We start from the raw sequence: 53,941 nt of genomic DNA, 5'->3' as shown, positions 1-53,941 counted from the left end.
GGCACATCCGGGACGATTCAAAACGATCCGCGACAACCTGGAAGTCAAGGAAATTGTCGTGGGGGATGGCGAAGCTCGCAAACGATACGTGCTCGTCCGCAATCCGGAGGAAGCCAGGCGGGATGCCGCCCGGCGCGAAGCGCATCTGGAGCGGCTGCGCACAGAGCTTGCCCGATTGAAGGAACTGGACGGCGAAGCGCATACCCAGGCCCACTGCCGTCTTCACAGCCATCCGACGTACAAGCGATATCTCAAGACCGACAAGCGCGGCAATCTGCGGATCGATCTGGCCGCCGTCAAAGCGATGGAGCATTTGGACGGCAAATACTTGCTGCGTACTTCAGACGATACGTTGTCCGCGGAAGATGTGGCACTTGGGTACAAACAATTGCTGCAGGTGGAAGCCGCGTTTCGGACACTCAAGCAATCGTTGGAACTGCGGCCGGTCTACCACCGAAAAGAAGAACGGATTCGCGCGCACGTCCTGCTTTGCTGGCTAGCCTTGATGCTCATCCGGATTGCGGAAAACCAGACCGGCCAAACGTGGCGCGATATTCGTTCCCTCATGCAGACGTTGCATCTGGTTGAGTACCGATTGGATGCCGGAAAGCTGCGGCAGCGAACGGAATTAACAGACGAACATCGGGGCATTGTTTCGGCCTTGCAAATCGCAGAACCCCAGCAAATATGGGATATTTCGCTTTCATGACCCCTCAAAAGTGTAGGCCCCACACGAAGTTATCCACAACCGCCGCATCCCTCGTCCCGCTTGGGCTTGTGGCGGTTTGTGCATCTACTGACTGTCGAACACGGGCCGAGGCCTTGGAACAATTGGCACGGGAATCGGATGACCCTGCCGAACTGGCGCAGATCCTGCTGTACTACACATGGGACGAACCTTCGCCGACCAAAAGAATCGACATGGCGCGCCAGGCTCTCCGAATCTATCCCGACAGCGCGGATGCCTGGAACATTCTGGCCGAAGAGTCGTCTTCCCCTGAAGAGGCGATGGAATACTACCGCAAAGGCATGGAAGCCGGAAAGAAGCACCTGGGCCGAAAGTTTTTCAGAGAAAACAAGGGGTTGTTCTGGGGCATCCTCAAAACCCGGCCTTTCATGCGCGCCAAATTCGGCTATGCCCACACGCTGCATAAGTCAGGCCGACACAGGGAAGCCATCCGCGAGTACAAAGAGTTGCTCGAGCTGAACCCGAACGACAACCAGGGCGCGCGCTACCTGCTGGTTCTGGCATACCTTGAATTGAAGGAGTACGGAGCGGCGGACAAACTGATGAACCAGACTTACGCCGATGACATTTCCGCCGAATTCAACTATAACCGCCTGCTGACCGAATACGGGATGCGCGGTATAACGCCGGCTCTCAAGCGTCTGTTCCGGCAAGCCGTGCATTATAATCCGCATATTCCCGATTTTTTGACCGGCAAGAAGCGTCTTCCCCGCAAAATGCCGGAAAGAATCGTGGTCGGGGATACCACGGAAGCCGCCGCGTACGCCGGCGATCATCTCCATCTGTGGCGCGAGCGGCCCGAGCTGCTCGCCTGGGTTGACGACCGGCTTCAGTCCCGTTGATATCCGCTCTTCGCGACGGATACCCGGCTTCAGTTCCAGAACGTCAGGTATTTTCTTAGTGGTCCGGATTGTTGATGAGCACGGCCGCGGCCAAGATCAGGACCGAGCCGATCAGAACCGGCGCAAGCAGAAACGACCACCCTCTGCGGCCCGCGATGACGACGAGCGGGTCGGCGCCGGCCGGGGGATGCGTCGTTTTCGTCAGCATCATGAGTCCGATCGCCAGGCCGACGCCGGCAGCCATCACCCAGACACTCTGCCCGAAAAGATGGAACAATGCGATACCGGACAACGTCGTGATCAGATGTCCGCCGACGATGTTGCGCGGCCGGGAGAACGGCGCGTCCCAGATGCCGAAGGCGAGCACTGGGCTTACTTCGCTTTCGCTGCCGCGATCTCGACGCCTTGCTGCGCTTCGGTGCGTTTCCGGTCCCGTTCGAGAATTGGCTTCAAGTAGCGGCCGGTATAGGATTTCGGCGAAGCCGTCACGTCCTCGGGCGTGCCGACCGCGATGATCGTGCCGCCGCCGCTGCCGCCTTCCGGACCGAGGTCGATGATGTAATCGGCCGTCTTGATGACGTCGAGGTTGTGCTCAATGACGAGCACGGTGTCCCCCGCATCGACCAGCCGGTGCAGCACCTGCAGCAGACGGCTGATGTCGTCCACATGCAGACCGGTCGTCGGCTCGTCGAGAATGTAGAGCGTCCGGCCGTTGCTGCGGCGGTACAGTTCGGATGCGAGCTTCACGCGCTGCGCTTCCCCGCCGGACAGCGTCGTCGCAGGCTGCCCGAGCTTGAGGTACCCGAGGCCGACATCGAGCAGCGTCTGCAGTCTGCGGTGAATTTTCGGGATGTTGCGGAAAAACTCGACCGCGTCTTCGACGGTCATTTCCAGCACGTCCGCGATGTTCTTGCCCTTGTACTTCACTTCAAGCGTCTCGCGGTTGTACCGTTTCCCCTTGCACACTTCGCACGGCACATAGACATCCGGGAGAAAATGCATCTCGATCTTGATGATGCCGTCGCCGCTGCACGCCTCGCATCGGCCGCCCTTCACGTTGAAGCTGAAGCGGCCTTTCTTGTAGCCCCGCACCTTCGCTTCGTTCGTGTTCGCGAATACGTCGCGGATGTCGTCGAACACGCCGGTGTACGTCGCCGGGTTCGAGCGCGGCGTCCGGCCGATCGGCGACTGGTCGATGTCGATCACTTTGTCGAGATGTTCGAGGCCGCGGATCTCCTTGTGCTCGCCGGGGCGGGTCTTCGCGCGGTTCAGGTCGCGCGCCAGCGCCTTGTACAGAATCTCGTTCACGAGCGTCGACTTGCCGGAGCCGGAGACGCCGGTGACGGCCGTGAAGAGGCCGATCGGAATCTTCACGTTCAGGTTCTTCAGGTTGTTCTCCTTCGCGCCGCGAACCTCGAGCCAGCGTCCGTCCGGCTGGCGCCGGACCGCCGGCACCGGGATGAACTTCTTCCCGCTCAGGTACTGCCCCGTCAGCGAGTTCGGGTTGTCCATCACTTCCTCGGGCGTTCCCTGCGCGACGACCTGGCCGCCGTGGATGCCGGCGCCCGGCCCGATGTCGATGATGTAGTCGGCCGCCAGCATCGTGTCTTCGTCGTGTTCGACGACGATCAGCGTGTTGCCGAGGTCGCGCATCTTGCGCAGCGCCTGGATCAGCCGGTCGTTGTCCCGCTGATGCAGACCGATGCTCGGCTCGTCGAGAATGTACAGGACGCCCATCAGGCTGGAGCCGATCTGGGTCGCCAGCCGGATGCGCTGCGCTTCGCCGCCGGACAGCGTGCCGGCCGCGCGGCTGAGCGTCAGATAGTCGAGCCCGACCGCCGCAAGGAAGCCGAGCCGGCTGTCGATCTCCTTCAGGATGAGGCGGGCGATCGTTCGTTCTTTCTCATTCAGCTCAAGTTCGGCGAAAAACTTCTGCGCCTCGCCGATCGACAGCGACGTCACGTGCGCGATGTTCCGCCCGCCGACCGTCACGGCCAGGCTCTCCTTCTTCAGCCGGTGGCCCTTGCATGTGCCGCACGGCTTCGCGCTCATGAACTGCTCAATGAACTCCCGGATGCCGTCGGACGCAGTCTCCCGGTAGCGGCGCTCCAGGTTGTGCACGATGCCTTCGAACGGCACGTACGCGTCGCGCGTATGGCCGAAGTCATTTTCATAGCGGAACCGGACTTTCTCGCCGCCGGTGCCGTAGAGCAGCTTCTTCATCTGCTCGGGGGTCAGCTCCGCCACCGGCACGTTCGTCGGAATGCCGTAATGTTCGCACACCGCGCGCAGAAACTGCGGGTAGTAGTTCGACGTGCTGCCCGCCCAAGCCTCGAACGCCCCTTCTTCGATCGTCAGCTGCGGGTTGCTGACGATCAGATCGGGGTCGACGATCATCTTCACGCCGAGGCCGTCGCACTCGGGGCAGGCGCCGAACGGACTGTTGAACGAGAACATCCGCGGCGACAGCTCGTCGATGCTGAATCCGCACTCCGGACAAGCCAGCTTCGCGTTGAACAGCAGCTCCTCCTGCCCGATGACGTCGACGATGACCTTGCCGTCCGACAGGTTCAGCGCCGTCTCCAGGGAGTCCGCCAGCCGCGCCGCGACGTCTTCCTTCACGACGATCCGGTCGACGACGACCTCGATGCTATGCTTCTTGTTCTTCTCGAGCTCGATCTTCTCGCTCAGATCGCGGATTTCGCCGTTGACCCGCACGCGGACGAAGCCCTGCTTCTGAATGTCCGCGAGCAGCTTCGCATGCTCGCCCTTGCGCCCGGAGACGACCGGCGCCAGAATCTGTAGCCTCGTCCTCTCCGGGTATTCCAGAATCCGGTCAACCATCTGCTCGACCGTCTGGGCCGCGATCGGGATGCCGTGCACCGGACAATGCGGCCTGCCGATGCGCGCGTACAGCAGGCGCAGATAGTCGTAGATCTCCGTCACCGTGCCGACGGTCGAACGCGGGTTGCGGCTCGTCGTCTTCTGGTCGATGGAAATGGCCGGCGACAGGCCGTCGATCGAGTCGACATCCGGCTTCTCCATCTGGCCGAGGAATTGCCGGGCATAGGCCGACAGCGATTCGACGTACCGCCGCTGGCCTTCGGCGTAAATCGTGTCGAACGCGAGCGACGACTTCCCGGAGCCGCTGAGGCCGGTCAGGACGACGAACTTGTCGCGCGGAATCTCTACGTCGATATTTTTCAGATTGTGGGCTCGCGCCCCTTTGATGATGATGCGATCACTGGCCACCGGACGGATGCCCCTTTCAACGTTGACGGGGATGCGCCCCGCCTGAGAATCGAATGTGTGTTCCCGTCCATTATATCGAATGGCAGCCAGGCATGCAAACGTTCAATTATTGGTTTTCCAGGGCAGGTTCCATCGCACAGCAGCCCGTTGAACCGGATGATTTCAGGCATTCACTCTGAATGTTCTGGATGTATACAGCAAATTGCTCTGCAATCCTTGCGTAAAATTCCGTGTCCTCCGGATGACATTCTGACAATCGTTTGGAGAGTTCATACAGCTCCTTCTTCATCTGCAATATTCGTTCCATGTAGGTATTGGGGCGAGCCACTTTTCTTTCCCCTCCTCTTAAATTTTATCTTTCAATATATAAAAGTGAAGTCAGCCCTCTATTGCACAACCCGCCTGGTCAATGAATATCGCCCTCTCATCTCATCGTAGAAAGTAGTAAAAGAAACCCTTTACTTGCCATCAAGAGAATAAATTCCCTCAAGGTTGTGTTATTGATTTGCAATTACACTTTTATTTACAAAAGCCAACGGAGGAGGGTTGTACATCATGAGTTCTGACGTGCGTGCAGCCAACTGTTCTCTGTCAAATGAAATAAGGTGCTTTCTGGAGTTCAAATTAAATCATCCAAATTTATTCAAGAATAATATCCTTAAAAAATTCTTTGAGTCTTCTTACCATATCGCATTGTTCGGGAGGTTGATATGCAATCCGTCACCGGAGTTGGAAGATGAACTGGATCTCGCTTTTCGCAAATTTCTGTTTTGTTTCCGGTTTAAGAAGTATCTTTTCTCCCTCATTAAATATGCAAATATCGATTACCACAGAAAGCGGCGAAAATACGAGCAACGATACCCGCTGACATTCGATGCGCCTGTCGGAGAGGACGAGGCCCAATGCTTTGGTGATTATCTGTTGAGTTTGGCCCGACAGGCTGACATGGACGACCCGACATTTGATCCCAATCACTTTCAATCGAGGCTCGAGAATCCCGAATTGTATGCCATCTTTTCAGAACTCACATATAAGCAAAGAGTTGTGATAACGCTTTCTTATTCGGCATGCATTATGGATACGGAGATTTCCACGCTGCTGAAAGTGTCACAGCAAGCCATTACGAAAACCCGACATACAGCCCTCAAAAAAATGAGAAGTTCCTTGCTCGGCGCGAAGTGAATGGAAGACGGGATATCACTCAAGGGGGTGAGCGGTAATGGAGGAATCGTCTATTATTTCATTGATCACTACATCTATTTCCAATTTTGGCTTTCCTATCGTAATTACCGGATTTCTTTTGCTCCGGTTTGAGAAGAAAATCGAATCTTTGAATAACACCATTATGGATTTGATCCAGGTCATTCGAAGCGAGGTGGGCAAAAAAAATGATCGGGCATGATTTGTTCACCTTGGTGCAGAAAGCGAAAGCGGGAGACAAGGAAGCGATGAAAGAAATTCTTCACCTTGTAGAACCCTTCATTCAGAAGGCGTGCCGTCGCGCGTCCCCGAACGAACAAAACGATTTGCAGCAGTATTTGGCGGAGAAGGTAATCGTTGCCGTCAAAAATTACGATATGAATTCAATTCCCGGTTTTGCACAATTCATAGAGCTGATTTCGTCAAATCACGCTCAATTGGATTTTTCCGGATTCAAGAATGATTTCCGCAATCTTGTCGAATGGAAGGAGGAACAGTTAGATTTCTAATACATGAGCTTGAAAGGGCGGCATGCGGCGATTTGTGCTGAAGCCGCCCTGTTTTTTCACTATCCCGCATAGCTCCTCTGTATCCTCCGATTCATTTCACGGCCAATTTTCTTCTTCCACCCCTCCACTGACGTTGTGCAAATCAGAATCGATTTCACTTTGTATAAGCGAGGAAAGCAACCAGGCCTGGAATTCCTCAAGAAGTTTTGGACAGGGTGGGAGCAAGAATGTGCGGTTGTCAGGAGCAAAAGGTACCAAACAGTATTGAGATCCCGGTTGAGGAATATGCGAAGCTTCAGGATCAGGCCCGCATCCTCCAGGAACTGCTGAACCAGCAAACAACGGAACCCGAATCTTTCCAGAAAGGATGAGCCAGAAAATGGCGGAATACGTGCTGTACTTCTCTATCGCCAAAAACGCTCCGGGCGAAGACGTTTATTCGGGCAGCGTGATTGCACGGGAGCCGTTCAGGATTTCGAGCGGATACCTGGTGAATACGGCAGGTGGACCGGTGAAAAGTTTCAATGCCACCGTGCCCGTCTATGCCAACTCTTCTTCCTCGCTGTTGGGGTATCAGATTGGCACCGTCACGTTCCGGGAAGGGGTCATCAGAGAATCCACCGACATGATCATTACGTCCGTATTCAATCAGGATCCGTCGAGGAAAATTACGATTCAAGCCAATGGTCTCACCACCACGGTGGAAGTCGGTGTCTGGTTCAAGGGCGATGCATCCTGGTTTGAAGGATCCAACAAGTCATACTGCGTTGGGCAACACGGATCGCTGCCTTCCAATTACGTTGCATTGCCTGCTTACAATGTTTGCGCCAAATCGGTAAAAATGTACAATCCAAACACCGGAAAGACAGCTACCGGGAAAGTGTGGGATGTCGGCCCGCTCTTCGACGCAAACTGGTGCGGCACAGACCCTTACTGGAACACCGGAACAACGCCCAGGGCAATCACCTACAAAGGAAAGAAACGATGCGAAGTTTGCAAGCCAAACGATTCCAATTGTAAGGATACGACGGTAATCAACGGTGCCATCATCGACATTTCCAAAAACATGCGGAACGCTTTGGGTGCTACCGGCACCATTCCGAACGCTCAGTGGCGTTTCGCCTGATATAAGTGGGAGAGGGCGGAGAATATCTGCCCTCTTTCCTCATCCCTATGAATACTCGTTCAAATGAAGTGTAATATTCGAAATCATCAAAAACGAAAGATCCCCAAGAACTGTCATCTCAATGTCGTAAGTTCCGATCTCCGGCACCTTTAGTTGAATGAATTCGTTCGTCAAGGCCTGAATGACGATCGTCTGAGTCAAGCCAGTGTGGGCACTTTTTTTGGGGATGATGGATCACGCGAAAAAGAGCCAATCCCTTGTTAGCGGTTTCATTTTTTCTTCCTTCGGCAACCGCTTTAAATATCTGGTATCAGTATCCTTTGAGACCTTTTAATGCCAGTCCGGTCGGGCGGCTTTGCCATTGGCTTCGGAGCAGCCGGATCATCCCGTCAACGCATCCCTTTGCCGGTCGTATGGCGTCTTTCAAGATTTTCCGTACACTGAACACCCGCTCTGGTGTCTCGACTTTGTGCTCGTCGGCTTCTTCTAGCCATCCGGCCTGTTTGCTTCGCATGACGGTCGTAAGCATCGCCCTTGCGCCCCGTTCACTCCAGCTGTATCCTCCACGCTTCGTCCGCTTCGTCAACACCCGCATCTGGGCTTCTGCGCTTCCCATCGGCCTCATTCCGGTCGTGTCAATGCCGTTTGCTTCCAGTGTCTTTCGGTAATCCTCCAGATGCTTGCGGTGCCGCCGCAAGAACGACTTGTACGCGCTCCATGCTTCCCGTTTGTCAGGCGCAATCTCCTCGATCGCTACACGCTCCACGGCCGCCATCAAGGCCGCCGGATCCTGCCTGGCCAACGCCTGTCTGGCGTCTTTCCATATCTTCGGCAGGTGTCCCACAAACCGCTTCAGATCGCGTGCCACATGAAACCGATCCAGCATGTAGATGCACTTGTGAAAATACGATTCGCATTCCCCGATCCAACTGGCTCCGTCTCCGCCCACCACCAGCCAGGTGTCCTCGTCGATCGCGTACTGTTCGGTCAGAAAGTCGCCAAACCCTTCCCAAAAGTCGCCCTCGCTCCGATGCAGGTAATGCTGCTTGTTCGTAAGCCGCACACGCTTGCCGACCTGCTCCCATCCCTCATGCACCACGGCGATCGCATGCTCCATCCCTTGCCGCTTCCGCCGCTGCAGTTTCGTGTACAGGCCATCCACTTCCACGAACAGCACCCTGGCCTTGCGCTTTTCCACAGCCTTCACCGGCTTCTCCGCTTGCTCAATCAGCTTCTCCCGTATGGCCTCGTGGCTGAGTACCGGATAGCCCAACAGTTGCTCAAGCCGTCTGGCGCTGTCCCGGTACGACGGCCCCTCTGCCGCAAAGGCAATGGCCGTTTCCAGCAGATGCGGACTGACTTTCCCTCGCCCTTCAAATCGCAAGTGCTGGTCGAGCAGGTACACGTATTTGCCGGTTTGGCGATCCATGTACAACCTTCGCTTGAAGCGGATGTTGCCAAACACGGTGTTCATGCTGGTCTCCCGTTCAGCCTTGACGCGATACCGCTCGCGATCCCGTTGCTCCAGAATGATTTCATCCAACTTCTCCAGCGCGGTTCTCATCGCGGCGGTGAACAGATCCTGCATCTTTCTGAACATCCACTCTTCAAGCTCTTTCATTGTCGGAATGGTTGTGGTAAAGTGCTGCACAGGAGCCTCCTCCTTTGAGTGTGTGTTTTTTGCCAAATTCTACTCTACCAAAGGAGAGGCTCTCTTTCTATGCCCGCTTTTTCCAATCTTTACCCCAACACAAATTTTACTCTAACAACAAGGCCGGGGTGTCAACAACCCCGGACCGCATCAGCGGATAACCGATTCAATGTGAATGCCTCGTTCGGTTACGAGATTGATAATCTGCCCGCCCACGGACACGAGCGGCCGGGTCGGATTGTTCCGGTCAGTGAAGACGATCTCGCCCAGCCGGTTGTCGCTGAGCCGGACAACCATCCCGTTGTGGAACGAAGTCAGTTTCTCGATGAGCGTCCGCACATACACCGGATCGAGCTTGCCGAACGATTCGTTCTGAAGCTGCTCCAGCGCAAGATAGGGAGAGATCGGTCTGCTGTAGCTCCGCTCCAGTGTAATGGAGTGGAAGACATCCGCCACGGCGACCAGACGGGCATAAGGATGAATCTTGTCGCCCTTGAGGCCGAGCGGGTACCCGCTGCCGTCCATTTTCTCGTGATGTTGCAGCGCCGTCAGTTTCACGCCTTCATTAAGGGCGGCGACATTTTTAAGCAGGTTGTAACCGTGCTTCGTATGATTCTGCACTTCTTCCTTCTCGGCCGCCGTAAGCGCGGAAGGCTTGTACAGAATGGCCGGATCGATGCCCAGCATGCCGATATCGTGGAACAGGCCGGCAAGCGCCAGGGGCAGCCAATCTTTCTTCGGGAAAGCGCACCATTGCGCCAGCAAATACGACGTCAAAGCCGTCAGGACGCTTTTGTGATACAGGTAATCCTGCTTGTCGACGATTCTCGGCATGAACGTCAGCGCATTGTACTCGTCGATATGGGCCAGCACATTTTCCAGTTGTTTGCGGATATCCATGATCGGCAGTCCGATGCCGCTCGTATTGGATACGAAAATGCGCCGAACGAGGCTGATCAGCCGATCGTACTCGGCATCGAACCGCGTCAGGGCGGCTTCTTCCGTCGCCGCGATCTCTTCGACGCCTTCGCGCGGCTCAATGTCGACCTGTTTGACGAGAAAAGCCTGCAAAATCTCGTATTCGCGCGATGTTACGACCCGGCCTTTGCGGAACAACGTGCCGCCAAGCGGCGTGATGACATCGGAGGCGAAACGATCCCCCAATTTCACTTGCGACAGCGGGACCGTAGGCATGAGCGTACCCCTCCCGTATCCGACCGAACCCGGTCAACCGACCGGATGTTCATTACGATTCTCCGCTTTCGTCCAATTCGTCAGATCCGCGGTCTTCCTCATCCGATTCTTCCGCCCGGCTGACGCGGGTGACGGTAGCGACCGCATCGTCTTCCCGGATATTGATCAGCTTGACCCCTTGCGTATTGCGTCCCATCGTGGAAATGCCGGCGATGCTTGTGCGAATCAGCGTGCCGGCGGACGTCATGATCATCAGATCCTCGTCGTCGGCCACCATCTTCAGGCTGACGACCGAGCCGTTCTTTTCGGTAATGTTCAGCGTCTTGATGCCTTTGCCACCGCGGCTCTGGGTCCGGTATTCGCTGGCCGGGGTCCGTTTGCCGTATCCTTTCGCCGTGACGATGAGCACATCCTGCTCCGGATCGACGACATCCATGTCGATGACGGTATCGCCTTCTTCGAGCTGGATGCCTTTCACCCCGGTCGCCGAGCGGCCCATCGGCCGGACTTCCTGCTCGGGGAACCGGATCGACATGCCCTGGCTCGTCCCCATGATGATCTCGCGGCTGCCGTCGGTCAGCTTGACGCTGATCAGCTCGTCATCCTCCCGGAGATTGATGGCGATGAGCCCGACTTTGCGGATATTCGAATAGTCGTCAAGCGGCGTCTTCTTCACGATGCCTTGCTTCGTCGCGAAGAACAGATACAGATCCGGATCGAACGATTCGATCGGAATGACCGCGTTGATCGTCTCGCCCGGCTCGATCTGGATAAGATTGATGATCGGCGTGCCTCTCGCCGTCCGGCCGAGCTCCGGAATCTCGTACGCCTTGAGACGGAATACCTTGCCCTTGTCCGTGAAGAACAGCAGGTAATGGTGCGTATTGGAGACGTACAGATGCTCGACGAAGTCGTCTTCCTTCGTCTCCATGCCGATGACGCCCTTGCCGCCGCGTTTCTGGCTGCGGTAGGTCGATACCGGCAGACGCTTGATGTACCCGCTGTGCGTGATCGAGATGATGACATCCTCGCGCGGAATGAGATCCTCGTCCAGAATCTCGTTCTCGCTGGACGTAATCTCGGTGCGGCGCTCGTCGCCGTACTTCTGCTTGATCTCTTCCAGCTCGTCGGAAATGATCCGCAGCACGCGTCCCTCATCGGCCAGTATCGCCTTGAACTCGGTGATCTGCTTCAACAGTTCGGCGTATTCTTCCTCGATCTTCTCGCGCTCCAGCCCGGTCAGCCGTTGCAGACGCATGTCGAGGATGGCCTGGGCCTGATCATGGCTGAGCGAGAACCGCGCGATCAGCCCGTCCCGCGCTTCCTCGGTCGTGCGCGAGCCGCGGATCAGGGCGATGATCTCGTCGATGTGGTCGAGCGCGATGCGCAGCCCTTCGAGAATGTGGGCGCGCGCCTCGGCCTTCCGGAGATCATACTCGGTGCGGCGGCGAATAACCGTGATCTGATGCTGCAAATAATGATACAGCATGTCCTTCAGGTTCAGGATCTTCGGTTCGCCGTCCACCAGCGCAAGCATGTTGATGCCGAAGTTCGTCTGCATCGGCGTATGCTTGTACAGATTGTTGAGCACGACGTTCGGGTTGACGTCACGCCGAAGCTCGATGACGATGCGCATGCCGTTGCGGTCCGATTCGTCGCGCAGGTCGGTGATGCCGTCGATCCGCTTCTCGCGCACGAGCTCGGCGATCTTCTCGACGAGCCGCGCCTTGATGACCTGGTACGGCAGCTCGTGCACGATGATGCGCGGCTTGCCGCCCTGATCTTCGATCTCCGCCCGGGCGCGCATCGTGATCGATCCGCGGCCGGTCATGTAGGCCTGGCGGATGCCTTCGCGCCCCATGACGATCGCGGCCGTCGGGAAGTCCGGACCTTTCACATGGTCCATCAGCTCAAGCGGCGTGATATCCGGATTCTGGATCATCGCCTGGATGCCGTTGATCACTTCCGTCAGGTTGTGCGGCGGAATGTTCGTCGCCATGCCGACGGCAATCCCGGACACGCCGTTTACGAGCAGGTTCGGGAACCTCGCCGGCAGCACCGCCGGTTCCTTCTCCTCGCCGTCGTAGTTCGGCACGAAATCGATCGTCTCTTTGTTGATGTCGCGCAGCATCTCCATCGCAATCTTCGAGAGCCGCGCTTCCGTATAGCGCATCGCCGCCGCCGAGTCTCCGTCGACCGATCCGAAGTTGCCGTGGCCGTCGACGAGCATGTAGCGGAGCGAGAAGTCCTGCGCCATCCGGACCATCGTTTCGTAGACGGCCGCATCCCCGTGCGGATGATATTTGCCGATGACTTCGCCGACGATCCGCGCCGATTTCTTGTACGGCTTGTCCGGCGACATGCCAAGCTCGGACATCGCGTACAGAATCCGGCGGTGCACCGGCTTGAGTCCGTCGCGCACGTCAGGTAGGGCACGGCTGACGATAATGCTCATCGCATAGTCCAGGAATGAGTCGCGCATCTCCGTGCTGATATCGCGATCTCTGATCTGAGAACGGTTCTGTTCCGCCATGCTCTACCTCCCGATCTTCCGCGCGGCGTGCGGCTGCCTTCGGGAAGGCCGTCCATCAGGCCGCGTCGGTTACCCCTTCTCATGTAAATCTGTGCAAATCATTCGTTTCCCCGAATGACAATCCCCGAAACAAAGGAAAAACGATAAATGCCTTTCTACCGGACAAATCCCGCGAAATTTCCGCTGCTTCCGACAATCCTTCCAATCGGATGCTCTCCTTGACTATTATATTACTTTCACCAAATCCGCACAATTAAACGTAATCTGCGCTTCGCGGGAGGCGGTACGAATGCGGAGGCGCATGCGGGTTTCCGCACATATGCTGGATTGGCGGAAGTCATCTGGTCGGCTTGCGCCTCTATTATACCACTCATCGCAAGGGTTGTCCGGAATTTCCAGCCCGCCGGCTTCCCGCGCGATCGAAAGGAGCCGACGCCCGTTGGCCATCCAACGCGTGAGAAGCAAGCTTGCGAAAACCGAAGTGTTGATGCGGCACGCCGGACTGCGCGAACAGATTCCGGAGACGCGGAGACTGTCGCGCGAGTCGCTGTCCGACATGCTGCATCGTTACGGCATGATCTATGTCAAACCGGATGGAGGCACATTCGGCAAAGGGGTCATCCGTATCGAGCGGACGTCGACCGGCTATCTCGCGCGGGTCGATACCCGTTCCTATCGGTTTGGGTCGATTGACTCGCTGTACGACGGACTTCAGCGTCTCAAGCGCAAGGGCCTGTACCTGGCGCAGCGGGGCATCCATCTGCTGAAACACAAGGGACGGCGGTTCGACATCCGCGTCATGGTGCAGAAGTCGCCCCGGGGCTCGTGGGAGGCGACCGGCATCATCGGCCGGCTCTCGCATCCGCGAAAAATCGTGACGAACTACCACAGCGGCGGAACGCCAATGGCATTCTCCACCCTCATGAGCACCCACCTGGATGCCGGGCGGCGGAAAGCCTACGCGGAGCAGCTCCGCAGGCTGGGCGTCACGACGGCAAGACAATTGCAGAAGCGCTATCCGGGGCTGAAAGAGATCGGCCTCGACATCGCCATCGACAACTCGCTGAAGCCGTGGATTCTCGAAGTGAATTCGGCGCCGGATCCCTTCATCTTCCGCAAGCTGAAGGACAAATCGGTATTCCGAAAAATTTACCGGTACGCGGCAGCCTACGGAAGGTTCAAGAAAAAGAACAGAATCCGTCGCGGCATCCGCGCAAGACGCAAAAAAGCCGTCCGGTGATACCGGACGGCTCCTCAATCAAATATCGAGATTCTTGACGAATTTCGCGTGGGCCTGGATGAATTCCCGCCGCGGCTCGACGTCGTCGCCCATGAGCGTGTCGAAAATGGCGTCCGCCGCGATCGCATCCTGGATCGTTACCTGCAGCATCGTGCGGCTCTCGGGATCCATCGTCGTCTCCCACAGCTGCTCGGCGTCCATCTCGCCGAGACCTTTGTACCGCTGGATGTTCACTTTCGCGCCTTCACCGAATTCGGCCAGAATCTCATCGCGCTCCTTGTCGTTCAGCGCGTAGCGGACGACCTTGTTCCGCTCGATCTTGTAGAGCGGCGGCTGCGCGATGTAAACATATCCCGCTTCGATGATCTGGCGCATGTACCGGTAGAAGAACGTCAGCAGCAGCGTCCGGATGTGGGCGCCGTCGACGTCCGCGTCGGTCATGATGATGATTTTGTGGTAGCGCGCCTTCGACAGGTCGAAGTCTTCGCCGATCCCCGTGCCGAGCGCCGTGATGATCGCCCGGATCTCGGAGTTGGCGAGAATCCGGTCCAGACGCGCTTTCTCGACGTTCAGAATCTTGCCCCGAAGCGGCAGGATGGCCTGGAAGTGGCGGTCTCGCCCCTGCTTCGCCGATCCGCCCGCGGAATCGCCCTCGACGATGTACAGCTCACTGATCGACGCGTCCTTGGACGAGCAGTCGGCCAGCTTGCCGGGCAGGGCGCTCACTTCGAGCGCGTTCTTGCGGCGGGTCAGCTCGCGCGCCTTGCGCGCCGCTTCCCGAGCCCGCGCGGCCTGCACACCTTTCTCCACAATGCGGCGCGAGATGGACGGGTTCTCGTCCAGAAACTCCTGAAACTTCTCGGCGAACAGCGACTCGACGATGCCGCGCACTTCGCTGTTGCCGAGCTTCGTCTTCGTCTGCCCTTCGAACTGCGGATCCGGAATCTTGACGGAGATGATCGCCGTGAGCCCTTCCCGCACATCCTCGCCCGTCAGGTTCGAATCGCTGTCCTTGAGAAGGCCGGCTCTGCGCGAGTAGTCGTTGATGATCCGCGTCAGCGCGCTCTTGAACCCGGATTCATGCGTCCCGCCTTCATGCGTGTGGATGTTGTTCGCGAACGAGTAAATATTTTCGTTATAGCTGTCATTGTACTGCAACGCGATCTCGACCTGGATGTTGTCCCTGGCGCCTTCGATGTAGATCGGCTGCTCATGGAGCGGTTCGCGGTTGCGGTTCAAATACTGGACGAATTCGATGATGCCGCCGTCGTATTTGTAAGTATCCGACGCGCCGGTCCGCTCGTCGCGCAGCACGATTTTGATGCCCTTGTTCAGGAACGCGAGCTCGCGGATGCGCATCTGCAGCGTCTCGTATTCGAATTCGGTCGTCTCGGTAAAAATTTCCGGGTCGGGCTTGAACGTAATGATCGTGCCCGTCTCATCCGTGTCGCCGACGATGCGCACGTCGTACAGCGGCACGCCGCGCCGGTACTCCTGACGGTGAATGTGCCCGTCCCGCTTGACCTCAACGCACATATGTTCGGACAGTGCGTTCACGACGGAGACGCCGACGCCGTGCAGGCCGCCGGATACTTTGTAGCCTTCGCCGCCGAACTTGCCGCCCGCGTGCAGCACCGTCAGCACCACTTCGAGCGTCGGCCGCTTCATCTTCGGATGTTCGCCGACCGGGATGCCGCGGCCGTTGTCGATAACGGTTACGCTGCCGTTCTGCCGGATAATCACTTCGATGTAATTGCAAAACCCGGCGAGCGCTTCGTCGATGCTGTTGTCAACGATTTCCCAGACGAGATGGTGAAGCCCCCTCGAGCTGGTGGAACCGATGTACATGCCCGGCCGCTTGCGGACGGCTTCGAGCCCTTCCAGCACCTGTATCTGACTTTCATCGTAACCATGCCGGCTGTCGGTCATGCCTTGTTCACTGCTCCTCTCGACTGCTGCTTCCAAATCTGCGGAGGGTTACACGTCCGGCAACTGATGTGTCCGCTTCTTCAGCGTGGAGGAAGAAATCGGGGAATAATACACTTTCCGGGTGGTAATCACGATCGATTTCGGCTCTTCTTCGCCGATCACTTCCACGTTCTTTCGCTTCGACGCGCAGGCGGTGAACTGCCGGGATATCCGCGAAGACTGTTCAATCGAAACGTCAAAAATCGCCACAAGCTCGCTGGCCCGGACGATCCGTTCTCCGCCCAGATGGACATACATCGGTATTCGTGCTCCTTCCGCATCGGCTTTACGCTTTTTCCGCGCGGCCGTCCTTCACGTGATAGAGACAGGCGTCGCGCAGTTTCTCCATATCGACGCTGTCGAGACTGGTCGTTGTAATGAACGTCTGCACCTTGCGCTGGAACGTGTCGATGAGCATCGTCTGCCGGCTGCGGTCAAGCTCCGACAGCACGTCGTCCAGCAGCAGCACCGGATATTCGCCGGTTTCCTCGCGGATCAGCTCGATCTCGGCCAGCTTGAGCGACAGCGCCGTCGTCCGCTGCTGGCCCTGGGATCCGTAAGCCTGTGCCTCCATGCCGTTGATACGCAGCAGAAGATCGTCCCGGTGCGGTCCGATCAGCGTCATGCCGCGGCGCAGCTCCTGTTCTCGCATCTGTGATAACTTTACCATAAAACGATCGATTAAAACAGCTTCATCTTCCGGACCTTCCATCTCGAGCGAAGGCTGGTACTCCACCTGAAGCGCTTCGCTGCCGCCGGTGATGCCGGCATGGATCGAGGCCGCCCATTGCTGCAGTTTTACGATAAAGTTTTGCCTTTTCTTCATCAATTTAACACCCCAGGAAGCAAGTTGCTCATCCCAGATGTCGAGCAGCTCATGCTTGCTTCCGGGCGCGGCTGTCTTCAGATAGCGGTTGCGCTGCATCAGCACTTTGCCGTACTGCTGCATGGCGTGCAGATAGCCGGGCTGGATCTGGCCGATCTCCATGTCGAGGAACCGCCGGCGGACGCCCGGGGCGCCCTTGACGATCTCGAGATCTTCGGGCGCGAACATGACGACGTTCAGGGTGCCGACGAATTCGCTCAGGCGCCGCTGTTCCAGACCGTTGACCTTTGCGCGCTTGCCCTGATCGGTGAACACGATTTCGAGGCTGACGCCTCCGTAGCGCCGCTCCGCTTCGCCCGCCGCGCGCGCCGAGTCGTGATTCCACCCGATCAGTTCCTTGTCCTTCGCCGTCCGGTGCGATCTGGCAAGCGCCAGCACGAAAATCGCTTCGAGCAGGTTGGTCTTGCCCTGTGCGTTCGGCCCGATGAAGACGTTGACCATATGGTCCGTCTCCAGCCGGAGCGATTCGTAGTTGCGGTAGTGCTGCAGTTCGATCGATTTCAGTTTCACGTTTTCACGACCTCGACCGTGAACGCGCCAAATCCGGGAACTTCCACCCGGTCGCCCGCATACAGCTTCCGTCCGCGGCGATTCTCCGGCTCGCCGTTGACGAGCACCGGGGTTTCGGCGAGCAACGCCTTCGCCTGGCCGCCGGTGTCGATGCAGCCGGCCAGCTTCAGAAATTGGCTGAGCGCAATCGGTTCGGTCGTGATCGCGATCGGTTTCATGCGGACGTTCCTTTCTGCTGTTGATAAAACGATGCGCCCGCCCGAGTGGACTGCGCCAACCTGGATCAGCCGGTCGTGCGGTACGGCAGAATGATGTGCAGCTGGCGGTCTCCGTCGGTCGGACGGATCACGATCGGGCTCATCGACCCGTTGAATCCGATGAAAATCTTCTCGCTGTCGATGACGCGCAACGCATCAAGCATATATTTCGAGTTGAACGCGATGCGCAGTTCGTCGCCGTCAAGCCGCACCACGCGCATCTGTTCGGTGACGCGTCCGAGCTCCGTCGAGCTGGACGAAATCTCGATGTCGCCGCTGCCCAGCGTCACAATGCGCACGATGTTCGTCTTCTCTTCGCGCGACATGAGGTAGGCGCGGTCGATCGCTTCCGTCAGCTGCCGGGTGTCGATCTCCATCTCCGTCTTGAATTCCTGCGGAATGATCCGCGACGTGTCCGGATAGACGCCGTCGAGCACGCGGGAGAATAACAGCACCCGTCCGATTCGGAACAGCACCTGGTTGTCGGCCGCGGCGATCTCGACGGGTTCCTGCGAATCGGGAATGATGCGGGACAGTTCGTTCAGCGTCCGGGCCGAAATGACAATGCCCGCGAACTTGTCGCTTTCCGGCGCGCCCAAGTCGGCGGAACAGGTGGACAGACGGTGCCGGTCGGTCGCCGTGAACTTCAGCTCGCCGCCCTGCAGCTGCCACTGGATGCCGGTCAGAATCGGCGTCTGTTCATTCGTCGACGCGGCGAAAATGGTCTGGCGGATCATGTTCTTGAGCAGTTCTCCCGGGATGTTGATGACCTGCTGCCGCGCGATATCGGGAAGCACCGGAAATTCTTCGGCGTCCAGACCGATCATCTGGATGTCCGTCGCGCCGGAGCGGATCGTCACCTGGAATCCGCCCTGCTGTTCGAACTCGATGTCGTCTTCCGGCAGCTTCTTGACAATCTCCGCCATGAATCTGGCGGGAAGCACGATGCTTCCCGGCCGTTCGACGCGGACGATCGGCTCGCCGTCGATTTCCGCGGGGACAAAGGTTTGAATCGAAATTTCGGTATCGCTGGAAGTCAGCGTCAATCCCTGGTGGTCGGCTTCAAACTTGATTCCGGAAAGAATCGGGATGGCCGGCCGCGAAGAAACGGCTTTCGCGGCTTGTTGGACGGCTTCGTTCAATTCGTTCTTGCGGATGGTCAGTTTCATGCGTTCCTCCCGTCGGCGCTCTTCGTCTTTTTTCGCTCTATGATGAATATCATAACATTTTTAGTCGTAATCGTAGTAGTGCCGCTGAATATGTGGATAAGCGCGGAAACTTCGACAAAAGAAGCCTATCCACATGTGAATATCGTGTGCATAGGCCTGACGGGTTGTTCATGGTTGTCCGCTGCGAATCCGTTCGGTCAAGGTCCGGATGATCTGCTGCAGCTCGCGGTCCGTTTCAAGCTGCTTCGATATTTTGTCGTGGGCGTGGATGACGGTCGTATGATCGCGGCCGCCGAACGCGTCGCCAATCTTCGGCAGCGAATGGTCGGTCAGCTCGCGCGCGAGGTACATGGCGACCTGACGCGGGAACGCGACCGCCTTCGTCCGCTTGCGCGCCTTGAATTCTTCCAGGCGAAGGCCGAAATATTCGCCGACCTTGGCCTGGATGTCCTGGATCGTAATCATCTTCGGGCGGCTCGTGGAAATGATGTCCTTGAGCGCCTCCGCCGCCAGATGGGACGTGATGTCCTGGTTGATGAGCGATGAATAGGCTACGACACGAATGAGTGCGCCTTCCAGTTCCCGGATGTTCGTATCGATCATGTTCGCGATGTACACCATCGCTTCGTTCGGAATATCGAGGTTCTCGGCTTTCGCCTTTTTGCGCAGAATGGCGATCCGGGTTTCGAGATCCGGGGGCTGGATGTCGGTGATGAGTCCCCATTCAAACCGCGAGCGAAGCCGCTCTTCCAGCGTCGGAATTTCCTTCGGCGGTCGGTCGCTCGAGATGACGATCTGCTTTCGCTCCTCGTGCAGCGCATTGAAGGTGTGGAAAAATTCCTCCTGCGTCTGCTCCTTGCCCGCGAGGAACTGGATGTCGTCGATCAGCAATACGTCGATGTTGCGATATTTCATGCGGAAGCTCTCGCCGCGGTTGTCGCGGATGGCGTTGATGAACTCGTTCGTGAACTTCTCGGACGAGATGTACAGCACCCGCATGTCCGGATTGTGTTCCAATATGTAATGGCCGATCGCATGCATCAGATGGGTCTTGCCGAGACCGACGCCGCCGTAGAGAAACAGCGGATTGTACGCCTTGGCCGGCGCTTCTGCCACCGCGAGTGAGGCGGCGTGGGCGAACCGGTTGTTGGCGCCGATGACGAACGTTTCAAATCTATACTTCGGGTTGAGCATATGGCCGGCAGGCTCTTCCTGCACGACGGGGGGCCGGCGGACTGCCGGAGGTTCGGCCTGGGGTTCGGCAGCCTTCGGTTCTTCGAGCGCAAATTTGACGTCGACCGGATAGCCGAGGCAGTCTTCAAGCGCTTCCCTGATGTACCGCGTGTAGCGGCTTTCGAGCCATTCCACCGCGAAAGCCTGCGGCGTGGTAATCAGAACGAGCCGTTCCGAGAGAAATCTCGCGTTTGTTTCCTTGAACCATGTATCGAAACTCGGTTTGCTCACCCGGGTCTGAATGATGGATAACGCTTGCTGCCATATTTCACGGGCTTGGCTGTCCAATGACTGTCACTCCTTACCAACTGATCGTCCGCCCCTTCATCCAGCTGCCCATACTCCGCCGTCACCGCACCATTCCCAACATTCCCAGAAAAAGAACAAAAAGGAACAAACCTCTCCTTCGGCTTGCGTCATTGGCTCGCAAAGGACAGTTGATGCGCCGAAGTCGGCCGGCACCGCCGTTATTCGGCTGGAACGATGCGATGTGTCGAAACAAGCAAAAACGGCTGATGCCGTCCCTCCCGGACGGCGCACCCGTTTTGCGGGGAAAGATAAGCCGATGATAAGCGTGAAACTTATAAACTCTTATCTTCTGAAGAAAATGTGAGGCGAATCATCCACAAAACGAACGTAATCCCGCTGTGAATTATCCATAGGGAGGTGAATTGCTCACAATTTTATCCACAATCTGTTGATAATTTAGAGGGATTATGTCAGATATCCACAGCTAGAAGCATATTTATCATAGCAGACCGGGCCCCTGATTTCAACGTTTGCATCGAAACTATCCACAATCCCCGGAATTGTGTATAACATTTATGAACAAAGCTCGAAATTGTTGAAAAATTGTTGACAACCTGTGCCGATTCGACGGCATTCGCCGAAAATTATCAACAGCCCCCATGTATGGAGGGGTGATTTGCATGGATGGAGCAAGTGTTCCGGATGTCCTTGAACTTGACTTTGGCGGATGGGTGTGGTTTAATTGTATAGGCATTTTTCCGGACGGATCGGGGCCGATCTGTCGGCTTGGATCATGGATAATGTATATTCAACGGATTGTCATGATAGAATTCGGACAGGAGGTGTCAGGCAGGATGAAACCGACGTTCAAACCGAATGTGAGCAAGCGGAAGAAAGTGCACGGCTTCCGGAAGCGGATGAGCACGAAGAACGGCCGCAAGGTGCTGGCTGCTCGCCGCAAGAAGGGAAGAAAAGTGCTGAGCGCTTGATCTTACGGGACCACGGAGCGTGGTCTTTTTTTATTCGCTCCCTCCGGCAGCTTCCGGATGGAAGGTTCGGTGATGGTGATGCAGAGAAAGCTCCGCCTGCGCAGCCGCAGCGACTTCAGCCGCATCTACAAGGCGGGACGTTCGTTCGCGAACAGCCAGTTTGTCGTCTATTGGATGAAGCGGCCGGAGACCGAGCGGTTCCGCGCAGGCGTGTCGGTGAGCCGGAAGCTCGGCGGCGCGGTCGTCCGCAACCGGATGCGCCGGGTGGTCAAGGAATTGATCCGCCTGAACGCGGACAAGATTGCCGAGAGGACCGATTTTATCGTAATCGTCAGGCGGCCGGCGCTCGGGATGAAGACGAAGGATCTGGAGCGGAGCCTGCTGCACGCGCTGCGCAAGGCCGGCCTGCTGGCCGGGTCCCAGGCGGGCGGTTCGGACAATCGGCGGAACGGAGGGACGACCGTCGGCAGGCCGCGTCCGCAAGGCCATCCGCATGTTTAGGCGAGTTTCCTTCAGACCATAAATTATGATATAGTTTAAAGGGAATGTTTGTCTTCTCAAGAGAGGAGTTTTGACTGTTGTCTCGATCACGCAAATGGCTGATCCTGCCCGTCGTCGCGACGATCCTGCTGCTTGCGGGATGCGCGCCGGTTGATCATACGACCAGCACGGAAGATCTGCTCGAGGGCAACTTCTGGGAGCGGAACGTCGTTTACTGGTTCGCGATCATGCTGGACACGTTTGCCGACTGGTTCCAGGGCAATTACGGGCTGTCGATTCTCGTTCTGACGATCATCGTCCGGACGCTGATCCTGCCGCTTACGCTGAAACAGTACCGCAGCTCGAAAGCGATGCAGGCGCTGCAGCCGGAGCTGATGAAGATCCGGGAGAAGTACAAGAACGACCCGCAGAAAGTTAATGAAGAAACGATGAAGCTGTTCATGCAGCATCAGGTCAATCCGATGGCGGGTTGTCTGCCGCTTCTGATCCAGATGCCGATCTTCATCGCGCTGTACAACGCGATCTACTGGAACCCGGATATCCGGGAGTATTCGTTCCTCGGCATCCAGCTTGGAATGCCGCCGCAGCAACAGGGCGTCATCGCCTGGGCGCTGCCGGTGATCGCCGCGATCACGACGTTTATCCAATCGAAGATGATGCCGCAGCAACCGAATGGCCCGATGCAGGCGATCCTGATGATCTTCCCGGTCATGATTTTCGTCATGGCGCTGTCGTTCCCGGCGGCTCTGCCGCTCTACTGGATCTACAGCAACATCTATACAATCATTCAGAACTATTTCCTGTACGTGCGCTCATCCGACAAGGGCAAACCGAAGGAGGCCCCTGCGAAATGAAGAAAGTCACGGCATCCGGAAAGACGATCGAAGCTGCGGTGAACAGCGGGCTCGAACAACTGGGGACGACGATCGACCGCGTGAAGGTGAACGTGCTCGAACAGCCGTCGCGCGGCCTGTTCGGATTGTTCGGTGCAAGACCCGCCAAGGTGGAGCTGACGCTCATCGAGGAGCCGGCTGCGGCGGAACCCGCCCCGGCTGAGGCCGAGCCTCAGGAGGCGGAGACCGCCGCAGTCGAAGACGTCATGACGGATGCCGGCGGTTCCGAAGACGAAGAAGTGGCATTCTTCGAAGAGGAAGATTCGGAACCGCAAGATCCCGATTCACGATCCGGAGAGGGCGGCGCCGAGGAAGCCGCGGAAGCGGCGGAGCGGTTCCTGCGCGAAGTCGCGGGCGCGATGGGGATCACGATCGACATCAGCCGAAGCGAAACGCGCGACGGCCTGAAGCTGGCGATGTCGGGCGGCGAAGATATGGGGCTGCTCATCGGCCGCAGAGGCCAGACGCTCGACGCGCTGCAATATTTGGCGAATATCGTCGCCAGTCGCAGTTCGCGCGAGCGTGTGCGCATCGTGCTCGATGCCGAAAATTTCCGCGAACGGCGGCGCAAGACGCTCGAGGGATTGTCTGAACGGCTCGCGCAGCGGGTGGTCAGGACCGGCAAGGAAATCGTCCTGGAACCGATGACCCCGCAGGAACGCAAAGTGATTCACACGGCATTGCAGCACCATCCGAAAGTGAAGACGTTCAGCAAGGGCGACGAACCGAACCGGCGCGTCGTCATTACGCTCAAGTGACGCAAGGCATGCGATCTCTTCCGCGGCAATGGCTCGTAACGCGAGGCATTGCCTTTTTTTAAAGTTCTTGCGGTGTCTGCGATTACAGGGAAAGGACTGGACAGCATGCACGACGATACGATCGCTGCGATCGCGACAGCCGTCGGCGAGAGCGGGATTGCCGTCATCCGGATCAGCGGTCCTTCCGCGATCGAGGCGGCCGCGCCCTATGTCCGCGCGAAGACGGGGCTCAAGGACGCGGCGACCCATACGGTGCAATATGCGAAAATCGTCGACCCTTCGACTGGCGAAACGGTTGACGAAGCGCTCGTCACGGTGATGCGGGCGCCGAGGTCGTTCACGGCCGAGAACGTCGTCGAGATCAGCGTCCACGGCGGCATCGTGCCGGTGCGGCGGGTGCTGGATCTTCTGCTGGCCGGCGGCGACATCCGCCTCGCGGAACCGGGCGAGTTCACGCGGCGGGCGTTCGTGAACGGCCGCATCGACCTGGCGCAGGCGGAAGCGGTCATGGATCTGATCCGTTCGAAGTCGGAACGGGCCATGAAGGTGGCGCTGAAGCAGGTCGAAGGCGCGCTGTCGCGGAAGATCGGCGAGCTCAGGCAGCGGCTGATCGAGCTGCTCGCACATCTCGAAGTCAACATCGACTATCCCGAGCATGACGTCGAGGAGCTGACAAGCGCCTTCATCCGCGAGCGGAGCGGGGAAGTGCTGGCGGAGATCCGGCAGCTGCTAAAATCGGCGAACGAAGGCAGAATACTGCGGGAGGGCATCATGACCGCGATCGTCGGTAGGCCGAACGTCGGCAAGTCGTCGCTGCTCAACCTGCTGGCGGGAACCGAGCGGGCGATCGTCACAGACATTCCGGGAACGACGCGCGACGTCATCGAGGAGTATGTGACGGTCAGCGGCATTCCGCTGCGGCTGCTCGATACGGCAGGCATCCGCGAGACGTCCGACGTCGTCGAGCGGATCGGCGTGGAGCGGTCGCGCTCGGTGCTCTCTGACGCCGATCTACTGCTCATCGTGCTGAACCGGTCCGAGCCGCTTCACGAGGATGACCGGACGCTGCTCGGCCAAGCGGCGGGCAGACAGGCGATCGTCATTCTGAACAAATCCGACCTGCCCGCGAAGCTGGATGAAGCCGAGGTGCGGAAGCTGCTTCCCGGAACCGCCATCGTGCCGATGTCGGTCAAGGAAGGTTTGGGGATGGATGAACTCGGACAGGCGATCGCCGACTTGTTCTTCGGCGGCAAGCTGGAAGGCGGCGAAGCGGCCTATGTGTCGAACGCCCGCCATGCCGCGCTCTTGAAGCAGGCGGAGCAGGCGCTGGTCGACGCCATCGAGTCGACGGACGCCGGCGTGCCGATCGACATCGTCCAGATCGATGTCCGAACGGCTTGGGAGCGGCTGGGCGAGATTACGGGCGACACGGCCGGAGAATCGCTGATTGACCAGATTTTCTCGCAGTTCTGTCTCGGAAAATGAACCCGAGCTGGGCGGTGGATTGTTTTTTCTTAAAGAAAGAGGGTGAAGCTGTGGGATACGAAGCGGGACATTATGATGTCATCGTCGTCGGCGCGGGGCACGCGGGCTGCGAGGCGGCGCTTGCCGCGGCGCGGATGGGCTGCGAGACGCTGCTTCTCACGATCAGTCTGGACATGGTGGCGTTCATGCCGTGCAACCCGTCGATCGGCGGGCCGGCGAAGGGCCATGTCGTGCGCGAGATCGACGCCCTCGGCGGCGAGATGGGACGGAACATCGACAAGACGTTCATCCAGATGCGGATGCTGAACACGGGCAAAGGGCCGGCGGTCCATGCGCTGCGCGCGCAGGCGGACAAGTTTCTGTATCAGCACACGATGAAGCAGACGCTGGAACGGACCGAGCGGCTCACGCTCCGCCAGGTGATGGTGGAGGAGCTGATCGTTGAAGGCGGCCGCTGCAAGGGCGTCCGGACGAAGACGGGCGCGGAATATTACGCGCAGGCTGTTGTCATCACGACGGGCACTTACTTGCGCGGCAAGATTATTATCGGCGAACTGATGTACGAGAGCGGACCCAACAACCAGCAGCCTTCCGTGAAGCTGTCGGAATCGCTGCGCTCGCTCGGCTTCGAGTTGATCCGGTTCAAGACCGGCACGCCGCCGCGGATTCACGGGGATACGATCGATTTCTCGAAGACCGAGATTCAGCCGGGCGACGAGAAGCCGAAATATTTCTCCTATGAGACGGAATACCGCGAAGTCGAGCAGCTGCCTTGCTGGCTCACCTATACTTCGGAAGAGACGCACCGGATCATTCAGGAAAATCTCCACCGCGCGCCGATGTATTCGGGCCTGATCGAAGGGACGGGGACGCGCTACTGTCCGTCGATCGAGGATAAGATCGTCCGGTTCGCCGACAAGCCGAAGCATCAGATTTTCCTCGAGCCCGAAGGTCGGAATACGAAGGAATATTACGTGCAGGGGCTGTCGACGAGCATGCCGGAGGAGCTGCAGCTGCGCATGCTCCGCTCGGTTCCGGGCCTCGAGAAGGCCGAAATGATGCGTCCCGGCTATGCGATCGAATACGATGTGATCGTGCCGACGCAGCTCAAGCCGTCGCTCGAGACGAAGCTCGTCGAGGGGCTGTTCACGGCCGGCCAGCTGAACGGCACATCCGGCTATGAAGAGGCGGCCGCACAAGGGATCATGGCGGGCATCAACGCCGCGCGCAAGGTTCAGGGCAAGGATCCGGTTATTCTGTCCCGCGCGCAAGGGTACATCGGCGTGCTGATCGACGACCTCGTGACGAAGGGTACGAACGAGCCGTACCGGCTGCTGACGTCGCGCGCCGAATACCGGCTGCTGCTACGCCATGACAATGCCGATCTGCGCCTGACGCCGATCGGCTACGAGATCGGGCTGATCAGCGAGGAGCGGTATCGCAAGTTCCTTGACAAGAAGAAGAAGGTGGAAGACGAGATCGCGCGGCTGAAGACGGTCAAGCTGAAGCCGGAGGAAGCGCAGCGGGTGCTGGAGGCGGCCGGTTCCGCTCCGGCGCAGAACACGGTCGACGCGCTGACGCTGCTCAGGCGTCCGGAAGTGACGTATGCGATGCTCGAGACCGTGACGCCACCGCCGGTCGAACTGACCGAGGAGATGAAGGAACAGGTCGAGATCCAGATCAAGTACGCGGGCTACATCGAGAAGCAGCTGCAGCAGGTGGAGCGGCTGAACAAGATGGAGCAGAAGCGGATTCCGGACGACATCGACTATTATGCTGTGCACGGCCTGTCGACGGAGGCGAAGCAGAAGCTGACCGCCATCCGGCCGATTTCGATCGGGCAGGCGTCGCGCATCTCGGGTGTTTCGCCGGCCGACCTGTCCATCCTGCTCGTGTATCTCGAGCATTACAACCGCGTGACGGCGGCGCGGGGGTCGTGACACTTGAGCGCCCCGTCCTGGTTCGAGAAGCTGCTGGCGGAGCGAGATATGGAGCTGACGCCGGAGCGAAGTGAACAGTTCGAGACGTACTTTCGGCTGCTCGTGGAATGGAACGAGCGGATGAACCTGACGGCGATCACGGAGCGGGAAGCGGTGTACGAGAAACATTTCTACGACTCGCTGACGCTCGCTTTCCATCTGGATCTGAACGGCATCGGCAAGCTGGCCGATATCGGCTCCGGCGCGGGCTTCCCGAGCCTTCCGCTCAAGATTCTCTTCTCGCATCTTGAAGTGCTGATCGTCGATTCGCTGGGCAAGCGGATCCGGTTCCTCGAGCATCTGACCGCGGAGCTCGGCCTTGCCGGCGTGACCTGCCTGCATGCCCGCGCGGAAGACGCGGCCAGAATGCCGGAGCACCGCGACGGGTACGATCTCGTGACGGCCCGCGCGGTCGCCAGAATGAACGTGCTCAGCGAGTTCTGCCTGCCGTTCGCGCGGCCGGACGGCCGGTTCGCCGCGATGAAGGGCGGCGACCCCGCCGGGGAGATCGCGGAAGCGAGGCGAGCGTTGTCCGAGATGGGAGGCAAGCTTGAGGAGGTGCACGCGCTGCAATTGCCATTCGAGCAGGCGGACCGGCACATCGTGATCGTCCGCAAGTCGGGACGAACGCCGGCGCGGTATCCGCGAAAGGCGGGCATTCCGGCGAAGCAGCCGATCATCTGATGTCGGCGAGGCTTTCAATCTTCCCGGACGTTGTTCCACGTGAAACATTTTCCGTGAACAAATGCGAAAAATCGGTTTGTCAAGCAGGAAATCGAATTCCGTGTCTCGAATGATTATGCTTGCGAATGGCGATGGTTCGATGCAGCACGGCAACAACGAAACAAACAACATCACGCCGATGAAACATCGGCGTTTTGTTTCGGCTGTCGCGGATGCATGCGGTTTGTCCGGGGGCCGGGCGCCTTGAGCGGCCATGATCGGCGTCGAGAAGGCTGTCTTCCGGGCGAATCGGCAGCGGCATTCTGAATGAGGTAGGGAATGACATGATGAAGGAGCAATTTTCTCGGCTGTTCGGTCTGGGCGACCGCACGAATCAAGATGAAGTGAAGCAGATCCCCGTCGGCGAGATCGACGCGAGCCCCTACCAGCCGCGGACAATCTTCGATGACGAGCGAATCGACGAACTGTGCCAGACGATCCGCACGCACGGCGTCATCCAGCCGATCGTCGTACGCGTCCGGAACGGGCGCTACGAGATTATCGCCGGTGAGCGGCGCTGGCGCGCCGTCAAGAAGCTGGGGCTGGAGACGATCCCGGCGATTGTCCGCGAATTCAACGATTCCCAGGCGGCATCGATCGCGTTGATCGAGAACCTGCAGCGGGAAGGGCTGACCGCGATTGAGGAAGCGGTCGCTTACCAGAAGCTGCTGGATCTGCACAATCTGACGCAGGAAAGCTTGGCGCAACGGCTCGGCAAAAGCCAATCGACGATTGCGAACAAGCTCAGGCTGCTGCATCTCAGCGAACCGGTGAAGCAGGCGCTCATGGAACGGAAGATTACCGAGCGTCATGCAAGGGCGCTGCTGTCGCTGGAGTCGGAAGAACTTCAGGTGAAGGTGCTGGAGGATATCATCTCCAAAGAGCTGAACGTGAAGCAGACAGAAGCGCGTGCCGCGTTCTACAAGGAAGCTTCTGCGAAGTCGAAGAAGTCTTCGAAGCGGATCTCGTTCACGAAGGACGTCCGCCTCGCGCTCAACACCATTCGCCAGTCCGTCGAGATGGTGGCGGGATCCGGCATCGACATCAAGACGGACGAACGCGACTGCGGCGAACATTACGAAATCGTCATCCGCATTCCGAAACGGTAGGCTTGCGATCGGGAATGTCATGTGGTGTCGCCCGCGACGTACGGTCTGCTGCTTGCGGCGGTCAGCGCAGGAGCGAACAAGATATGGCTTAACTCAGCAGGTGAGAGGTGAACCGGATTGTCGAAGATCATTGCGGTTGCGAATCAGAAAGGCGGAGTCGGCAAGACGACGACATCCGTCAATCTGGGCGCATCGCTGGCATCGCTGGGGAGGAAGGTGCTGCTCGTCGATATCGACCCCCAAGGCAATACGACCAGCGGCATCGGCATCAACAAGGCGGATGTTGACAACTGCATCTATGACGTACTGATTAACGACGTGCATCCGCGCGATGCTATGGTGGAGACCAGCATCCCGGGACTGACGCTGATTCCTGCCACGATTCAGCTGGCCGGCGCGGAGATTGAGCTGGTGCCGACGATTTCGCGGGAGATCCGGCTGAAGAAGTCGCTGTCGCAAGTGCGGGACATGTTTGATTACATTCTGATCGATTGTCCTCCTTCGCTCGGCATTCTGACAATCAATTCGCTGACGGCCGCCGACTCGGTCCTCATTCCGATCCAGTGCGAGTATTATGCGCTTGAGGGCCTGAGCCAGCTGCTCAATACGGTTCGGCTTGTCCAGAAACATCTGAACAAATCGCTGCAAATCGAAGGCGTGCTGCTCACGATGTTCGATGCGCGGACGAATCTCGGCATTCAGGTGATCGAGGAAGTCAAGAAATATTTTCAGCAGAAAGTGTATCAGACGATCATCCCGCGCAATGTCCGCTTGAGCGAAGCGCCGTCGCACGGGCAGTCCATTATCACGTATGATCCGAGATCGAAGGGCGCGGAAGTCTACCTCGAATTGGCGAAGGAAGTGATGACCCATGAGCAGACGGCTGGGGAAAGGGCTTGACGCGCTTATTCCTTCTCTGACGGTAGGCGAAGATGACAAGGTCATCGAAATTCCGCTGACCCAGCTTCGTCCGAACCCGTATCAGCCGCGCAAGACGTTCGACGAAGAAGCGATCAGGGAACTGGCCGAGTCGATCCGGCAGCACGGCGTCATTCAGCCGATCATTGTGCGCAGCGTCGTGAAAGGGTACGAGATCATCGCGGGCGAGCGTCGTTTCCGCGCATCCCAGTTGTGCGGCAATGCGACGATCCCTGCGGTCGTGCGCGACTTCTCCGACCAGCAGGTGATGGAGATCGCGCTGATCGAGAACCTGCAGCGGGAAGATCTGAATGCGATTGAGCTGGCGCTTGCCTACCAGTCGATCATGGACAAGTTCCAGCTCACCCAGGAGGAATTGTCGCTGAAGGTCGGAAAGTCGCGTTCGCATATCGCGAATTTTCTCCGTCTGCTGACGTTGCCCGCTGAGGTGAAGGAGCATGTTTCACGTGGAACATTGTCCATGGGGCATGCACGGGCGCTGGCCGGTCTGAAGGACGACAAGAAGCTGAGGGAGCTTGCCCGGCAGACGATCGAGAACGAATGGAGCGTGCGCGAGCTGGAAGATGCCATTCAGCAGCTCGGGCGCAAAAATGTGGCCGTCAAGAAGGCCCAGGCCAAGGCGAAGAAGCGCGATCCGTACATCGAGCAGGTCGAGGAGACGCTGCGCGAACGGTTCAAGACGACGGTTCGCATCCGTCATCAGAAGGACAAGGGTCGGATCGAGCTGCTGTATTACGGCAAGCAGGATCTGGAGCGGCTGCTGGAACTGCTGGAACGGCTGGCCTGACGGCGGCCGAGTCGGGCAAGAAAGGTTTTGCAAATAAGACGGGGCGCCATCCGATGAACCATTGCCGGAGGCGCCCCTAATTGTCAGCCGGAGAATATCCTTCGCGGCATCATACTCGTCCGGCTCCAGATATTCAATGGAAATGCAGCGGAAAGCGCCCATTCCATGTCGACGCTTCCTTCTCCCGGTTGGACCTGCATCTTCCCGGGCGCCGCGTCGCGCAGATGGACGTGGGGGCGCCGCTTGTCGCGAAAAAGAAACGCTTGCCGCCCGAGATGCATCGGCTTGCAGACAACGGCGCAGAACCGGAGAAAACGCCGGCATCCCGGAGTTGTAATCCCGGGCGGGAACGATTACACTAAGGTATGCCAATTCGCATGCTGTGCGGCGGGGAAAGCAGGGGGCTAGCATGGACGCAAAAACGGAACGGATCATCTATCTGGATCATGCGGCGACTTCATGGCCGAAGCCGCCGGAAGTGATCGAAGCGGTGCGCGATGCGATGGTGCATGACGGCGCGAATCCCGGCAGGGGAAGCCACCGGATGGCGGTCAGCGCGGGCAGGATCGTGTTCGAGGCGCGGAAAGCGCTGGCGGAACTGTTTCGAATCGCCAATCCGAACGACATCGCGCTGACGTTCAATACGACCATAGCGCTGAACATGGCGATCAAAGGATTGCTTCAGCCCGGCGATCACGTCGTCGCAACGGCAGTCGAACACAATGCGGTCCGGCGGCCGCTCGAGTATTTGAAGCGTACGATCGGCGTGAAGGTCACCTATGTGGAGACGGATGAACGCGGCGGCCTCGACCCGGGGCGCGTCCGCGAAGCGCTGCTGCCGAATACAAAGCTGGTCATCGTCAACCACAGTTCGAATCTGCTCGGGTCGATTCTGCCGGTCGCCGAGATCGGCGCCATGACCCGCAAGAGAGGCATCCGGCTGCTGGTCGACGCGGCGCAGAGCGCCGGCATCCTGCCGATCGACGTGGAGGCGATGGGCATCGATCTGCTGGCGTTCCCGGGACACAAGGGATTGCTTGGTCCCCAGGGGACGGGCGGCTTGTACATTCATCCGGAGGTCAACCTCGAGCCGATTCTGCACGGCGGAACGGGCAGCCAGTCGGAAGCGGCCGAACAGCCGGACATGCGGCCCGACCGCTACGAATCTGGCACGGTCAATACCCCGGGGCTGGCGGGGCTGGCGGCGGGCGTCCGGTACATCCTGCATGAGACGGTTGAGAACATTTATAATAAGGAATGGTCGCTTGCGCAACGGCTGATGGAGGGGCTGTCTGCGATCGGCAACGTGCGCGTGCTCGGTCCGGAACCGGGCGAACCGAGAACCGGCATCGTCTCATTCATTATCGGCAGCGCCGATCCATCGGAGACGGCGTTCATCCTGGACAGGCATTACGGCATCGCCGTCCGGGCCGGGTTCCATTGCACCCCGCTGGCGCATGGAACGGCGGGTACGGCGGCCACGGGCGCGGTGCGCGCCAGCGTCGGCCATTCCACGACCGAGGCGGACGTGGATGCACTTATCGCGGCTGCGAAGGAGATCAGCCGGTATTATTGAAACGGCTGTCTGAAGACGTTGCAGAAGATACAGAAATCGATCGGAAAACATGGGGGAGTAGCGATGAGGGCAGAAGATTCGGAAATCTTGTATGCGGCGATCGCGGGAATCGGCCTGCTGGTCGTCGTGCTGCTCATCTGGCTGGCTGTCGTCAGCCGCAAGCTGAGCCGGCTCACCCGGCAATACCGGGCGATGATCGGCAGCACGGGGGTGGCCGATCTGGAGACGGTCATCAGCAGCTTGCAGCAGCGGACCGCGGATGCCGTGCGGGAGATCGAACGGCTGACCGGCGGACTGAGCCGGCTCGAAGAGACGGTCAGACAATCGGCCGGCAGAATCGGAATTGTGCGCTACAATGCGTTCGCCGGCCAAGGAAGCGATCTCAGCTTTGCGGTTGCCATCGTGAACGAAGAGCGGAGCGGCGTCGTCCTGAGCGGCATTCACAGCCGGGAAGAAACCTACGTCTACGCGAAACCGGTAAAGGGCGGAGAGTCAACCTATCCGCTTACGCCTGAGGAACGGCAGGCGATTGAACAGGCGGGACTGCAGCCAGCGGCCGCTGCCGCCTCACGGCATGGACGGCGTTGATGAGACTCAGCGCGATCAGATCGGCCATGCGCATGACCAGGTGCAGCCTGGTGTTCTGCAGGACGAAGTATTCCATGAAGCCGCCGACGTTGACGATGCCGGTCATATGAATGTCGCCGACCGGCGGCAGCTCCTTGTTGACGCCGGCGCCCGGACGAACCGGACCTTCGCCGATCTGGATGCAGCCGACGCTGGCGGCCTGTCCAAGGCAGGCGTCGATGCCGATGATGAACGGCCGGGGCGTCTTCCGTTCGATCCTGTGCAGCGTTTCCTCGAGATTCATCGCATGAACCGGATGCTCCAGCGTGCCGTACAGATCGAAATGCGGGCTGCGGTATTTGGACAGCTTCGTGCCAACCAGGGGACCAAGCGAATCGCCGGTCGACCGGTCCGTGCCGATGCACACGATGGCAATCCGGCGGTTCTCCGCCATCGTCGTCATATAGTGGGTCAGTCGCTCGGTGAGCAGCGCACATGCATTCGCATCGGCATGCGCGACCTTGAGCGGCGCTTCTCTTCGAACGGCCGGCTTCATGGCATCCCCTCCGCAAACAGCGTGTTACTAGTATATGGACATCGTGGCCGGTTTATACTGACCAGGACGGAAAACGGGACTGCAGGGCCATGGGGCAGTGCCGCGGCATCATATCAGGAAAGGGGACGCTGCGATGTTGGCCGCTTTCGATTCCACCCAGCAGGCGCTGCGGGCGGAAATGCTGTTTGAATATGCCGGGATTGAGATCGACATCCGCCCCACGCCGAAGGAGATTACGGCCGGCTGCGCGATATCGATCGATTTCCCCGATGAAAATCTGCCGGAAATTCTGAGCATCATCAGACAGGAACATGTGGAGATTCGCGGCATCTACATCTTGACGGAACAAGGCTATATGCCGATGGCATGGGAAGATCCGAACGATGCGGGGAGGGCGAACGCATGACGGCAACGGGATTGCATGTTCTGGCGGTGGACTTGAAGGATGAACGGATGTGGATCGACCTCGGCATGTCCGCGCTTCGCATTGCGCTCATTCTGCTTGCCGCCTGGATTGCGGCCAAAGTGCTGCACAAGGCGATTCAGCGCCTGCTGATCGACCGCAGTCCGGAGCGGGTCCGGATTCAACCGCGGCGCGTACAGACTGTCGGCAAGCTGCTGAACAACACGGTATCGTACTGCATTTATTTCGTTGCCTTCCTGCTCATTCTGGGCGAGTTCAACATCAGCCTGGCGCCGCTGCTGGCGGGCGCCGGCATCGTCGGCCTTGCGATCGGTTTCGGCGCGCAAAGCCTGGTCCGCGATGTCATCTCCGGGTTGTTCATCATCCTGGAAGATCCGTTCGGCGTCGGCGACGAAGTGAAGATCGGAAGCTACAAAGGCAAGGTCGAGATGATCGGGCTGCGCACCACCCGGCTGAGAAGCTGGACGGGCGAAGTGTTCATCATACCGAACGGCCAGATCAACGACGTGACGAACTATTCGCTGCACAACGCGCTGGCCGTGGTCGATGTGACGGTGGACGGCGGGGTGAGCCTGGAACGGGCGATGGCCGTCATCGGCGAGGCGGCGCGGCAGCTCAAGGACGACAATGTGGTGCGCGAACCGGAAGTGCTCGGGGTCGTGACGGCCAGCGCGGACAGCGCGACGGTGCGGGTCGTCGCGGAATGCAAGCCGAATACGCACGAAGAGGTTACCCGCGCGCTCAATGTGCTGCTCAGGCGGGCGCTGAACGAGCTGCGGACATCTCCGGGTTGAACCGGATACCGCTGACGGCCGGTATGACGGATTTGGGTTTTGCATGAAAGGAGAAGGGAGAACGTGGAGCGGAAGACGTTCGGCCTGGGAGACATCGTGCAGATGAAAAAGCCGCATCCCTGCGGCACGAACGAGATGGAGATCATCCGGATGGGGATGGACATCCGGATCAAATGCGTCGGCTGCAAGCACAGCGTGCTCGTTCCGCGCGCGAAATTCGAGAAATATATGAAGAAGGTGCTGCGCCCCGCGGAGCCGAAGCCGGAGACGGGAGGCGCGGATTCCACGCCATCCGCCTGACTTGCAGGTTGCGAAATGAGTGAATTTTCGAATATTTTATCTGTTGCTTCAATGGCGGAGATTGCATCTTGCAACGGCCAGTCCCCTGTGGTAATATAAATTCTGCTTGTGCCAAACACGGAGAGGTACCCAAGAGGCCCAAGGGGGTTGACTCGAAATCAACTAGGCGGTGCAAGCCGTGCGTGGGTTCGAATCCCACCCTCTCCGCCATTCCATACACAGCATCATGCGGCTCCGGACAGGAGTCGCATTTTTGCGCTGTTGCGTGAGCTGCGTGAACTTCGCTCAAAGAAGAAAAAAATGGTGGCCGTTAAGACAGTAGCGATCTTGCTGCGGCTCATCACGAAGGATCCGAAACGCAATGAACCGAAATGGGCAAAACGCTTATAGATCAAGTGTTTTAGCAAACCGCAACGACAACCGCAGCAGCTGCTATAAAAATAGACAAACCACACTGCTGTCAGGGGATTGTTTTTCCGGCAGTCTCATGAGGTAACAAATTGTTGCCTCAAGGCTACAACTAGGCTACAATCTAAAAAAAGGCACAAATTGTGTCACTGCTTTATATAATGTAAAACTGTGAACAAAAAATGCGGACGGCGCTGCCACGCCATCCGCATTTCATAACAGGCTACAGGGAATCAACCCTTAGTCTGCCGACTAACCCTGCTGCGAGTTTGCTTCCTCTGGCAGGGATTAGTTCTTTTTCTGGGTCATCTCAATCAATTTGATCACCAGCGTTATGCACGCGATTAGAAAAATGCCAAAATTGACAAGTACATTGAAGTCAATCGCGTTCATCATTGGTGGCCATTCACCTCCTAAAACAAATGAATGACTAAGGAAGGATTAACTGTAGCCTGATCAGATTATACCAAAAATCCATTTCTCTTTAGTAGTGCGGCAGAATATGTGGTTAACAGCAACATAGAAATCGAAAATTTAGCGGAATGGTAAGATAACTCAGTACTTGTTAAGAGGGTGGTATCTTGTGGATAATTGGGAAGATCTAAAACAGTCGAAGATCAGGTTTTTTCAGGCGATACGCTGGATGGAAGAGCGGATCGGTACGTCGCTCGATCGGGTTGGAGCCGGTGATCCGGAAGCGATCGCCATCATGGAACGGAACATGCTGAAAGAGACGCTGAAAGCACGAACGAAGACCATCGGAATACACTCTAGAACAACTTGAAAATCTATGCGGACAATTACGTGTTTTGTCGCAGCCTTTCGCCTCTAACTTGTTCGAATCTTACTTTTGCTGTTTCGTATGATCCGCAATGCTTTAACTTGCCGTCGTACTCCACAGCGATTCGTGTCTTGCGTTTTTTTATGCGCATCTTGGAATCTCCTTGGATAACTGTCAACAAAGTATCAAAAAAGTATCAACTTTCGTGTTTTCAAATTTAGTTTAGCCGCTTTTAGCCGATTACAACGGCCATCTTGTGAATGAAGTAAATGGTCGGAATGGTCGGGCGCGTGCAACATGGGAGGGGCCCGGCTGTGACGCGCCGGCCCGTTGCCCCTCTAAACGCGGACAGCCATAATCGGCCCTGTGAGCTCTTAAAACTTAACGGGGTAAAAAATACTGTGAAGCACATTGGAATGGAGGTAAATCGGAGGTGTCTGAAAAGGTCTGGTAGCGGTTGAGGGGTTCCCCCAAAAAAACCTCCAGAAAAAAGAGGTTGCATGGCCGTCAGGTTACGACATGGGTAATATTTCCACAGACAAAGAAACTTCCGGCCCTGGAGTCTGTGGAAGGTTCTCTGTTATTTTTTCACGCGCTTCCACTTGCGGCGATGATTCGATGGCCCGGGGAACTTCTCGCCTTTGCGCAGATAAATTTTGCGCGGATCGTTGATGCCCATAATGTGGTCGTTGTCGCCGACCTCCATGTACCACCCGTCGTTCGGCGCGGAATGTCCCGCGTCGAATTCGGTCCACTCGCCCATGAATGCAGCCCCTCCGTTCCTTCGCTTGATTTGGATGCTGCCCATATTGTTGGCTGGCGGGGCGCCGGTCATGAACGGGAACATCCGGGGTATAAGGAAGGATCGGCGGATACTTGCCGAGAAGTGCGATTATTGGTATAGTATTTAGGTATGCGAGTCATTGTCCCGACACGGGACGCTCGCTCCTTGCTCCCGCACGGGGGCCTTCAGTCCATAAGGAGGTGAACGGAGATGCGCAAGTACGAAGTGATGTACATCATCCGTCCGGACGTTGAACAGGAGACGCTCCAAGCGGTCGTCGAGAAGTTCAACGCGATCATCGCGAATGGCGGCGAAGTCATCAAGTCCGAAGTTCTGGGCAAGCGCCGTCTGGCTTACGAGATCCAGAAGTTCCGCGACGGCATCTATGTGCTGGTGAACTTCAACGCCACGCCCGAAGTCGTGGCGGAGCTCGAACGCGTACTCAGGATCACGGACGAAGTCATCCGCCATCTGATCGTGCGCGACGACGCCGCGTAAACGCGCGAAATCCGCGGAAGCACATTCCGATTGGGAGGTCCAGGCCATGTTGAACCGGGTCATATTGATCGGGAGATTGACGCGGGATCCCGAGATGCGTTATACGCCTTCCGGCGTGGCCGTCACGCAGTTTACGCTGGCGGTTGACCGGCCGTTTACGAACAGCACCGGGGAGCGCGAAGCGGATTTCATCCCGATCGTCGTCTGGCGCCAATTGGCCGAGACATGCGCGAACTATCTGCGCAAAGGCCGTCTCGCAGCGGTCGAAGGCCGGATTCAGGTGCGCCATTATGACAATAACGAAGGGCGCAGAGTGTACGTGACCGAAGTGGTGGCCGACAACGTGCGGTTCCTTGAACCGCCGAACCGGGAAAACCGCGACGATGCCGGAGGTTACGGCGCGGGGGCCGGCTATTCGGGCGGCTACGGCGGATCGTCCGGCGGTTACGGCGGCGGCCGCGGCGGCGCCCGCAACGACGACCCGTTCAAGGATGACGGACGCCCAATCGATATTTCGGAAGACGATCTGCCATTCTGATTTCTGAAGCAAAGGAGGACGGACCATGAGCGAGCAACAACAAGCGCAGCCGCAGCAATCGCAGCAACAGCAGCAGCCGCAGCAGCGGCCGGAGCGCGAACGCCGTTACGGCGGCCGCAAAGGGCGGAACAAGCGCCGGAAAGTCTGCTATTTCACGGTGAACAAGATCACGCACATCGACTATAAAGACACCGAACTGCTCCGCAAGTTCATCAGCGAGCGCGGCAAGATTCTGCCCCGCCGCGTGACGGGCACGAGCGCGAAATATCAGCGGATGCTGACGACGGCCATCAAGCGGGCCCGCCAGCTGGCGCTGCTGCCGTACACGACGGAGTAATCGGCAGGCAGAAATCCCGGACCTCACAAAAGGGACCGGGATTTTTTATGTCATACTGCTACTTATGTGAAAATTTTTACGTACTTTTGGTTAAATCTCAGGCCTTCTGTTCAAAGACTCGGCGGTCGACCATCCGTTATAATTTACAGGAAGAAGGCCGGGACGGCGGCCGGACAACCCGTCGACGGTTGCCGACAAAACAACAAAGATGCGGGCGGGAGGAACGGAAGACGGGATGCAACCTCCGATACTGCGGGACATTTCGCCGTTCGTGCGATGCGTGAAGATCACCCGGTCGGAAGGGCTGGCCGGCGAATGGCTGGATTACGATCACGTGTTTACCTACATCGAACAGGGCAAAGCCGACTTCATCCTGAACGGGGTGAAATACGAAGCGTCGGAAGGCGACGTCATTCTCATGCATCCGCTGCTCAAACATCTGATCTACGCCGCTCCCGGAACGACGCTCGAGCAGTATATCGTGCATTTCGATCTGTATGAAGACGAGGAGCGGGAAAAGTGGCGGACGATCGGCATTACGGACAAGCGGCAACTCGACGTCCCGCAGCGGGAGCGGACGCTGGAGCGGATGCCGTCGCTGGTCCGGGTCCGCGCCGCCGACCGCGTCGAACTGCGGCGGCAGTTCCATCGGCTGCTGGAACTGTACCGGGAAGAAGACAGCCCGGTCCGGCGGCTGCGGATGAAGGCGATTGCCGTCGAGCTGATCGCCCTGTATCTGCGCAGCCTCGATGCGGCCGCGACGGACGGCGTCGAGACGAAGGGCTGGGTTCCGATCGAGCGCTGCATCGCGTACATTCACGGGCACTATGCGGATCCGGACCTGACGAATGCGCGGATCGCCGCCGGCATCGGTTTCTCGCCCGGCTATCTGTCCATGCTGTTCAAGGAGCAGTTCGGCACGACGATCCACAAATACATCACATCGGTCCGCATCGAGCAGGCGAAGCGGCTCATCCTGGAGGGCGGCGCGACGCTGACGGAGATCGCCGAACGGGTCGGGTTTGCGAGCATTCACCATTTCAGCCGCATTTTCAGAAAAGAGACGGGCGTTCCGCCCAGCCGGTATGCGGCGGAAAGCAAGCGTCACCATGACCATCAAAAAGGAGAGTCCGAAACATGAACAGGCAAATCGTATTCACGGCACCCTGGCAAGTGGAAGTCCGAAGCGAAGAAACGCCCGACCGGCTGCTGGCCGGACGCGAAGCGCTCGTCCGCAAGCTGTACACCCTGATCAGTCCGGGCACCGAGCTTGCCTGTCTGTCCGGCGGGGAGAGCTGGTTCCGCATGCCGGGCATTCCCGGCTACGCCGCGGTCAGCCGGATCGAGGCGGTCGGACCGGAAGTCGAAGGTTTTGCGGCCGGCGATGTCGTTTTCCACTATGGCAACCACAGCGAGTACGAGATCGTGAAGGCGGAAGGCGTCTTCCTGAAAGTGCCGGACGGCCTCGAGCTGTCGTGGGTGCCGTTCACGCGGATGGCGACGGTGGCGATGACGAGCCTGCGCGTGTCGACGATCGAATTGGGCGATTATGTGGCCGTCACCGGACTCGGCCTGATCGGCAACATGGCGGCACAACTCGCGGGACTGCAGGGGGCGACGGTCATCGGCGTCGACCTGTCGGAGAATCGGCGCAGGCTGGCGGAAGCCTGCGGCATCGCGCATACGGTCGCCGGCGGCGAAGGCGCCGCGGAGCGGGTCAAGGCGATCGCCGAAGGCGGCGTCGGCACGCTGATTGAAGCGACGGGCGTGCCGCAGGTCGCGGTCGAGAGCGTCTCATGGATCCGCCAATACGGTGAGATGATTCTGCTCGGCAGCCCGCGCGGCCGGTACGAGACGGACGTGACGGATCTGCTTAACTACGTGCATCTGAACGGGCGCGGCTGCATCACGTTCAAGGGCGCCCACGAATGGCGATTCCCGGTGGAGAAAGATCCGTTCGTGAAACATTCGCTCGTCCGCAACTCCGAGGTGGTGTTCGGCCTCCTGAAGAGCGGCCGTCTCCGGGTGGAGCCGCTGATCAGCCACATCCTCGCGCCGGAGGAAGCGGCTGCGGCGTATGACGGGCTGAAGAGCCGCAAGGACGAGTACCAGGGCGTCCTGTTCAAATGGGCGTAACGCAAGGAAGGAGAGAGGGGCAGCAATGATCAGAGGACTGACAAGGGCCGGCCTCGGCCCGAAATGGACGGATGAGGAACTGATCCGCAAGGCGGGCGAATACGGATTCGGCGCTGTCGATTTCGACCCGCGCGGCTTGATCGGCGAACTGGGACTGGACGGCGTGCGGCAGCTGCTGGACGAGACGGGCGTCCGGCTCGGCGCGATCGGCCTGCCGGTCGAATGGCGCAAGTCGGATGCCGAGTTCCGCGCCGGGCTTCCGCAGCTGGCGGCGATCGCCGAAGCGGCGGCCGCGCTGGGCGGCACACGCTGCTGCACCTATATCCTGCCGTCGACGGACGAGCCGGCCGCGCGGTTCATGGCGAAGGCGGTCGTCCGGCTGCGCGCCTGCGCCGAGCTGCTCGGCGCCTACGGCATCCGGCTCGGGCTCGAGTTCGTCGGCCCGCATCATCTGCGGACGGCATGGAGCCATCCGTTCATCTGGACGATCGAAGAGACGCTCGAATTCGCCGCGGCCATCGGCACGCCGAACGTCGGGTTGCTCGTCGACGTCTACCATGTCGTCACGACGGGCGCCGGTCCGGACGATATCCGGCGGCTCGACAAGCGGCAGGTGGTTCATGTGCACATCAACGACGCCAAGAACTTGCCGGTGCACGAGCTGCGGGACAACGACCGGCTGATTACCGGCGAAGGCGTGCTTGACCTGAAGGGATTCGTCGACGCGCTCCGCGACATCGGCTACGACGGTCCGGTGGCGCAGGAAGTGCTGACGCCGGCGCCGCCGGCAGAAGATCCGGAGGAGCTGATCAAACGCACGAAAGCCGGCTTTGACCGGCTGTTCGGATTGGAGGAATGATTTTCCATACGAAACTTTTCAGGCTGTTCCCTCGTCATATTCGCAGACGGGCGGAACAGCCTGTTCGTTATTTGCGGATGGTCCGCAAGGGTTCAGAAACGACGGCTCTCCCTGTCGGCAATCGGCCCGACGATCGGCACCAGAAACTTCCTTTCTTGAAGCGCCAGCAGCATGCAGCCGATCCAGCAGACCAGCATGGCCGGAACGAGCAGCATGTTGAAGAACCAGCCGATGAGCGGGATGAAGGAAAGCACGACGTTCATAATAAACAGCGACGCGAACAGCAGCGTGGATTGGAGCGCGTGAAACTTGACGAATCGGCTGTCCTTCTCTATGGCGAGAAAGATCAGTCCGGTGATGAAGCCGAGCGCATAGCAGAGCATCGCAGCGATGCGGATCTCCAGACCGGTGGAAGAGCGGCCGTCCACGGCGATCACCTCGCGGCGGGGAAGCCGGACGCAAGGTCAGCTTGCCCCGTGTTCTACTGCATACGTATTCGCACGCCGCAAGGTATAGAACGGCTGGCGGGTGTGAAAAACGTTGGGAGGACGGGAAGGATGAGACTGTCGCGCAGAAAGGCATGGGCGGCCGGCTTGCTCGCGGGGTTCGTCCTGCTGGGCCTGACCGGATATTGGTTCCGGACGCAGATCGCATTGGCGGCTTTTGATCTTTTTTTCGCCAAACGGGTAAAAGCGCAGCTTGAACAATCCTACCAGCCGATCGATCGCAACGCGCCGGAAGGCGGACAGGACGGCCGGCTTCCGGGGGACGGCCGGAAGGAAGCGGCGGAGAAGGCCGATCGGCCGTTCACCTTGCTGTTGCTCGGCTCCGACAGCCGGGGCCGGGAACGGGGCCGGTCCGATACGATGATCGTGGCGGTCGTCCGGCCGCGCGACGGCGCCATGCTGCTCGTCTCGATTCCGCGCGATGCGCGGGTGTCCATTCCCGGACGGGAGAAGCCCGAGAAGATTGCCCACGCCTATGCCTACGGCGGCGCGGGGCTGGCGGTCGAGACGGTTGAACGGTTTCTGGATATCGAGATCGATCACTACGCATCGATCAATTTCAAGGGTTTCCGCGAGGTGATCGACACGATCGGCGGCATCAAGCTGCCGATCGAGAAGGACCTTGTGAACAAAGACCCGAATCACGAGCACTTCGTTGTAAAAGCAGGACAGCCGTTTTACAATGGAGAGGATGCGCTGAACTATGTCCGGTTCCGCGAAGACGCCGGCGGAGACGCAAGCCGCACGAAGCGCCAGCAGATTTTCCTGCAGGCGATCATCGACAAGGCGTCGGAAGTCGGCGAGTGGCGCAAAATTCCGGAACTGATTGAGATTATGGGAAGCAATTTCGCGACGGACATTCCGCCGGACGATCTGCTCCGGCTTGCGGAGCAGATGCTGAGAAGCAAGACGCGCCCGATTTACAGTCATACGCTTGAGGGAAAAGGCCGGATGGAGGGCGGCGTCTGGTACTTCATCGCGGACGAGCGCGATGCGGAGCAGGTGACATCATGGATTCGCGCGTGGCTGGATGCCGATGCGGACTTTCAGTCGCTGCCGAAACCTGAGCAGGCCGGGACGGACGGCGCTGAATCGGCCGGAGGTATCGTCCGCGGGAACGGGGGAACGGCATGAACATCGCTTTTTTTCTGCTGCCGAAGCAGGAAGTGGTCTGTGTGACGATTGAATCGACGCTGCGGCAGGCGCTTGAGCGGATGGAGTATCACCGCTATTCGGCCGTTCCGATTCTGGATGCGGAAGGCCGCTACGCGGGAACGGTGACGGAGGGCGATCTGCTCTGGTACATGAAGAGCCGGCCGGACCTCAAGTTCACGGAGACGCATCGCGTGCCGCTCAAGGAAGTGCCGCTGCGGCTCGATCACAAGGCGGTCAGCATCGACGCCCAGATGGCGGATCTGATCGCACTCGTCAAAGTGCAGAATTTCGTGCCGGTGACCGACGACATGAACCGGTTCATCGGCATTGTGCGGCGCAGTGATATCATTGATTATTGCACGGGTGTCATGATGGAACAGGGACTGCTGCCGGGGACGGGCAACAAGCTGACGCCGGCGGCGGAAGACGGATACGGGAGGCAGACATGACGGAACAACGAAACGGCGCAGGCGGACGCGGCTTCAAGACCCGCGTCCTGCTGCCGTTCATCGCGGCGGCCATTGTGATCCTGGCGGCAGCGGCGGTCTGGTGGTTCACGCAGGACGGCGGCAATGCCGGGCAGGAACCGGGAAGGATCGCGGAGCAGCCGAACGATCAGACGGATGAAGGAACGGACGGCAATGCGGGCGACACGCCGCAGGAGCCGGATGAAGGCGCCGGCGGGGAAGAGGATTCCGCCGCGGAGCCCGGAGAAGACCAGCCGTACGATCCGGATAAAGACGTGACGCAGGAAGAACTTGATGCGACCTACGACATCGTCATCACGAACGGCCGCGTCATCAATCCGGAGACCGGACTCGATCGCGAAGGTCTCAACATCGGCATCACCGGCAAGACGATCGGCGTCATCACCTCGCATCCGCTCAAAGGCCGCCAGGTCATTGACGCGGAAGGTCTTGTCGTCGCGCCGGGCTTCATCGACAATTTGTCGTATGATCCGAACGCGGTCGGCGTCTGGACGAAGATCGCCGACGGCGTCACGACGAACATCGCGATGCACGGCGGCACGACGAATCCGAAGGTGTGGCTCGCGCATTACGAGCGGGAGCATCCGCCGGTTCACTTCGGCGCGTCGTTCTTCGTGATGCAGGCGCGGAACTCGCTGGGCATCGGCCGCTACGACGCGGCGACGCCCGCCCAGATCGAGAAGCTCAAAGAGATGGCGGAGCGAGCGCTGAACGACGGCGCGCTCGGCATTTCGTTCAGCCTCGAATATGCGCCGGGCACCGATTCGAACGAGGTGCTGGCGCTGGCGAAGCTGGCCGCCGAGTACAACGTGCCCGTCTATTTCCACGGCCGGTATTCCGACGTCGAGGAGCCGGGTACGGAGACGGACACGATGGAGGAGATTATCGGCTACGCGCGGGAGACGGGCGCGGCCGTCCACATTGACCATATCAACAGCACCGGCGGAACGTTCGACATGAAGCGGGCGCTGCAGATGATCGAGGAAGCGCGGGCCGAGGGACTGGACGTCACCGCCTGCACGTATGCCTACGATTTCTGGGGCACCTACCTGAACTCCGCCCGGTTCGACAAGGGCTGGCAGGAGCGGTTCCGAATCGGTTACGACGATCTGCAGATCGCGGGCACGTCGGAACGGCTGACGGCGGAGACATTCGCCAAATACCGGAAGGAAGGCAAGCTCGCGGTGGCCTACGCCATCCCGCCGGAGTCGGTCATCGAAGCGTTCAAATCGCCGTATGTCATGATCGGTTCGGACGCGATCCTCGAGCCGGGGAACAACAACCACCCGCGGGCTTCGGGCAACTTCGCACGGGCGATCGGCATGTACGTGCGCGAGCTGGAAGTCGTGCCGCTGATCGACATGATCGACAAGCTGAGCACGATGCCGGCGAAGCGGCTGGAGAAACAGGTGCCCGCACTGCGGAAGAAAGGCCGGATCGCGAAGGGCATGGACGCGGACATCGTCATCTTCGACTTCGCGACGATTGCCGATCAGGCGACGGTCGAGCGGCCGGACCTGCCGTCGAAAGGCATCGAATACGTGCTGGTCGAAGGCCAGGTCGTGCTCGAGAACGGCGTCGTGAACAAAAAGGTCCGCCCGGGCCGGGGCATTCGCAGCGAATTCGTGCGGGTGTCGGAGTCGGCGGGAACGATGCACTGGGACGGCGCCGAATATCCGCTCGTCGCATTCCGCGACGCCCGGTATTTCGATCTGAACGCATTGACCGAGCGCGGCTTCGGCCTTGCCTGGGACGGCGTCACGCATACCTACACGGTGTCCGAAGGCTCGTCCGCCGCGGACGGACCGGCTGCCGGGTCCAAGCCGGGCGTCATGCCGGAGAAGGGCGTGCTGATGCTCGAGCGCGGCTACCGCGCGGCGGGACCGGGGGGCGCGGAGACGGAGCTCGTCTCGATCGGCAGCCGCGTGTTCGCCCCGCTGTCGTTCCTGACGCAACTGGGATATCACGTGTCCGACGAAGGCGATGTCATCACGGTCGAGCGCTGAACGGACGATGGAGACGATACCAGGGACCTCCCGCGGCGGAGGTCCCTTTTCACATCTTCTATTCCATTCGTTCACCCGGCAGTTTATGCTATAATGGAGCGTAAAGCTCAAATGAACCGGGGAGTGAACGACGTGAACACGGGTATCCGGCCGCTCGCATGGAGCGCCGCCGCGCTGATCCTGCTCATCATGACGGCTGTGCCTGTTCTGAATCTGCCGGCCGTATTTCTGCTTGCGGTCCCGTTCACGGTACTCTATGTTTTACTGACGCCGATCTCGTTCGCCGTTCATGCGACCGTCATTTTGTCCTTGGCGCTTTTTCTGTTCGGGCCGGTCATTCTGTTCGTCGGCCTTTTCTTCCTGTTGCCGGCCATTGTCATGGGGCACTTCTACAAGCGCCGCGCTCCGGCTCGCACCGTCCTGACCGCCGGCTGCGTGTCGATTCTGGGGCTGTTCCTGCTGGAAATGCTGCTGCTCTCGGTTCTGCTGGACATCCAGATGACGGCGGAACTGGCGGCCCTGATCCGCAGCAACGCGGAAGCGCTGGCCGCCCAGGGCGCATTGCCCGCCGGCTGGAATGCCGAGATGACCGAGGCGTTCGTCGCCGCGGCGATCCGGTCGCTGCCGCTGACGCTCATTCTGGCGTCCTTCATGCTCGCCGTCGTCACCCACTGGCTGGCGCGCAGGGCGCTTGCACGCATGGGCATCGAGGTGCCGGCTTTCCGCAAGGCGCGGGAATGGATGCTGCCGCGCGGGCTTGTTTACGCCTATCTGGCCGTCATCGTGCTGCAATGGATCGTGCCGGAAGGCGATGATTCTTATTTTGGCACGGTTATCGTCAACCTGTATCCGCTGCTGCGGTTCGCGTTTACGATCCAGACCATCGGCTTTTTCTTCTACCTGGCCTATCAGAGAGGGTGGCATCGCATCGTGCCGCTCATGATCTCGGTGCCGGTGCTGCTGTTCCCGCCGCTCAGCCTGATCGGCGTGTTCGACACGGTGTTCCCGCTCCGCAAGTCGATCGGCAAGTCATAAGGAGGTTACGTCCGGATGCCGAAAAACTTAATCAGACGCTGGTACGGGCTGCATCATGTCTGGACGCTCATCCTGATGACAGCGATGACGCTCGCGCTGGCCTGGTACGAATGGGTGCTCGGCCTGATCGGATTCGTGCTGACCGGCGCCATGGCGGTGTACGCGATGCTCGCGGAGCGGGCGTTCCGGCGCGAACTGAAGCGGTATCTCGGCTCGCTGAGGTACCGGATCGGGAAAATCGGGGGTGAAGTGATCCACGAGCTGCCGTTCGGCATTCTGCTGTTTAGCGACGAACAGATCGTGGAGTGGCACAACCCCTATGTGGCCGGCATTCTGAACCGGGATTCGGCCGTAGGTCTGCCCCTGACCGAACTGTTCCCCGTCCTGGGAGGCAAAGACCGGGACAAGGCGGGCGAGTTCGAGGCGATGATCGGGGAGCGGGTCTACAAGCTGAACTTCAACCCGGAGAAGCGGCTCGTCTACGTCTTCGACATGACGGATCATTGGAATCTCCAGCGGAAATATGAGGACGAGCAGCTCGCGCTCGGCGTCGTCCTGATGGATAACCTGGAAGAAGTGACCCAGGGGATGGACGACCAGCATCGGGCGGCGCTGCTATCGAAGGTGACGGCCGAGATCACGGATTGGTCCCAGCGCTATCAGATGTACCTGCGCAGGCTGAACTCCGACCGGTTCCTGATCGTCACCGACATGAAGACGCTGAAGCAGCTCGAAGCGTCGCGCTTCGTCATTCTGGATGAAGTGCGCGAGATGACGATGGATCAGAAGATCCCGATGACGCTCAGCATCGGCATGGCTTCCGGCGGCTCGAGCGTCGTCGAGGTCGGCCAATGGGTGCAGGCGGCCCTCGATATCGCGCTCGGCCGCGGCGGCGACCAGGCGGCCGTCCGGGTCGGCCAGCGGCAGACGTTCTATGGCGGCAAGACGAACGCCGTCGAGAAGCGGACCCGCGTCCGCGCCCGCGTCGTCGCCCACGCGCTGCGCGACCTGATGAAAGACAGCACCAACATCGTCATCATGGGCCACAAGGTGCCGGACATGGATTCGATCGGCGCGGCGATCGGCGTGCTGAAGGCGGCGGAAGCGCTGAACAAGGAAGCGTACATCGTGATCGAAGGCGTCAATCCGTCCATCCAGAAAATGATGGATATGATCCGCGAAGAGCCGGCGCTGCACGAGCGGTTCATCTCGCCGGAACACGCGCTGGGGCTGATCGGCCCCCGCTCGCTGGCGGTCGTCGTCGACACGCACCGCGCGTCGCTGCTCAAGGAACCGCGTCTGCTTGCCGAGACGGAACGGATCGTCATCATCGACCATCACCGCCGCAGCGAGGAATTCATCGCCAACCCGGTCCTGGTGTACATGGAGCCGTATGCGTCTTCGACCTGCGAACTCGTGGCGGAACTGCTGCAATACATCCACGACCGCGTCTCGCTCGAGACGATCGAAGCGACGGCGCTGATGGCCGGCATGACGGTCGACACGAAGAACTTCACCCTCCGCACCGGCGCCCGCACGTTCGAGGCGGCGTCGTATCTGCGCCGAAACGGGGCGGATCTCGCCCTCATCCAGCGGATGCTGAAGGAAGATCTGGACGAGTACAACAAGAAAGCGGAAATCATCCGGCACACCGTCATTCATTACGACCATGTCGCGATTGCAGCCGCCGAACCGGGCAAGCAATATCCGCAGCTGCTGATCGCGCAGGCGGCGGATAAGCTGCTGAACATGAACGGTGTCCTCGCCTCGTTCGTCATCGCCGAACGGCCGGACGGCATGATCGGCATCAGCGCCCGGTCGCTCGGCAGCATGAACGTGCAGGTGGTCATGGAGCGGATGGGCGGAGGCGGCCACCTGACGAACGCGGCCGCTCAGATGGAAGGTACCGTCAGCGAGGCGGCGGCCCGCCTCAAGGCGATCCTGGACGAAATCGACAAGGAAGAGGGGTTGTTCGAATGAAGGTCATTTTCCTGCAGGATGTGAAGGGTCAGGGCAAGAAGGGCGAAGTGAAGGACGTATCGGAAGGCTACGCCCGCAATTTTCTCATTCCGAGAGGACTGGCCAAGGAAGCGTCGCAGGGCAATCTGAAGACGCTCGAAGTGCAGAAGCAATCCGAGGCGCGCCGCAAGCAACAGGAGAAGGAAGAAGCGGAATCGCTCGGCAAGAAACTGGACGCGATGACGGTCGTCATCCGGGCGAAAGCCGGCGAAGGCGGACGGCTGTTCGGCGCCATCACGAGCAAGCAGGTGTCGGAGGCGCTGGCGAAGGAAGGCATCGAGGTCGACAAGCGGAAGATCGAGCTGGACGAACCGATCCGCACACTCGGCGTCACGAAGGTGCCGATCAAGCTGCATCCGCAGGTTCGGGCGACCCTCAGCGTTCAGGTGACGGAAGAATAAGCGCTCCAAAAGGACGGGTCTGTCAAGTGTTCCGCGTGATGCACCAGGCGCTCTGTGCAGCAACGGGCAGCGTCTGGGCGCATGGCGGACGAGATCCGAATAGCCGCCGCAACGTCATTGCAACGCGGCGGCAAGCGGGAGGATGCATATGACGGCGATGGAGATCGGATTCGATCGGGTGCCGCCGCAGAATATCGAAGCCGAGCAGGCGGTGCTCGGTTCCATTTTGTTGGAAGCGGATGCGCTGGTCACGGCGATGGAACGGCTGCGTCCCGAAGATTTCTACCAGCCGGTCCACCGCATGATCTATGAAACGATGATCGAGCTCGGCGAAGCGGGGCAGCCGATCGATCTCGTGACGCTCACCGCCGCGCTGCAGGACAAGCAGCGGCTGGAGGAAGCGGGCGGGGTCGATTATTTGTCCCGCCTCCTGAGCGTCGTGCCGACGGCCGCGAACGTCGATTACTACGCGCGGATCGTGGAGGAGAAGTCGCTTCTCCGCCGGCTGATCCGGACGGCGACGGAGATCGTGCAGGAAGGCTATGCGGGCGCGGATGATGTGGGGCTGCTGCTCAACGATGCGGAGCAGCGCATCCTCGAGATTTCGAACCGCCGGACGGGAAGCGGGTTCATCTCGATCCGCGATGTGCTGATGGACGTGTTCGAGCAGATCGAGTTCCTGTACAACCACCGGGGCGGCGTGACGGGCATCCCGTCCGGCTTCCCCGATCTCGACCGGATGACGTCCGGCTTTCAGCGCAGCGACCTGATCATCGTGGCGGCCCGCCCGTCGGTCGGGAAGACGGCGTTCGCGCTCAACATCGCGCAGAACGTCGGCGTTCGGGCGCGGGAGACGGTGGCGATCTTCAGTCTCGAAATGTCCGCCTCGCAGCTGGTGCAGCGGATGGTGTGCGCGGAATCGAACGTCGACGCGGGCCGTCTGCGGACGGGCCGTCTGGAAGGCGACGACTGGGAGAAGCTGACGATGGCGATCGGCGCGCTGTCCGAAGCGGAAATTTACATCGACGACACGCCGGGCGTCACGGTCGCGGATATCCGTGCCAAGCTCAGGCGGCTGAAGAAGGAGCGCGGGCTCGGCCTCGTCGTCATCGACTATCTGCAGCTGATTCAGGGCCGGGGCAAGCCCGGGGAGAACCGGCAGCAGGAAGTGTCGGAAATCTCCCGCACCCTGAAGCAGATCGCGCGCGAGCTGGAGGTGCCGGTCATCGCGCTGTCGCAGCTCAGCCGCGGCGTCGAACAGCGGCAGGACAAGCGGCCGATGCTCTCCGACCTGCGCGAATCGGGCTCGATCGAGCAGGACGCGGACATCGTCGCCTTCCTGTACCGGGACGACTATTACGACCGGGAGACGGAGCGAAAGAACATCATCGAGATCATCATCGCGAAGCAGCGGAACGGTCCGGTCGGCACGGTCGAGCTCGTCTTCCTGAAAAACTTCAACAAGTTCGTCAGCCTCGACCGCACGCACGGGGACGCGGACAAGGCTTCCTAGCGGCAATAAATCCGAACGATCTCGGCGGGTCCGGGGTCAATGTTCGTTTTCGTTCATTGACACGGCCGAAGCGTGCTGATACACTGAACTTGCTGCCTTCCGCGCGCCGCCACCCGCCGGCCGGCAAGGCGGCAAAATTTGGCGTGCCTTCATAATGCGCAGTTGGCGCGCCAAGGGAGGAATGCGCATGTCAACGGTCGTTGTCGTCGGCACTCAATGGGGTGACGAAGGCAAGGGGAAGATTACCGATTTCCTGGCGGAAGGCGCGGACGTCGTCGCGCGTTATCAGGGCGGCAACAATGCGGGCCACACCATTCTGATCGGCGGCAAGAAATACAAGCTGACCATGATCCCGTCCGGGATCTTCAACCATAACAAGATTTGCGTCATCGGCAACGGGACGGTGCTCAATCCGAAGGCGCTGGTCGAGGAGATCGACTACATTCACGAGAACGGCTTCTCGACCGACAACCTGAAGATCAGCGACCGCGCCCATGTCATCATGCCGTATCACCTCGTGCTGGACGGCCTCGAGGAAGAGCGCAAGGGCGACGGCAAGATCGGCACGACCCGCAAGGGCATCGGTCCCTGCTACATGGACAAGATGGCGCGGGCCGGCATCCGCATCGTCGATCTGATGGACGCGGAGGAGTTCACGGCGAAGGCCCGCCGCCTGGTGGAAGAGAAGAACCAGATCATCCGGAACGTCTACGGCGGCGAGCCGCTCGACGCGGAGGAGATCATTCGGGAATATCTCGGCTATGCCGAACGTCTCCGGCCGTATGTGACGGATACGTCGGTCGTGCTGAACGACGCCATCGACGCCGGCAAGAACGTGCTGTTCGAGGGCGCGCAGGGCGTCATGCTCGACATCGACCAGGGCACGTATCCGTTCGTCACGTCGTCGAACCCGACCGCGGGCGGCGTCTGCATCGGCTCCGGCGTCGGCCCGTCGAAGATTGATCAGGTGATCGGCGTGGCGAAGGCGTACACGACGCGCGTCGGCGACGGTCCGTTCCCGACAGAACTGCACGATGAAATCGGCGACCTGATCCGCGAGAAGGGCCACGAGTACGGCACCGTGACCGGCCGGCCGCGGCGCGTCGGCTGGTTCGACAGCGTCGTCGTCCGCCATGCCCGCCGCGTGAGCGGCATCACGGGGCTGTCGCTCAACTCGCTCGACGTGCTGACCGGGCTGGAGACGGTGAAGATCTGCACAGCCTACACGTACCGCGGCGAACGGATCGAGCATTACCCGGCCAGCCTCCGGGTGCTGTCGGAATGCGAAGCGGTGTACGAGGAGCTGCCGGGCTGGAAGGAAGACATCTCCGGCGCGAAGTCGCTGGACGATCTGCCGGCCGCGGCGCGGCGCTACGTCGAGCGCGTGTCGGAGCTGACGGGCATCCCGATCGCGATCTTCTCGGTCGGCCGCAACCGCGACCAGACGGTGCCCGTGAGGAAGATTTACCAATAAGGATTATCAATTTGAGACGGCTGTCAGGGACTTTTGTTCTCGGCAGCCGTTATTATTTTTCAAACATAATCAAGTAAAATTGTTTACATTGAGTGTTTTGCATAATTCCGTTTCAGAGAAGAAGCGATAGCATATTCACTGTCGTTAAGGGGTAATTTTCGAAAATGGTATTATATGGATGAAGAAAAGGGCAGACTTGCAGAATTTTAGAACAGCTCGTTTTCTAAGCGGCAGCCCGTTTTGAATGATGAGAAACGGCGAGCGCAGATGCAAGCAGAACAATGGCATTCAAATACTGGTGAGTTGTGACTTTCTGAATGCCCCGGACATGTGCGGCGTCTGCCGTCAAATAGGTTTTCAATCGGGAGTTGCAGCTACGCTGGTTCGTTCATTGTAAAGTTCCTTCCAACGCTTTGTATCCCGATGAGGGATGCTGTATCGCCGGAGATCATCCTTCGCATTTACTTTGACGACCATTCCATAGTTTGAAGACGAGCAGGCAGCCATGCCAAGCGGACAGTCGACTTTACCCGTGGCATGCGGGCAGCGAAATTTATGCATATCGCCGTCAACTCCCCAGTATGTCATCGCATAACCCATGGAACAGCACGGTGTTCCGTTCGAGGTCATGCCAGCAGGCGGTTCCTTCTCCCCCCGCAGATTAAGGGGAATGATGGCTTGTGCCTTGACGTTGCGGGCGGCCTCATAAACTTTCATTTGGTCGTAGCCCGCATCGAGTATGAAAAATCGTGTGCTCGTCCTGGACGCTGTTTTCTCGATCAGGTCCGGCGCCATTTCTCCATCATTGACATGCGCCGGCGTTACTTCCAAGGCGATCGGCAATTCACTTTTCGTATCGACCGCCAGATGAATTTTGTAACCAAACCATGTGATTTTATTGCCGAAGGAATCAATTTTTGCGCCCCAGTTCGCATTACCCGTTTGCTCGCTTTTGCGTTTGGGCTGCTTTTTCTCGTAAGCGCGGAGAGCGGCGCTGTCTATGGCGACGTTACTGCCTTCTATGATACCTTCCTGCTGACAGCGTGTGACCAAATCCTCAAAAAGCCGTTTTGCCAAGTCCTTTCTCGTCAGTTCTGAGAAAACTCGGCTTAATGTGGATATGGAAGGAGCTTCTCGATCCAGCGGAAGACCACACTGATAACGAAACCGGAGATCCGTATCCAAACGCTTATGCAACCCTGAAAAGGTACTTATTCCTTCAAGCGGCGCAGCCAAGAGTGCTCGTAGAATACCTTGTCTGCAGTATCCCTCAGCGCCTCGGGGTGAACGGCTTCTCAGTTCCTTGGCATACGGTCTCAGATCGAGAGAGCTGAAGAAGATCGGCAATCTCTCTTTGGGTTGAATTTTTAAAAGTTCTTCGAAGGAAAACAGACATTCTTGGAGAATATACAAAGTGACTTCCTCCATCCTTGAGGTTTTTGGGTTTAGTCACTTGAAAACTTCTCCAAGTTGGGGTGAAGTCCCTTTTTTATGTCTGAAAATCCTTACGGCCCAAGGCCTCAGATTACTGCAAAACGCTCAAGTTAAGAAAACGGTGTAACCGTCAAGTACTTTTGAGCAGATTCCGCTAAATAACTTTCAACACCTAGACATTACCAAATATGGTTTCTCGATGCTTGATGCGAAAGCTGTCACCGCTTAATTTAATCACCTCACTCTTATGCAATATTCGGTCGAGAATCGCGGTTGTGATGGCCGGATCGCCGAGAAGCTCCCCCCAGTCCTCCGGCCCTTTATTCGAGGTCAATATGATCGATGATTGGCCATAGAGCTTGTTAATAAACTGAAAGAATAAATTCGATTCGCTTTTCTCCATGGCCAAGAACATGAGATCATCGATGATCACTAGATCAGATGACAGAATGCGCTTCATTCGGATCTGTGATGTCCTCGCAATCTCTTGTGTCTTAAGAAGATGTACCAAAGTATCCATTGCAACAAAACTGACTTTATGGCCTCGCTCCAGTGCCTCGATTCCCAGCCCTACGGACAAATGCGTTTTGCCGACTCCAGGCAGGCCCAATAGAATTAGATT

Annotated in this window: 51 protein-coding genes, 1 tRNA gene and 2 pseudogenes; 38 read left to right on the top strand and 16 right to left on the bottom strand. The window is 58.8% G+C overall.

Annotated elements, in window-relative coordinates; all coding sequences use genetic code 11:
- Both C6W55_RS14050 and C6W55_RS14045 read left to right on the top strand, forming a co-directional pair.
- Positions 1 to 709, top strand: a 709-nt coding sequence (locus C6W55_RS14050; RefSeq protein ID WP_286893301.1) for an IS1634 family transposase, incomplete at its 5' end; no start/stop codon positions are given.
- Positions 706 to 1,590, top strand: a complete 885-nt coding sequence (locus C6W55_RS14045) for a tetratricopeptide repeat protein (protein ID WP_286893298.1) — start codon at positions 706 to 708, stop codon at positions 1,588 to 1,590. The genes C6W55_RS14050 and C6W55_RS14045, both read left to right, overlap by 4 nt.
- A gap of 29 nt (positions 1,591 to 1,619) precedes the next feature.
- Here C6W55_RS14045 and C6W55_RS14040 read toward each other — a convergent pair.
- Positions 1,620 to 1,963, bottom strand: a pseudogene (locus C6W55_RS14040) (HPP family protein); the annotation flags it as partial.
- Positions 1,963 to 4,842, bottom strand: a complete 2,880-nt coding sequence (uvrA, locus tag C6W55_RS14035; RefSeq protein ID WP_286893296.1) for an excinuclease ABC subunit UvrA — start codon at positions 4,840 to 4,842, stop codon at positions 1,963 to 1,965. The pseudogene C6W55_RS14040 and the gene uvrA, both read right to left, overlap by 1 nt.
- A 555-nt stretch (positions 4,843 to 5,397) precedes the next feature.
- On the opposite strand from uvrA, the gene C6W55_RS14030 reads away from it, so the two are divergent.
- The 4 genes from C6W55_RS14030 to C6W55_RS14015 all read left to right on the top strand — a co-directional run bounded on the left by C6W55_RS14030 (position 5,398) and on the right by C6W55_RS14015 (position 7,677).
- Positions 5,398 to 6,024, top strand: coding sequence for a sigma-70 family RNA polymerase sigma factor (locus tag C6W55_RS14030; protein ID WP_213486168.1), 627 nt, complete (start codon positions 5,398 to 5,400; stop codon positions 6,022 to 6,024).
- A gap of 37 nt (positions 6,025 to 6,061) precedes the next feature.
- Positions 6,062 to 6,244 carry a YvrJ family protein gene (locus C6W55_RS14025; RefSeq protein WP_286893294.1) on the top strand — a complete coding sequence of 61 codons (183 nt, stop codon included), beginning with the start codon at positions 6,062 to 6,064 and terminating at the stop codon, positions 6,242 to 6,244.
- Positions 6,231 to 6,551, top strand: a complete 321-nt coding sequence (locus tag C6W55_RS14020; protein WP_286893292.1) for a helix-turn-helix domain-containing protein — start codon at positions 6,231 to 6,233, stop codon at positions 6,549 to 6,551. The genes C6W55_RS14025 and C6W55_RS14020 overlap by 14 nt, the downstream gene beginning before the upstream one ends.
- A 379-nt stretch (positions 6,552 to 6,930) precedes the next feature.
- Positions 6,931 to 7,677: a hypothetical protein gene (locus C6W55_RS14015; protein ID WP_157373492.1), complete on the top strand. Its 747-nt coding sequence runs from the start codon at positions 6,931 to 6,933 to the stop codon at positions 7,675 to 7,677.
- A gap of 310 nt (positions 7,678 to 7,987) precedes the next feature.
- On the opposite strand, the gene C6W55_RS14010 is transcribed toward C6W55_RS14015, so the two are convergent.
- The 3 genes from C6W55_RS14010 to gyrA form a co-directional block, all read right to left on the bottom strand.
- The gene (locus tag C6W55_RS14010; RefSeq protein WP_213487132.1) at positions 7,988 to 9,328 is read right to left on the bottom strand and encodes an ISLre2 family transposase; all 1,341 of its coding nucleotides are present in this window, start codon (positions 9,326 to 9,328) and stop codon (positions 7,988 to 7,990) included.
- Positions 9,329 to 9,478: 150 nt separating this feature from the next.
- A complete protein-coding gene (locus tag C6W55_RS14005; protein WP_286893290.1) occupies positions 9,479 to 10,522 on the bottom strand; it encodes an HD-GYP domain-containing protein in 1,044 nt (347 codons plus the stop codon).
- Between the two features lie 52 nt (positions 10,523 to 10,574).
- Positions 10,575 to 13,055: a DNA gyrase subunit A gene (gene gyrA, locus C6W55_RS14000; RefSeq protein WP_286893288.1), complete on the bottom strand. Its 2,481-nt coding sequence runs from the start codon at positions 13,053 to 13,055 to the stop codon at positions 10,575 to 10,577.
- Positions 13,056 to 13,494: 439 nt separating this feature from the next.
- Here gyrA and C6W55_RS13995 point away from each other — a divergent pair, with 439 nt between their 5' ends.
- Positions 13,495 to 14,295, top strand: coding sequence for a YheC/YheD family protein (locus C6W55_RS13995; RefSeq protein ID WP_286893285.1), 801 nt, complete (start codon positions 13,495 to 13,497; stop codon positions 14,293 to 14,295).
- Between the two features lie 18 nt (positions 14,296 to 14,313).
- On the opposite strand, the gene gyrB is transcribed toward C6W55_RS13995, so the two are convergent.
- The 6 genes from gyrB to dnaA all read right to left on the bottom strand — a co-directional run bounded on the left by gyrB (position 14,314) and on the right by dnaA (position 20,606).
- The gene (gene gyrB / locus C6W55_RS13990) at positions 14,314 to 16,224 is read right to left on the bottom strand and encodes a DNA topoisomerase (ATP-hydrolyzing) subunit B (protein WP_286893282.1); all 1,911 of its coding nucleotides are present in this window, start codon (positions 16,222 to 16,224) and stop codon (positions 14,314 to 14,316) included.
- A gap of 48 nt (positions 16,225 to 16,272) precedes the next feature.
- On the bottom strand, positions 16,273 to 16,521 hold the full coding sequence (gene remB / locus C6W55_RS13985; RefSeq protein ID WP_286893280.1) for an extracellular matrix regulator RemB: 249 nt from the start codon (positions 16,519 to 16,521) through the stop codon (positions 16,273 to 16,275).
- A 28-nt stretch (positions 16,522 to 16,549) separates the two neighbouring features.
- The gene (gene recF, locus C6W55_RS13980; protein WP_286893277.1) at positions 16,550 to 17,659 is read right to left on the bottom strand and encodes a DNA replication/repair protein RecF; all 1,110 of its coding nucleotides are present in this window, start codon (positions 17,657 to 17,659) and stop codon (positions 16,550 to 16,552) included.
- Complete coding sequence (gene yaaA / locus C6W55_RS13975) at positions 17,656 to 17,877, bottom strand: S4 domain-containing protein YaaA (RefSeq protein WP_286893275.1); 222 nt, start codon at positions 17,875 to 17,877, stop codon at positions 17,656 to 17,658. Before yaaA ends, recF begins: the two co-directional genes overlap by 4 nt.
- Before the next feature lie 65 nt (positions 17,878 to 17,942).
- A complete protein-coding gene (dnaN, locus tag C6W55_RS13970; RefSeq protein ID WP_286893273.1) occupies positions 17,943 to 19,085 on the bottom strand; it encodes a DNA polymerase III subunit beta in 1,143 nt (380 codons plus the stop codon).
- 168 nt (positions 19,086 to 19,253) lie between these two features.
- Entirely contained in the window at positions 19,254 to 20,606 is a 1,353-nt protein-coding gene (gene dnaA, locus C6W55_RS13965; RefSeq protein ID WP_286893271.1) for a chromosomal replication initiator protein DnaA, read from the bottom strand.
- An 815-nt stretch (positions 20,607 to 21,421) separates the two neighbouring features.
- Between dnaA and rpmH the strand changes: the two genes are divergently transcribed.
- The 12 genes from rpmH to C6W55_RS13905 all read left to right on the top strand — a co-directional run bounded on the left by rpmH (position 21,422) and on the right by C6W55_RS13905 (position 32,894).
- Positions 21,422 to 21,556, top strand: coding sequence for a 50S ribosomal protein L34 (rpmH, locus tag C6W55_RS13960; RefSeq protein ID WP_015256497.1), 135 nt, complete (start codon positions 21,422 to 21,424; stop codon positions 21,554 to 21,556).
- A 72-nt stretch (positions 21,557 to 21,628) separates the two neighbouring features.
- Positions 21,629 to 22,057 (top strand): ribonuclease P protein component, encoded by a 429-nt coding sequence (gene rnpA, locus C6W55_RS13955; protein WP_353682041.1) that lies wholly within the window; start codon positions 21,629 to 21,631, stop codon positions 22,055 to 22,057.
- Positions 22,058 to 22,134: 77 nt separating this feature from the next.
- Complete coding sequence (locus tag C6W55_RS13950; RefSeq protein ID WP_286893269.1) at positions 22,135 to 22,911, top strand: YidC/Oxa1 family membrane protein insertase; 777 nt, start codon at positions 22,135 to 22,137, stop codon at positions 22,909 to 22,911.
- The gene (jag, locus tag C6W55_RS13945; protein ID WP_286893267.1) at positions 22,908 to 23,708 is read left to right on the top strand and encodes an RNA-binding cell elongation regulator Jag/EloR; all 801 of its coding nucleotides are present in this window, start codon (positions 22,908 to 22,910) and stop codon (positions 23,706 to 23,708) included. The genes C6W55_RS13950 and jag overlap by 4 nt, the downstream gene beginning before the upstream one ends.
- Before the next feature lie 105 nt (positions 23,709 to 23,813).
- Positions 23,814 to 25,193: a tRNA uridine-5-carboxymethylaminomethyl(34) synthesis GTPase MnmE gene (gene mnmE / locus C6W55_RS13940; protein ID WP_286893265.1), complete on the top strand. Its 1,380-nt coding sequence runs from the start codon at positions 23,814 to 23,816 to the stop codon at positions 25,191 to 25,193.
- 50 nt (positions 25,194 to 25,243) lie between these two features.
- The gene (gene mnmG / locus C6W55_RS13935; protein ID WP_286893263.1) at positions 25,244 to 27,133 is read left to right on the top strand and encodes a tRNA uridine-5-carboxymethylaminomethyl(34) synthesis enzyme MnmG; all 1,890 of its coding nucleotides are present in this window, start codon (positions 25,244 to 25,246) and stop codon (positions 27,131 to 27,133) included.
- Positions 27,134 to 27,136: 3 nt separating this feature from the next.
- Entirely contained in the window at positions 27,137 to 27,856 is a 720-nt protein-coding gene (gene rsmG, locus C6W55_RS13930) for a 16S rRNA (guanine(527)-N(7))-methyltransferase RsmG (protein ID WP_483316366.1), read from the top strand.
- A gap of 326 nt (positions 27,857 to 28,182) precedes the next feature.
- Positions 28,183 to 29,004: a nucleoid occlusion protein gene (gene noc / locus C6W55_RS13925; protein WP_041854657.1), complete on the top strand. Its 822-nt coding sequence runs from the start codon at positions 28,183 to 28,185 to the stop codon at positions 29,002 to 29,004.
- A 117-nt stretch (positions 29,005 to 29,121) separates the two neighbouring features.
- The gene (locus C6W55_RS13920) at positions 29,122 to 29,904 is read left to right on the top strand and encodes a ParA family protein (RefSeq protein WP_213484940.1); all 783 of its coding nucleotides are present in this window, start codon (positions 29,122 to 29,124) and stop codon (positions 29,902 to 29,904) included.
- Entirely contained in the window at positions 29,876 to 30,730 is an 855-nt protein-coding gene (locus C6W55_RS13915) for a ParB/RepB/Spo0J family partition protein (protein ID WP_286893262.1), read from the top strand. Before C6W55_RS13920 ends, C6W55_RS13915 begins: the two co-directional genes overlap by 29 nt.
- A gap of 409 nt (positions 30,731 to 31,139) precedes the next feature.
- On the top strand, positions 31,140 to 32,306 hold the full coding sequence (locus tag C6W55_RS13910; protein ID WP_015256507.1) for an aminotransferase class V-fold PLP-dependent enzyme: 1,167 nt from the start codon (positions 31,140 to 31,142) through the stop codon (positions 32,304 to 32,306).
- Between the two features lie 63 nt (positions 32,307 to 32,369).
- Entirely contained in the window at positions 32,370 to 32,894 is a 525-nt protein-coding gene (locus C6W55_RS13905; RefSeq protein ID WP_015256508.1) for a DUF4446 family protein, read from the top strand.
- Here the strand turns inward: C6W55_RS13905 and yyaC are convergent.
- The gene (gene yyaC, locus C6W55_RS13900) at positions 32,812 to 33,429 is read right to left on the bottom strand and encodes a spore protease YyaC (protein ID WP_015256509.1); all 618 of its coding nucleotides are present in this window, start codon (positions 33,427 to 33,429) and stop codon (positions 32,812 to 32,814) included. The genes C6W55_RS13905 and yyaC overlap by 83 nt on opposite strands.
- Positions 33,430 to 33,562: 133 nt before the next feature.
- Between yyaC and C6W55_RS13895 the strand changes: the two genes are divergently transcribed.
- The 5 genes from C6W55_RS13895 to C6W55_RS13875 all read left to right on the top strand — a co-directional run bounded on the left by C6W55_RS13895 (position 33,563) and on the right by C6W55_RS13875 (position 36,139).
- Positions 33,563 to 33,835: a putative Se/S carrier protein gene (locus C6W55_RS13895; protein WP_015256510.1), complete on the top strand. Its 273-nt coding sequence runs from the start codon at positions 33,563 to 33,565 to the stop codon at positions 33,833 to 33,835.
- Positions 33,832 to 34,647 (top strand): mechanosensitive ion channel family protein, encoded by an 816-nt coding sequence (locus tag C6W55_RS13890; RefSeq protein WP_015256511.1) that lies wholly within the window; start codon positions 33,832 to 33,834, stop codon positions 34,645 to 34,647. Before C6W55_RS13895 ends, C6W55_RS13890 begins: the two co-directional genes overlap by 4 nt.
- 63 nt (positions 34,648 to 34,710) lie before the next feature.
- On the top strand, positions 34,711 to 34,947 hold the full coding sequence (locus C6W55_RS13885; protein WP_015256512.1) for a DUF951 domain-containing protein: 237 nt from the start codon (positions 34,711 to 34,713) through the stop codon (positions 34,945 to 34,947).
- A 119-nt stretch (positions 34,948 to 35,066) separates the two neighbouring features.
- Positions 35,067 to 35,157 (top strand) — tRNA-Ser (locus C6W55_RS13880).
- 781 nt (positions 35,158 to 35,938) lie between these two features.
- On the top strand, positions 35,939 to 36,139 hold the full coding sequence (locus C6W55_RS13875) for a hypothetical protein (protein ID WP_015256513.1): 201 nt from the start codon (positions 35,939 to 35,941) through the stop codon (positions 36,137 to 36,139).
- A 577-nt stretch (positions 36,140 to 36,716) separates the two neighbouring features.
- Here C6W55_RS13875 and C6W55_RS13870 read toward each other — a convergent pair.
- Positions 36,717 to 36,899 carry a YjzC family protein gene (locus C6W55_RS13870; RefSeq protein WP_015256514.1) on the bottom strand — a complete coding sequence of 61 codons (183 nt, stop codon included), beginning with the start codon at positions 36,897 to 36,899 and terminating at the stop codon, positions 36,717 to 36,719.
- A 231-nt stretch (positions 36,900 to 37,130) separates the two neighbouring features.
- Here C6W55_RS13870 and rpsF point away from each other — a divergent pair, with 231 nt between their 5' ends.
- From rpsF to C6W55_RS13840, 6 genes are all read left to right on the top strand, one after another.
- A complete protein-coding gene (gene rpsF, locus C6W55_RS13865) occupies positions 37,131 to 37,418 on the top strand; it encodes a 30S ribosomal protein S6 (RefSeq protein ID WP_015256515.1) in 288 nt (95 codons plus the stop codon).
- 46 nt (positions 37,419 to 37,464) lie between these two features.
- Positions 37,465 to 37,956, top strand: coding sequence for a single-stranded DNA-binding protein (ssb, locus tag C6W55_RS13860; protein ID WP_015256516.1), 492 nt, complete (start codon positions 37,465 to 37,467; stop codon positions 37,954 to 37,956).
- Between the two features lie 25 nt (positions 37,957 to 37,981).
- A complete protein-coding gene (rpsR, locus tag C6W55_RS13855; protein ID WP_015256517.1) occupies positions 37,982 to 38,293 on the top strand; it encodes a 30S ribosomal protein S18 in 312 nt (103 codons plus the stop codon).
- 235 nt (positions 38,294 to 38,528) lie between these two features.
- Positions 38,529 to 39,434: a helix-turn-helix transcriptional regulator gene (locus C6W55_RS13850; protein WP_015256518.1), complete on the top strand. Its 906-nt coding sequence runs from the start codon at positions 38,529 to 38,531 to the stop codon at positions 39,432 to 39,434.
- Complete coding sequence (locus C6W55_RS13845; RefSeq protein WP_286893253.1) at positions 39,431 to 40,429, top strand: zinc-dependent alcohol dehydrogenase; 999 nt, start codon at positions 39,431 to 39,433, stop codon at positions 40,427 to 40,429. The genes C6W55_RS13850 and C6W55_RS13845 overlap by 4 nt, the downstream gene beginning before the upstream one ends.
- 25 nt (positions 40,430 to 40,454) lie before the next feature.
- Positions 40,455 to 41,288 carry a sugar phosphate isomerase/epimerase family protein gene (locus C6W55_RS13840; protein ID WP_015256520.1) on the top strand — a complete coding sequence of 278 codons (834 nt, stop codon included), beginning with the start codon at positions 40,455 to 40,457 and terminating at the stop codon, positions 41,286 to 41,288.
- Positions 41,289 to 41,380: 92 nt separating this feature from the next.
- Here C6W55_RS13840 and C6W55_RS13835 read toward each other — a convergent pair whose 3' ends face one another.
- On the bottom strand, positions 41,381 to 41,716 hold the full coding sequence (locus C6W55_RS13835) for a DUF4870 domain-containing protein (RefSeq protein ID WP_286893251.1): 336 nt from the start codon (positions 41,714 to 41,716) through the stop codon (positions 41,381 to 41,383).
- A 129-nt stretch (positions 41,717 to 41,845) separates the two neighbouring features.
- Between C6W55_RS13835 and C6W55_RS13830 the strand changes: the two genes are divergently transcribed.
- The 8 genes from C6W55_RS13830 to C6W55_RS13795 all read left to right on the top strand — a co-directional run bounded on the left by C6W55_RS13830 (position 41,846) and on the right by C6W55_RS13795 (position 51,885).
- Positions 41,846 to 42,928 (top strand): LCP family protein, encoded by a 1,083-nt coding sequence (locus tag C6W55_RS13830; protein ID WP_286893249.1) that lies wholly within the window; start codon positions 41,846 to 41,848, stop codon positions 42,926 to 42,928.
- On the top strand, positions 42,925 to 43,398 hold the full coding sequence (locus C6W55_RS13825; RefSeq protein ID WP_286893248.1) for a CBS domain-containing protein: 474 nt from the start codon (positions 42,925 to 42,927) through the stop codon (positions 43,396 to 43,398). Before C6W55_RS13830 ends, C6W55_RS13825 begins: the two co-directional genes overlap by 4 nt.
- Positions 43,395 to 45,443: an amidohydrolase family protein gene (locus tag C6W55_RS13820; protein ID WP_286893247.1), complete on the top strand. Its 2,049-nt coding sequence runs from the start codon at positions 43,395 to 43,397 to the stop codon at positions 45,441 to 45,443. Before C6W55_RS13825 ends, C6W55_RS13820 begins: the two co-directional genes overlap by 4 nt.
- Positions 45,444 to 45,575: 132 nt before the next feature.
- On the top strand, positions 45,576 to 46,478 hold the full coding sequence (locus tag C6W55_RS13815; protein WP_286893245.1) for a DUF2232 domain-containing protein: 903 nt from the start codon (positions 45,576 to 45,578) through the stop codon (positions 46,476 to 46,478).
- Positions 46,479 to 46,493: 15 nt separating this feature from the next.
- Positions 46,494 to 48,458: a DHH family phosphoesterase gene (locus C6W55_RS13810; protein WP_286893244.1), complete on the top strand. Its 1,965-nt coding sequence runs from the start codon at positions 46,494 to 46,496 to the stop codon at positions 48,456 to 48,458.
- Positions 48,455 to 48,898 (top strand): 50S ribosomal protein L9, encoded by a 444-nt coding sequence (gene rplI / locus C6W55_RS13805; protein ID WP_286893243.1) that lies wholly within the window; start codon positions 48,455 to 48,457, stop codon positions 48,896 to 48,898. The genes C6W55_RS13810 and rplI overlap by 4 nt, the downstream gene beginning before the upstream one ends.
- 148 nt (positions 48,899 to 49,046) lie before the next feature.
- Positions 49,047 to 50,411 (top strand): replicative DNA helicase, encoded by a 1,365-nt coding sequence (gene dnaB, locus C6W55_RS13800; protein ID WP_015256528.1) that lies wholly within the window; start codon positions 49,047 to 49,049, stop codon positions 50,409 to 50,411.
- Positions 50,412 to 50,598: 187 nt separating this feature from the next.
- On the top strand, positions 50,599 to 51,885 hold the full coding sequence (locus C6W55_RS13795; RefSeq protein ID WP_286893242.1) for an adenylosuccinate synthase: 1,287 nt from the start codon (positions 50,599 to 50,601) through the stop codon (positions 51,883 to 51,885).
- Between the two features lie 223 nt (positions 51,886 to 52,108).
- Here C6W55_RS13795 and C6W55_RS13790 read toward each other — a convergent pair.
- A pseudogene (locus tag C6W55_RS13790) lies at positions 52,109 to 53,298 on the bottom strand (transposase).
- Positions 53,299 to 53,491: 193 nt separating this feature from the next.
- Positions 53,492 to 53,941, bottom strand: a 450-nt coding sequence (locus tag C6W55_RS13785) for an ATP-binding protein (protein WP_286893240.1), incomplete at its 5' end; no start/stop codon positions are given.

The sequence above is a fragment of the Thermobacillus sp. genome, from assembly GCF_003390775.1.
In the GTDB taxonomy this organism is placed as follows: domain Bacteria; phylum Bacillota; class Bacilli; order Paenibacillales; family Paenibacillaceae; genus Thermobacillus; species Thermobacillus xylanilyticus.
Note: the sequence above shows the minus strand (reverse complement) of the source record. Positions and strands in the feature narration are given on the sequence as shown.

Bases quoted from the DNA above. Each gene is read 5' to 3' on its own strand.
- C6W55_RS14045 (WP_286893298.1), top strand. From the start codon at position 706: ATGACCCCTCAAAAGTGTAGGCCCCACACGAAGTTATCCACAACCGCC.
- C6W55_RS14030 (WP_213486168.1), top strand. From the start codon at position 5,398: ATGAGTTCTGACGTGCGTGCAGCCAACTGTTCTCTGTCAAATGAAATA.
- C6W55_RS14025 (WP_286893294.1), top strand. From the start codon at position 6,062: ATGGAGGAATCGTCTATTATTTCATTGATCACTACATCTATTTCCAAT.
- C6W55_RS14020 (WP_286893292.1), top strand. From the start codon at position 6,231: ATGATCGGGCATGATTTGTTCACCTTGGTGCAGAAAGCGAAAGCGGGA.
- C6W55_RS14015 (WP_157373492.1), top strand. From the start codon at position 6,931: ATGGCGGAATACGTGCTGTACTTCTCTATCGCCAAAAACGCTCCGGGC.
- C6W55_RS14005 (WP_286893290.1), bottom strand. From the start codon at position 10,522: ATGCCTACGGTCCCGCTGTCGCAAGTGAAATTGGGGGATCGTTTCGCC.
- gyrA (WP_286893288.1), bottom strand. From the start codon at position 13,055: ATGGCGGAACAGAACCGTTCTCAGATCAGAGATCGCGATATCAGCACG.
- gyrB (WP_286893282.1), bottom strand. From the start codon at position 16,224: ATGACCGACAGCCGGCATGGTTACGATGAAAGTCAGATACAGGTGCTG.
- remB (WP_286893280.1), bottom strand. From the start codon at position 16,521: ATGTATGTCCATCTGGGCGGAGAACGGATCGTCCGGGCCAGCGAGCTT.
- yaaA (WP_286893275.1), bottom strand. From the start codon at position 17,877: ATGAAACCGATCGCGATCACGACCGAACCGATTGCGCTCAGCCAATTT.
- dnaN (WP_286893273.1), bottom strand. From the start codon at position 19,085: ATGAAACTGACCATCCGCAAGAACGAATTGAACGAAGCCGTCCAACAA.
- rpmH (WP_015256497.1), top strand. From the start codon at position 21,422: ATGAAACCGACGTTCAAACCGAATGTGAGCAAGCGGAAGAAAGTGCAC.
- rnpA (WP_353682041.1), top strand. From the start codon at position 21,629: ATGGTGATGCAGAGAAAGCTCCGCCTGCGCAGCCGCAGCGACTTCAGC.
- jag (WP_286893267.1), top strand. From the start codon at position 22,908: ATGAAGAAAGTCACGGCATCCGGAAAGACGATCGAAGCTGCGGTGAAC.
- mnmE (WP_286893265.1), top strand. From the start codon at position 23,814: ATGCACGACGATACGATCGCTGCGATCGCGACAGCCGTCGGCGAGAGC.
- noc (WP_041854657.1), top strand. From the start codon at position 28,183: ATGAAGGAGCAATTTTCTCGGCTGTTCGGTCTGGGCGACCGCACGAAT.
- C6W55_RS13915 (WP_286893262.1), top strand. From the start codon at position 29,876: ATGAGCAGACGGCTGGGGAAAGGGCTTGACGCGCTTATTCCTTCTCTG.
- C6W55_RS13910 (WP_015256507.1), top strand. From the start codon at position 31,140: ATGGACGCAAAAACGGAACGGATCATCTATCTGGATCATGCGGCGACT.
- C6W55_RS13905 (WP_015256508.1), top strand. From the start codon at position 32,370: ATGAGGGCAGAAGATTCGGAAATCTTGTATGCGGCGATCGCGGGAATC.
- yyaC (WP_015256509.1), bottom strand. From the start codon at position 33,429: ATGAAGCCGGCCGTTCGAAGAGAAGCGCCGCTCAAGGTCGCGCATGCC.
- C6W55_RS13895 (WP_015256510.1), top strand. From the start codon at position 33,563: ATGTTGGCCGCTTTCGATTCCACCCAGCAGGCGCTGCGGGCGGAAATG.
- C6W55_RS13890 (WP_015256511.1), top strand. From the start codon at position 33,832: ATGACGGCAACGGGATTGCATGTTCTGGCGGTGGACTTGAAGGATGAA.
- C6W55_RS13870 (WP_015256514.1), bottom strand. From the start codon at position 36,899: ATGGGCGAGTGGACCGAATTCGACGCGGGACATTCCGCGCCGAACGAC.
- rpsF (WP_015256515.1), top strand. From the start codon at position 37,131: ATGCGCAAGTACGAAGTGATGTACATCATCCGTCCGGACGTTGAACAG.
- ssb (WP_015256516.1), top strand. From the start codon at position 37,465: ATGTTGAACCGGGTCATATTGATCGGGAGATTGACGCGGGATCCCGAG.
- rpsR (WP_015256517.1), top strand. From the start codon at position 37,982: ATGAGCGAGCAACAACAAGCGCAGCCGCAGCAATCGCAGCAACAGCAG.
- C6W55_RS13850 (WP_015256518.1), top strand. From the start codon at position 38,529: ATGCAACCTCCGATACTGCGGGACATTTCGCCGTTCGTGCGATGCGTG.
- C6W55_RS13845 (WP_286893253.1), top strand. From the start codon at position 39,431: ATGAACAGGCAAATCGTATTCACGGCACCCTGGCAAGTGGAAGTCCGA.
- C6W55_RS13840 (WP_015256520.1), top strand. From the start codon at position 40,455: ATGATCAGAGGACTGACAAGGGCCGGCCTCGGCCCGAAATGGACGGAT.
- C6W55_RS13830 (WP_286893249.1), top strand. From the start codon at position 41,846: ATGAGACTGTCGCGCAGAAAGGCATGGGCGGCCGGCTTGCTCGCGGGG.
- C6W55_RS13825 (WP_286893248.1), top strand. From the start codon at position 42,925: ATGAACATCGCTTTTTTTCTGCTGCCGAAGCAGGAAGTGGTCTGTGTG.
- C6W55_RS13820 (WP_286893247.1), top strand. From the start codon at position 43,395: ATGACGGAACAACGAAACGGCGCAGGCGGACGCGGCTTCAAGACCCGC.
- C6W55_RS13810 (WP_286893244.1), top strand. From the start codon at position 46,494: ATGCCGAAAAACTTAATCAGACGCTGGTACGGGCTGCATCATGTCTGG.
- rplI (WP_286893243.1), top strand. From the start codon at position 48,455: ATGAAGGTCATTTTCCTGCAGGATGTGAAGGGTCAGGGCAAGAAGGGC.
- dnaB (WP_015256528.1), top strand. From the start codon at position 49,047: ATGACGGCGATGGAGATCGGATTCGATCGGGTGCCGCCGCAGAATATC.
- C6W55_RS13795 (WP_286893242.1), top strand. From the start codon at position 50,599: ATGTCAACGGTCGTTGTCGTCGGCACTCAATGGGGTGACGAAGGCAAG.